Annotated in this window: 54 protein-coding genes (2 of these 54 running past the window's edge); 29 read left to right on the top strand and 25 right to left on the bottom strand. The window is 73.7% G+C overall.

The window, feature by feature from the left end; all coding sequences use genetic code 11:
- From IO29_RS33630 to IO29_RS33645, 4 genes are all read left to right on the top strand, one after another.
- Positions 1-60, top strand: the 3' portion of a protein-coding gene (locus IO29_RS33630) for an FAD-binding and (Fe-S)-binding domain-containing protein (protein ID WP_051707510.1). It extends 3102 nt beyond the left edge of the window; the window shows 60 of its 3162 coding nt (coding positions 3103-3162); the start codon falls outside the window, past its left edge; it ends in the stop codon at positions 58-60.
- 305 nt (positions 61-365) lie between these two features.
- A complete protein-coding gene (locus IO29_RS33635) occupies positions 366-1427 on the top strand; it encodes a PucR family transcriptional regulator (RefSeq protein WP_030379153.1) in 1062 nt (353 codons plus the stop codon).
- A gap of 202 nt (positions 1428-1629) precedes the next feature.
- Positions 1630-2067 carry a hypothetical protein gene (locus IO29_RS33640; protein ID WP_051707511.1) on the top strand — a complete coding sequence of 146 codons (438 nt, stop codon included), beginning with the start codon at positions 1630-1632 and terminating at the stop codon, positions 2065-2067.
- A 124-nt stretch (positions 2068-2191) separates the two neighbouring features.
- The gene (locus IO29_RS33645; RefSeq protein WP_030379155.1) at positions 2192-3514 is read left to right on the top strand and encodes an acyltransferase family protein; all 1323 of its coding nucleotides are present in this window, start codon (positions 2192-2194) and stop codon (positions 3512-3514) included.
- 159 nt (positions 3515-3673) lie between these two features.
- Here the strand turns inward: IO29_RS33645 and IO29_RS33650 are convergent, their stop codons facing one another.
- From IO29_RS33650 to IO29_RS33665, 4 genes are all read right to left on the bottom strand, one after another.
- Positions 3674-4936 (bottom strand): RNA polymerase sigma factor, encoded by a 1263-nt coding sequence (locus tag IO29_RS33650; RefSeq protein WP_051707512.1) that lies wholly within the window; start codon positions 4934-4936, stop codon positions 3674-3676.
- On the bottom strand, positions 4933-5271 hold the full coding sequence (locus tag IO29_RS33655) for a YciI family protein (protein WP_030379157.1): 339 nt from the start codon (positions 5269-5271) through the stop codon (positions 4933-4935). Before IO29_RS33655 ends, IO29_RS33650 begins: the two co-directional genes overlap by 4 nt.
- Positions 5268-5990, bottom strand: coding sequence for a YciI family protein (locus tag IO29_RS33660; protein ID WP_030379158.1), 723 nt, complete (start codon positions 5988-5990; stop codon positions 5268-5270). The genes IO29_RS33655 and IO29_RS33660 overlap by 4 nt, the downstream gene beginning before the upstream one ends.
- A 180-nt stretch (positions 5991-6170) precedes the next feature.
- On the bottom strand, positions 6171-8921 hold the full coding sequence (locus IO29_RS33665) for a SpoIIE family protein phosphatase (RefSeq protein WP_078618209.1): 2751 nt from the start codon (positions 8919-8921) through the stop codon (positions 6171-6173).
- Positions 8922-9102: 181 nt separating this feature from the next.
- Between IO29_RS33665 and IO29_RS33670 the strand changes: the two genes are divergently transcribed.
- The gene (locus IO29_RS33670) at positions 9103-9753 is read left to right on the top strand and encodes a class I SAM-dependent methyltransferase (RefSeq protein WP_030379160.1); all 651 of its coding nucleotides are present in this window, start codon (positions 9103-9105) and stop codon (positions 9751-9753) included.
- A 9-nt stretch (positions 9754-9762) separates the two neighbouring features.
- Here the strand turns inward: IO29_RS33670 and IO29_RS33675 are convergent, their stop codons facing one another.
- The 3 genes from IO29_RS33675 to IO29_RS33685 all read right to left on the bottom strand — a co-directional run bounded on the left by IO29_RS33675 (position 9763) and on the right by IO29_RS33685 (position 11527).
- Complete coding sequence (locus tag IO29_RS33675) at positions 9763-10170, bottom strand: hypothetical protein (RefSeq protein ID WP_030379161.1); 408 nt, start codon at positions 10168-10170, stop codon at positions 9763-9765.
- A 77-nt stretch (positions 10171-10247) separates the two neighbouring features.
- Entirely contained in the window at positions 10248-11000 is a 753-nt protein-coding gene (locus tag IO29_RS33680) for an OBAP family protein (protein WP_033225235.1), read from the bottom strand.
- Between the two features lie 77 nt (positions 11001-11077).
- Positions 11078-11527 (bottom strand): DUF2267 domain-containing protein, encoded by a 450-nt coding sequence (locus IO29_RS33685; protein ID WP_030379163.1) that lies wholly within the window; start codon positions 11525-11527, stop codon positions 11078-11080.
- A gap of 258 nt (positions 11528-11785) precedes the next feature.
- Here IO29_RS33685 and IO29_RS33690 point away from each other — a divergent pair, with 258 nt between their 5' ends.
- From IO29_RS33690 to IO29_RS33705, 4 genes are all read left to right on the top strand, one after another.
- Positions 11786-12679, top strand: a complete 894-nt coding sequence (locus tag IO29_RS33690) for an NAD(P)-dependent oxidoreductase (protein WP_030379164.1) — start codon at positions 11786-11788, stop codon at positions 12677-12679.
- A gap of 84 nt (positions 12680-12763) precedes the next feature.
- Positions 12764-13897, top strand: coding sequence for an NADH:flavin oxidoreductase/NADH oxidase (locus IO29_RS33695; protein ID WP_030379165.1), 1134 nt, complete (start codon positions 12764-12766; stop codon positions 13895-13897).
- Between the two features lie 145 nt (positions 13898-14042).
- Entirely contained in the window at positions 14043-15080 is a 1038-nt protein-coding gene (locus IO29_RS33700; RefSeq protein ID WP_051707513.1) for a permease, read from the top strand.
- Positions 15077-15808: a TIGR03943 family putative permease subunit gene (locus IO29_RS33705; protein WP_030379167.1), complete on the top strand. Its 732-nt coding sequence runs from the start codon at positions 15077-15079 to the stop codon at positions 15806-15808. Before IO29_RS33700 ends, IO29_RS33705 begins: the two co-directional genes overlap by 4 nt.
- A gap of 13 nt (positions 15809-15821) precedes the next feature.
- On the opposite strand, the gene IO29_RS33710 is transcribed toward IO29_RS33705, so the two are convergent.
- Positions 15822-16619: an SAM-dependent methyltransferase gene (locus IO29_RS33710; protein ID WP_030379168.1), complete on the bottom strand. Its 798-nt coding sequence runs from the start codon at positions 16617-16619 to the stop codon at positions 15822-15824.
- A gap of 197 nt (positions 16620-16816) precedes the next feature.
- Here IO29_RS33710 and IO29_RS33715 point away from each other — a divergent pair, with 197 nt between their 5' ends.
- Both IO29_RS33715 and IO29_RS33720 read left to right on the top strand, forming a co-directional pair.
- Positions 16817-17260, top strand: coding sequence for a BlaI/MecI/CopY family transcriptional regulator (locus tag IO29_RS33715; RefSeq protein ID WP_033225186.1), 444 nt, complete (start codon positions 16817-16819; stop codon positions 17258-17260).
- A 3-nt stretch (positions 17261-17263) separates the two neighbouring features.
- Positions 17264-18208 (top strand): M56 family metallopeptidase, encoded by a 945-nt coding sequence (locus IO29_RS33720; protein ID WP_030379170.1) that lies wholly within the window; start codon positions 17264-17266, stop codon positions 18206-18208.
- Positions 18209-18240: 32 nt separating this feature from the next.
- On the opposite strand, the gene IO29_RS33725 is transcribed toward IO29_RS33720, so the two are convergent.
- From IO29_RS33725 to IO29_RS33740, 3 genes are all read right to left on the bottom strand, one after another.
- Positions 18241-18696, bottom strand: a complete 456-nt coding sequence (locus IO29_RS33725; protein ID WP_030379171.1) for a tellurite resistance TerB family protein — start codon at positions 18694-18696, stop codon at positions 18241-18243.
- A 386-nt stretch (positions 18697-19082) separates the two neighbouring features.
- On the bottom strand, positions 19083-19592 hold the full coding sequence (locus IO29_RS33735; protein WP_030379172.1) for a DinB family protein: 510 nt from the start codon (positions 19590-19592) through the stop codon (positions 19083-19085).
- A gap of 51 nt (positions 19593-19643) precedes the next feature.
- Positions 19644-20021, bottom strand: a complete 378-nt coding sequence (locus tag IO29_RS33740) for a MerR family transcriptional regulator (protein ID WP_030379173.1) — start codon at positions 20019-20021, stop codon at positions 19644-19646.
- A 115-nt stretch (positions 20022-20136) separates the two neighbouring features.
- Here IO29_RS33740 and IO29_RS33745 point away from each other — a divergent pair, with 115 nt between their 5' ends.
- Together IO29_RS33745 and IO29_RS33750 are read left to right on the top strand one after the other, a co-directional pair.
- Positions 20137-21210 carry an alkene reductase gene (locus IO29_RS33745; protein ID WP_030379174.1) on the top strand — a complete coding sequence of 358 codons (1074 nt, stop codon included), beginning with the start codon at positions 20137-20139 and terminating at the stop codon, positions 21208-21210.
- A 203-nt stretch (positions 21211-21413) separates the two neighbouring features.
- Positions 21414-21866, top strand: coding sequence for a hypothetical protein (locus IO29_RS33750; RefSeq protein WP_030379175.1), 453 nt, complete (start codon positions 21414-21416; stop codon positions 21864-21866).
- 16 nt (positions 21867-21882) lie between these two features.
- Here the strand turns inward: IO29_RS33750 and IO29_RS33755 are convergent, their stop codons facing one another.
- From IO29_RS33755 to mdlC, 4 genes are all read right to left on the bottom strand, one after another.
- Positions 21883-23076 (bottom strand): GDSL-type esterase/lipase family protein, encoded by a 1194-nt coding sequence (locus IO29_RS33755; RefSeq protein WP_030379176.1) that lies wholly within the window; start codon positions 23074-23076, stop codon positions 21883-21885.
- Positions 23077-23131: 55 nt separating this feature from the next.
- Positions 23132-23701 (bottom strand): TetR/AcrR family transcriptional regulator, encoded by a 570-nt coding sequence (locus IO29_RS33760; protein ID WP_030379177.1) that lies wholly within the window; start codon positions 23699-23701, stop codon positions 23132-23134.
- A 172-nt stretch (positions 23702-23873) separates the two neighbouring features.
- Positions 23874-25328, bottom strand: a complete 1455-nt coding sequence (locus IO29_RS33765; RefSeq protein ID WP_030379178.1) for an aldehyde dehydrogenase family protein — start codon at positions 25326-25328, stop codon at positions 23874-23876.
- Between the two features lie 58 nt (positions 25329-25386).
- Complete coding sequence (mdlC, locus tag IO29_RS33770) at positions 25387-26967, bottom strand: benzoylformate decarboxylase (protein ID WP_030379179.1); 1581 nt, start codon at positions 26965-26967, stop codon at positions 25387-25389.
- A 121-nt stretch (positions 26968-27088) separates the two neighbouring features.
- Here mdlC and IO29_RS33775 point away from each other — a divergent pair, with 121 nt between their 5' ends.
- The 3 genes from IO29_RS33775 (at position 27089) to proP (ending at position 30466) form a co-directional block, all read left to right on the top strand.
- Positions 27089-28075, top strand: coding sequence for a LysR family transcriptional regulator (locus tag IO29_RS33775; RefSeq protein WP_051707514.1), 987 nt, complete (start codon positions 27089-27091; stop codon positions 28073-28075).
- An 88-nt stretch (positions 28076-28163) separates the two neighbouring features.
- Positions 28164-28655 carry a peptidylprolyl isomerase gene (locus tag IO29_RS33780; protein ID WP_030379181.1) on the top strand — a complete coding sequence of 164 codons (492 nt, stop codon included), beginning with the start codon at positions 28164-28166 and terminating at the stop codon, positions 28653-28655.
- A 302-nt stretch (positions 28656-28957) separates the two neighbouring features.
- Positions 28958-30466, top strand: a complete 1509-nt coding sequence (gene proP / locus IO29_RS33785; protein ID WP_030379182.1) for a glycine betaine/L-proline transporter ProP — start codon at positions 28958-28960, stop codon at positions 30464-30466.
- 56 nt (positions 30467-30522) lie between these two features.
- Here the strand turns inward: proP and IO29_RS33790 are convergent, their stop codons facing one another.
- Together IO29_RS33790 and IO29_RS33795 are read right to left on the bottom strand one after the other, a co-directional pair.
- Entirely contained in the window at positions 30523-31596 is a 1074-nt protein-coding gene (locus tag IO29_RS33790) for a non-homologous end joining protein Ku (protein ID WP_030379183.1), read from the bottom strand.
- A gap of 354 nt (positions 31597-31950) precedes the next feature.
- Entirely contained in the window at positions 31951-32895 is a 945-nt protein-coding gene (locus tag IO29_RS33795; RefSeq protein WP_030379184.1) for a hypothetical protein, read from the bottom strand.
- Positions 32896-33037: 142 nt separating this feature from the next.
- Between IO29_RS33795 and IO29_RS33800 the strand changes: the two genes are divergently transcribed.
- Both IO29_RS33800 and IO29_RS33805 read left to right on the top strand, forming a co-directional pair.
- Positions 33038-33490 (top strand): ATP-binding protein, encoded by a 453-nt coding sequence (locus IO29_RS33800; protein WP_030379185.1) that lies wholly within the window; start codon positions 33038-33040, stop codon positions 33488-33490.
- A gap of 248 nt (positions 33491-33738) precedes the next feature.
- Positions 33739-34803: a sodium:calcium antiporter gene (locus tag IO29_RS33805; RefSeq protein ID WP_030379186.1), complete on the top strand. Its 1065-nt coding sequence runs from the start codon at positions 33739-33741 to the stop codon at positions 34801-34803.
- 16 nt (positions 34804-34819) lie between these two features.
- Here the strand turns inward: IO29_RS33805 and paaK are convergent, their stop codons facing one another.
- A complete protein-coding gene (gene paaK / locus IO29_RS33810; RefSeq protein WP_030379187.1) occupies positions 34820-36166 on the bottom strand; it encodes a phenylacetate--CoA ligase PaaK in 1347 nt (448 codons plus the stop codon).
- Positions 36163-36588: a hydroxyphenylacetyl-CoA thioesterase PaaI gene (paaI, locus tag IO29_RS33815; RefSeq protein ID WP_051707515.1), complete on the bottom strand. Its 426-nt coding sequence runs from the start codon at positions 36586-36588 to the stop codon at positions 36163-36165. Before paaI ends, paaK begins: the two co-directional genes overlap by 4 nt.
- Positions 36589-36879: 291 nt before the next feature.
- On the opposite strand from paaI, the gene paaA reads away from it, so the two are divergent.
- Genes paaA through paaE form a run of 5 tightly spaced genes read left to right on the top strand, consistent with a single transcriptional unit; the run spans position 36880 to position 40674 of the window.
- Positions 36880-37878, top strand: a complete 999-nt coding sequence (paaA, locus tag IO29_RS33820; RefSeq protein WP_030379189.1) for a 1,2-phenylacetyl-CoA epoxidase subunit PaaA — start codon at positions 36880-36882, stop codon at positions 37876-37878.
- Complete coding sequence (gene paaB, locus IO29_RS33825) at positions 37875-38177, top strand: 1,2-phenylacetyl-CoA epoxidase subunit PaaB (protein ID WP_030379190.1); 303 nt, start codon at positions 37875-37877, stop codon at positions 38175-38177. Before paaA ends, paaB begins: the two co-directional genes overlap by 4 nt.
- A 9-nt stretch (positions 38178-38186) precedes the next feature.
- On the top strand, positions 38187-39026 hold the full coding sequence (paaC, locus tag IO29_RS33830) for a 1,2-phenylacetyl-CoA epoxidase subunit PaaC (RefSeq protein WP_030379191.1): 840 nt from the start codon (positions 38187-38189) through the stop codon (positions 39024-39026).
- Positions 39023-39553, top strand: coding sequence for a 1,2-phenylacetyl-CoA epoxidase subunit PaaD (gene paaD, locus IO29_RS33835; RefSeq protein WP_030379192.1), 531 nt, complete (start codon positions 39023-39025; stop codon positions 39551-39553). Before paaC ends, paaD begins: the two co-directional genes overlap by 4 nt.
- Complete coding sequence (gene paaE / locus IO29_RS33840) at positions 39553-40674, top strand: 1,2-phenylacetyl-CoA epoxidase subunit PaaE (RefSeq protein WP_030379193.1); 1122 nt, start codon at positions 39553-39555, stop codon at positions 40672-40674. Before paaD ends, paaE begins: the two co-directional genes overlap by 1 nt.
- 130 nt (positions 40675-40804) lie before the next feature.
- Here the strand turns inward: paaE and IO29_RS33845 are convergent, their stop codons facing one another.
- From IO29_RS33845 to IO29_RS33860, 4 genes are all read right to left on the bottom strand, one after another.
- Positions 40805-42877 (bottom strand): iron ABC transporter permease, encoded by a 2073-nt coding sequence (locus IO29_RS33845; protein WP_030379194.1) that lies wholly within the window; start codon positions 42875-42877, stop codon positions 40805-40807.
- A 4-nt stretch (positions 42878-42881) separates the two neighbouring features.
- Complete coding sequence (locus tag IO29_RS33850) at positions 42882-43856, bottom strand: ABC transporter substrate-binding protein (RefSeq protein ID WP_030379195.1); 975 nt, start codon at positions 43854-43856, stop codon at positions 42882-42884.
- Positions 43853-44662 (bottom strand): ABC transporter ATP-binding protein, encoded by an 810-nt coding sequence (locus tag IO29_RS33855; RefSeq protein ID WP_324608157.1) that lies wholly within the window; start codon positions 44660-44662, stop codon positions 43853-43855. The genes IO29_RS33850 and IO29_RS33855 overlap by 4 nt, the downstream gene beginning before the upstream one ends.
- Positions 44663-44905: 243 nt before the next feature.
- Positions 44906-45511, bottom strand: coding sequence for a TetR/AcrR family transcriptional regulator (locus tag IO29_RS33860; protein ID WP_030379197.1), 606 nt, complete (start codon positions 45509-45511; stop codon positions 44906-44908).
- A gap of 94 nt (positions 45512-45605) precedes the next feature.
- On the opposite strand from IO29_RS33860, the gene IO29_RS33865 reads away from it, so the two are divergent.
- The 4 genes from IO29_RS33865 to IO29_RS33880 all read left to right on the top strand — a co-directional run bounded on the left by IO29_RS33865 (position 45606) and on the right by IO29_RS33880 (position 49809).
- Positions 45606-46514 (top strand): carbon-nitrogen hydrolase family protein, encoded by a 909-nt coding sequence (locus IO29_RS33865; protein ID WP_030379198.1) that lies wholly within the window; start codon positions 45606-45608, stop codon positions 46512-46514.
- Positions 46511-47890 carry an APC family permease gene (locus IO29_RS33870; protein WP_030379199.1) on the top strand — a complete coding sequence of 460 codons (1380 nt, stop codon included), beginning with the start codon at positions 46511-46513 and terminating at the stop codon, positions 47888-47890. Before IO29_RS33865 ends, IO29_RS33870 begins: the two co-directional genes overlap by 4 nt.
- Before the next feature lie 176 nt (positions 47891-48066).
- Positions 48067-48552: a cation:proton antiporter regulatory subunit gene (locus IO29_RS33875; protein ID WP_234307473.1), complete on the top strand. Its 486-nt coding sequence runs from the start codon at positions 48067-48069 to the stop codon at positions 48550-48552.
- 6 nt (positions 48553-48558) lie between these two features.
- Positions 48559-49809: a cation:proton antiporter gene (locus IO29_RS33880; RefSeq protein WP_030379201.1), complete on the top strand. Its 1251-nt coding sequence runs from the start codon at positions 48559-48561 to the stop codon at positions 49807-49809.
- Between the two features lie 412 nt (positions 49810-50221).
- Here the strand turns inward: IO29_RS33880 and IO29_RS33885 are convergent, their stop codons facing one another.
- Both IO29_RS33885 and IO29_RS33890 read right to left on the bottom strand, forming a co-directional pair.
- On the bottom strand, positions 50222-51727 hold the full coding sequence (locus tag IO29_RS33885; RefSeq protein WP_030379202.1) for a DEAD/DEAH box helicase: 1506 nt from the start codon (positions 51725-51727) through the stop codon (positions 50222-50224).
- Positions 51728-51940: 213 nt separating this feature from the next.
- Positions 51941-52144: a cold-shock protein gene (locus tag IO29_RS33890; protein WP_030379203.1), complete on the bottom strand. Its 204-nt coding sequence runs from the start codon at positions 52142-52144 to the stop codon at positions 51941-51943.
- A 321-nt stretch (positions 52145-52465) separates the two neighbouring features.
- Here IO29_RS33890 and IO29_RS33895 point away from each other — a divergent pair, with 321 nt between their 5' ends.
- Together IO29_RS33895 and rhaS are read left to right on the top strand one after the other, a co-directional pair.
- Positions 52466-54175: a SpoIIE family protein phosphatase gene (locus tag IO29_RS33895; RefSeq protein WP_158709312.1), complete on the top strand. Its 1710-nt coding sequence runs from the start codon at positions 52466-52468 to the stop codon at positions 54173-54175.
- Between the two features lie 191 nt (positions 54176-54366).
- Positions 54367-55135, top strand: the 5' portion of a protein-coding gene (rhaS, locus tag IO29_RS33900) for a rhamnose ABC transporter substrate-binding protein (RefSeq protein WP_030379205.1). The gene runs 299 nt beyond the window's last position; 769 of the gene's 1068 nt are visible here — the first part of the coding sequence; it begins with the start codon at positions 54367-54369; its stop codon lies off the right edge, out of view.

A 55135-nucleotide genomic window follows, 5' to 3' on the forward strand; every position in this document is an offset into this window, starting at 1 on the left:
GCCGTCGTGACGTCGGCGGCAGCCGCCGCGTTGACGTGGGCCGCCCGCCGGGGCCGCTGACGCGGGGCCCCGGGTGTGGCCCGTCGGCATGTTGACGGGGCAAACCCTGCCGGGGTCCGGCAATGCGGGCCCCGGAACCCCGCGGGCATGATGGCCGCAGGGGAGCACGGGGGGACGGTCCGGGTGCGGACACCGGAAGGTGTCCGCACCCGGACCGGCTGCGTTCGGACGCCGCCCCGCCCCGTCACCCCGTTCAGGAGAGGACCGCGCACGTGCGACCCCTGCGCCCCACCGTTGTCAGTCGGCCCGTTTACCCTGTCTCGACGCATGGACCAGGGGCGAGGGAACCGAGAGCGGGGGCGGATGTGACGGGGGCCGGGGTCGGCGAGGAGCAGTTCGAGGAGTACGCACGGATTCTCGCGGAGGTCTGCGCCAGCGGCCGGCGCCTCACCCGGGACGAACTGGAGGTGCTGCGGGCGCAGGGTGAGCGCGCGGCGGAGGCGGGGTACGGGCTGCGTGCCCTGGTCCGCCGGCACCTCGCGGTCACCCGGGAGCTCTGGCCCACGCTGCCCGTCACCGGCACCGACCGGCTGCTCGCGGTCGTCGAGCACGCGGTGGACGCCTTCGCCGAGGGGCACGAACGCGCCCAGAAACTCGCGATGCGCCAGGAGGAGGCGGCCCGCCGCGAGTTCATCGACGACCTGCTCTACGGCCGCAGCGACCTCGGCCGGCTCTCGGAACGGGCCGAGCGCTTCGGTCTGCTCTTCTCCCGCGCCCACGCCGTCGCCGTCGCCGTCGGGGACCACGCCGTGGACGACACCCACCCGGCCACCCGGCAGGTCGAGGCCGCCCTCGTCGCCCGCTTCGGGGAGCGGCGCATCCTGCTCACCACCAAGGGCGGCCGGCTCATCTGCATCGCCCCCGGCGACGAGAGCGACGTGCTGGCGTTCTTCGCCAAGCAGGCGTACGCGTGCCTGGACGGCGGCCAGGTCGGCCTCGGCCGGGCCCACCCCGGCGCCGGGGGAGTGGTGCACTCCTACGAGGAGGCCCTCAACGCCCTCGACCTCGCCGAGCGCCTCGGCCTGCGCGAACCCGTACTGCGCGCCGCCGACCTGCTCGTCTACCCGGTGCTGGCCCGCGACCGGCAGGCCATGGCCGACCTGGTGCGGCACACCCTCGGCCCGCTGGAGGGCGCGCGCGGCGGCGCCCGGCCGCTGCTCGACACGCTCACTTCGTACTTCGACTCCGGCTGCGTCGCCGCCGAGGCGGCCCGCCGGCTCAGCCTCAGCGTCCGCGCGTTCACCTACCGGCTCGACCGCATCCACAAACTCACCGGCGCCAACCCCGCCGACCCCGTGCACCGTTACACGTTGCAGACGGCGGTGATCGGCGCCCGGCTGCTCGGCTGGCCCGAGTCGGAGCTGTGAGCCGGAACCCCCGGTTCCGTCCCGCTTGACCGAACCCGGCCCGATTCCTTGCGGATCGCTGACTTCGCCTTTGCGCCCGCTGTGTGCGCCCGCCCGTACGCTCCTCTCCTGCACCCTGCGGAAAGCCGCAGGTCAGGCACGGGTTCATGCGTGAGCCCGCGTCACTTCCCGTCATCTCTCGTCATTTCTCGTACGGACGGTCATGAACAACAGACGCAAGAAGCAACTCCTCGACGCCGTGGGCCCCTTGCTGACCCAGGGCGAGCAGGCCGAACTCGCCTCGCTCGCCAAGGTCGGCTCGGTCTCCGCCAAGCGCCGGGTGCTCACCACGGCGGTGGTCGGCGCGCTCACCGCCGGCGCCGTCATCGCCATCGCGCAGCCGCGCCCCATGTACTGGGTGCTCACCGACCGCCGACTCCTCTTCGTGGAGGCCGTCCAGGGCAGCGGCCGGCCCGGCAAGCTCCTGATGTCGCTGCCGCGCGAGTACGTCGCCGCCGCCCCGGCGAGCTCGGCGCTGCTCGGTCTCGGCGCCCGGACCGTCCTCACCGTGCAGGGCCAGGAGCAGGGCCTCAAGCTCACCTTCCCGCCCGCCTTCAAGGCCGCGGGCCGCGACCTGGCGGGACGGCTGACGGCCGCCTGACGCGAAGAATCGTTCCGCCGCTGGTCCGGCTCCGGTGCCGGCGCCGGTTTCGGACCGGGCACGGATCGGTTGCGGCCCGGGCATCCCGGCATACGGCCGCGACCGCTGCGGCACCATCCACCCCATGGGCAGAGACCGGTACGTCGACTTCCTGCGGGCCTGGGCGATCGTCTCCGTGGTCGTCGGCCACTGGGTGATCACCGCGCTGGTCCGGACCCCCGACGGGGAGATCACCGCCCCCGAACTGCTGGTGGCCGTGCCCGGTACCCAGTGGCTGACCCTGGTCTTCCAGATCATGCCGCTGTTCTTCCTGGCCGGCGGGCACGCCGCGGGCGGCTCCTGGGCCCGGGCCCGCGAGACGGGTCACGGGGCGGCCGGCTGGGTCGGGGCCCGGGCGCTGCGGCTGCTGCTCCCGGCGGGGGCGTACAGCGCGCCGGCACTGCTCGCCCTCGCCGTCTGCTCCGGCCTCGGCGTGGACCCCGGCACACTGGCCGTGGTCGGCTGGGCACTGGCCATGCAGTTCTGGTTCCTGCCGGTGTATCTGCTGCTCAGCGCCCTGACCCCGGTACTGCACGCGGCGCACCGACGCTGGGGCGTGCGGGTCCCGGTGGCCATGGCGGCGACGGCACTGCTCGTCGACGGCCTGGTCCTCGCGGCCGGCACCCCGTACATCGGGCCGCTCAACTACGTCCTCGTCTGGGGCGTGGCCTACCAGTCGGGCTTCTGCTGGCGCGACGGTCTGCTCAGCGGACGTCTGCTGCCCGCCGCGCTGACGGCGGGCGGGGCGCTCGCCTTCACCGCCCTGGTCGCCCTCGGGCCGTTCCCGGTCAGCCTGATCCTGGTGACCGGCCGGCGCGTCAGCAACACCGACCCGCCCTCGGCGGCGATGCTCGCGTGGACGGTGGCGCAGACCGGCCTGTGCCTGCTCCTCGCCCCCGCCGTGCGGCGGCTGCTGGACCGGGAGCGGGTGTGGCGTGCGGTACGCCCGGTGGGCGGGGCGAGCATGACGCTGTACCTGTGGCACATGGTGCCGGTCCTCGTGGCCGCCGCCGCGTTCTATCTCACCGGGCTGGCCCCACAGCCGGTGTTGGGGTCGGGGGAGTGGTGGGCGCTGCGGTTGCCGTGGCTGGGCGTGCTGGGGGTGGTGTTGGCGGGGTTGGTTCGGGTGCTGCGGCCCTGGGAGAGGGCGTTGTCCGCGGTGTACGTGTGGACCGGTGCGGGTGCGGGGGCGTCGCGGCGGGCTTGGCAGGTGTGGTGCGGGGTGGCGGTGAGCGTGGCCGCGCTGGCCCGCGTGGCGGACGGGGGGTTCGCCCCCGGCGGACACGTTCCGGTGCCGGCGGCGGTGGGGTTGACGCTCGGCGTCGCGCTGGTGGCGACGTCCGGCCGCCGGCGTGCGGCAGGGCTCCGCGGTGACCGTGACCGGAGCGCGGTGGCCGAGGCGGCGTAGGGGGCGGTGCCGGTGCGCTGTCGGCTGACGGCCGGTGGGCTTCTCGCGCGGTTCCCCGCGCCCCCCGAACGCCCGGGGGCGCCCCTGTCTTTTCAGGGGCGCGGGGAACCGCGCGAGCAACCACGACGCACCCGCACCTGACAACGCGCGACACCACCCCTACCCGCACTCCGCCAACCGCTTCCGCAGGAAGCACCGCTCGGCCTCGTTGGCGACCACGTCGAGCGCCCGCCCGTACGCCACCGCGGCCTCGCCGCGTCGCCCCGCGCGGCGGAGCAGATCCGCGCGGGTCGCGGGGAGCAGGTGGTACCCGCTCAGCGAACCCTCCGCCTCCAGTTCCGCCACCAGCGCGAGCCCCGCCTCCGGTCCCCGGGCCATGCCCACCGCGAAGGCCCGGTTGAGCCGGACCACCGGGGACGGCACCTGGCGGGCCAGTTCGCCGTAGAGCGCGGCGACGTCCGCCCAGTCCGTCTCCGCCGCCGTGGCCGCCGTCGCGTGGCAGGCCGCGATCGCGGCCTGGATCTGGTACGGGCCCGGGCGCCCGCGCCGCAGCGCCGTTTCCAGCAGGGCGGCGCCCTCCTCGATCGCGGACCGGTCCCAGGCGGCGCGGTCCTGGTCCTCCAGGCCGACGGGGACCCCGGCGGCGTCGGTCCGGGTGGCACGCCGGGCGTCGTGCAGCAGCAGGAGCGCGAGCAGCCCGAGCACCTCGGGCTCGTCGGGCATCAGCCGCCCCAGCAGCCGGGCGAGCCGCAGCGCCTCCGCGCACAGCTCCGCGCGCAGCCGTTCGGTGCCGGAGGTGGCCGCGTACCCCTCGTTGAACAGGAGGTACAGCACCGCCAGGACCCCGCCCGTGCGCTCGGGCAGGAGATGCGCGGGCGGCACCCGGTAGGGGATGCCGGCGTGGCGGATCTTGCGCTTGGCGCGGGTCAGCCGCGCGGCCATGGTCGCCTCGGGGACCAGGAAGGCGCGGCCGATCTCGGCCGTCGTCAGCCCGGCCAGCGTGCGCAGGGTGAGCGCGACCCGGGCCTCGACGGGCAGTGCGGGGTGGCAGCAGGTGAACATCAGCCGCAGCCGGTCGTCGTGCACACCGCTGTCGTCGGGGACGCCGTCGTACGACGGCCCGTCGCGTCCCAGCATGGCCGCCTCCCGCAGCTTCACCGCGCCGACCGCCTCCCGGCGCAGTACGTCCAGGGCGCGGTTGCGGGCGGTGGTGGTCAGCCAGGCGCCGGGGCGGCGCGGCACCCCGTCACGCCGCCACCGGTCCAGGGCGCCCGCGAAGGCGTCCTGCGCGCACTCCTCGGCCAGGTCCCAGTCGCCGGTCACCCGGATCAGGGTGGCGACGACCTGGCCCCACTCCCTGCGGAAGGCGTCGGCGACCGCACGCTCCACCGCGTCCGGACCACCCCCGCCCGTCGGGCTCACTCCCACACCGGCCGTACCTCCACCGCGCCGCCGCCGAGTGCGGCGGGGTGCTTGGCGGCCAGGGCGATCGCCTCGTCGAGGTCGGCGGCCTCGACGAAGTCGATCCCGGCGACGTACTCCTTGGTCTCCGCGAACGGCCCGTCGCTGAGCAGCACTTCGTCGCCCGCGAACCGTACGGTCGTGGCGTCGGACGCCGGCCGCAGCCGGGCCCCGCCGGTCACCGCGCCGGCCCGCGCCGCCTCGATGTAGGCCGCGAAGCGGGGGTCGGCCATGACCTCGTCGGGGCTCAGCTCGGTGCCGTCGACCGGGGTGCAGATGAAGAACGCGTACTTCACGACCGTCCCTCCTCACCGGCGGCCACGGACAGGTGCTCGTGGTGGATCAGCCACTGTTCCGCGACCGCCCGGTACCCGGTGCTCACCCGCAGCAGCCGGTCCAGGGCCGTGCCGTCGGCGAGCGTGCCGGTGGTGCGGACCAGCGCCCGGCCGAAGGCCACGCTCTCGTCGACGTGCAGGGAGGACTCGACGACCTCCCGGCGCACCGGCCCGGTCACCGCCCCGTACGCCTCCGCCCAGGCCTTGCGCAGCGCGGCGGTCCCGCGCACGGTGAGGCCGACGGGGGAGACGACCTCCACGTCCGTCGCGTAGCAGGCCAGGGCGGCCTCCACGTCGCGTTCCCGGGCGGCCCGGGTCAGCTCGGCGTCGAGCAGGCGGAGCGGTTCGCGGGCGTCCTCCTGGTGCCAGAACGGCCGTACCTCCATGGCCCCGATCGTGGCCACGGGGTGCCGGGCGGCCGCGGCGACGGCCTCTTCCAGGCTGTCGCACTCCAGCACGTCGTACCCGGCGACGTACTCCTTGGTCTCCGCGAACGGGCCGTCGGTGCGCAGCACTTCGCCCTCCCGCACCCGTACGGTGACGGCGTCGGCCGGCGGCCGCAGCCGGTTGCCGTGCAGCCGCACCCCCCGGCCGCCGAGCTCCTCGACCCAGGGGCCGACGGGGGCCATTTTCGTGGCGTCGGCGGTGTCGTCACCGCAGACCAGCAGCATGTACTTCATGGTTCCTCCCGGTGCGGGTGAGGCGCCCGGCGGGGTTCCTCACCGTGTTCCTGTGCGTGTCCGTCACCCCACCGACGAACGGGCCACCGCCGGATCGACATCGACCGCCCACAATTCGGCACCGCGCCACCGGAGAGCCGAGCGGCTGCGCGGGCGGAGTCCTGCCACGGGGGTGTCCGCTCACCCCAGGCCCTGCTCCGCCCAGATCACCTTGCCCTCCCGCACGTACCGCGTCCCCCACCGCGTCGCCAGCTGGGCGACCAGGAACAGCCCCCGCCCGCCCTCGTCCGTCGTCGCCGCGTACCGCAGATGCGGCGACGTCCCGCTCGCGTCGAACACCTCGCAGACCAGGCTCCGCTCGCGCAGCATCCGTACCCGGATCGGCCCGCTGCCGTAGCGGATCGCGTTGGTCACCAGCTCGCTCAGGATCAGCTCCGTGCTGAAGACCAGCTCGTCCAGGCCCCACTCGGCCAGCCGCCGCGTCACCTGCGCCCGGACCACACCGACCGCCGCCGGATCGGACGGCACCTCCCACTCCGCCACGTTCTCCGCGCCCAGCGCCCGGGTACGGGCCACGATCAGGGCGACGTCGTCGTTCTGACCGGCCGGCAGCAGCGTGTCGAGCACCGACCGGCAGGTCGCGTCCACGGACTCCTCGCCGGTGGCCGCGAGCGCCCCGCGCAGCGCCTCGAGACCGGCGTCGATGTCCCGCTCCCTGCTCTCCACCAGGCCGTCGGTGTACAGCACCAGCCGGCTGCCCTCGGCCAGCTCCATCTCGGCCGTCTCGAAGGGCAGTCCGCCGAGCCCGAGCGGAGGACCGGCCGGCACCTCCGGGAAGAACACCTCGCCGTCCGGGGCGGCCACGGCCGGCGGCGGATGTCCGGCCCGCGCCATGGTGCACACCCGCGAGACCGGGTCGTAGATCGCGTAGAGGCAGGTCGCGCCGGTGATCGCGCCCGTGTCGTCCTCCGCCTCGTCCTGGTCGATGCGGTCGACCAGCTCGTCCAGGTAGGCGAGGATCTCGTCCGGCGGCAGATCGAGGGCGGAGAAGTTGCGCACCGCCGTGCGCAGCCGGCCCATCGTGGCGGCGGCGTGCAGCCCGTGGCCGACGACGTCCCCGACGACGACCGCGACCCGCGCGCCGGACAGCGGCAGCACGTCGAACCAGTCACCGCCCACCCCCGCCTGCGCCGGCAGATAGCGGTAGGCGAGGTCCAGGGCGCTCTGCTCGGGGAAGTTGCGCGGCAGCAGACTGCGTTGCAGCGTCACCGCCATCGTGTGCTCACGCGTGTAGCGGCGGGCGTTGTCGATGGAGACCGCGGCCCGCGCGACCAGCTCCTCGGCGAGGACCAGCTCCTCCTGGTCGAACGGCTCCGGCTGCTCCGCGCGCCAGAAGTTGACCACGCCCATCACCAGCGGGCCCACCCGCAGCGGCACGGTGATCAGCGAGTGGATGCCGTGGTCCATCACCCGCGCCGACCGCTCCAGATCCTGTGCCTGCCAGTCGGGGGCCCGGGACAGATCCGGTATCAGCAGCGCCGTGCCGGTGTTCAGACTGCGCGCCTGCGGGGAGCTCGCGACGAACGTGATGCGCTCGCCCACCGGGTACAGCGGCGCGTCCTTGCGGACGCCGCTGAGCGCCGAGCGGCGCAGGGTGCTGCCCGCCTTCGGCTCCTGGCCCTCCAGCACCTCGGGGGACAGGTCCACGGTGACGAAGTCCGCGAACCGGGGCACGGCCGTCTCGGCCAGCTCCTCGGCGGTCCGGGTGACGTCCAGGGTGGCGCCGATCCCGACCCCGGCGTCGTAGAGCAGCCGCAGCCGTTCGCGCGCCACCTCGGCCCGGCCGGACAGCGCCCGCAGTTCGGTGGTGTCGCGCAGGGTGGCGACGCTGCCGAAGGGGCCGCCGCGCAGCTGGGTGGGCCGCTGGTTGACCGCCAGCAGCCGGTCCTCGACCAGATGCACCTCGTCCGTGGCCACCCGCTGGGAGGCCAGCAGCTCCGCCATGTCCGGGGCGAGGCCCAGCTCGCGCACCTGCCGGCCCTCGGCCGCGTCCGGCAGGTCGAGGAGCCGGTGCGCCTCGTCGTTGGCGAGCAGCAGCCGGCCGCCGCCGTCCACGATGATCACGCCCTCGCGCACGGCGTGCAGCACCGCGTCGTGGTGCTCGTACATCCGGGTCATCTCGGCCGGTCCCAGGCCGTGCGTCTGGTGCTGGAGCCGGCGGCTCACCAGCGCCGTACCCGCCGTGGCCAGGGCCATCGCGATGCCCGCGGCGCCGAGCAGGAGGGGGAGCTGCCGGTCGGTGGCGCCGCCGATGTTCTCGGTGGTGACGCCGGCCGACACCAGGCCCCGCACCGACCCGTCGGGCGCCGTGACGGGGACGACGGCCTGCACGAGGCGGCCGATCGTGCCGTCGATCTCCTCGGTGACGGGGTGTCCGGCGAGCGCGGGGGCGACCGTGCCGACGAACTTCTTCCCGATGCGGTCCGGTTTGGGGTGCGTGTAGCGGATCGCGTCGGTGTTCATGACGACGACGAAGTCCACGTGCGCCTTCTTGCGCACCTCCTCCGCCCGGGGCTGCAACACCTCGGTGGGGTCCGCGCTGTGCAGCGCGTCCAGGGTGCCGGGCGCGTTGGCGAACGTCTCGGCGACGGCGAGCGAACGGTTGCGGGCCTCGTCGGTGCTGTCGTGGCGCACCTGCAACACCAGCGCGACGACCGCGGCGACGACCAGGAGCAGCACGATCACGGCTTGCAGCACGAACACCTGCCGGGCGACGCTGCGGCCCCCGGCGGCGGCCCAGAGACCGGCGAGCGCCCGGCGCCGGCGGGAGCCGGTGCGGGAAAGCGGAGCATGCCCGTCCGCGCGACCGGCACGCGAGGCGCCGTCGCGGCGGGGCGGCTGAGTCCGAGATCGACCCGGCAGTCGGACCATGCCCCATGTCTACACTGCGCACCGCCCCGAGGCCCACCCCGCCCGGCGGGCGGAGCCGGCCCGGGTCCGGAAAAGTCGCCCTTGCCGGAACGGCAAAGATGTTTGCCCGACGTGCCCGGCGGGCGCACGCTTCCCCACAGGCGCCGAACCGCTCGACGCCGGGACGTCCTCAGGAGGGCTCATGCACCCCACCCCCATCAGCGATCCGGCCGCGTTCTGGGAGGCCCGCTACCGGGACGGCGGACGGGTCTGGAGCGGCCGCCCCAACAGCCCGCTCGTCCGCGAGGTGGAAGGGCTCCGCCCCGGCCGCGCCCTGGACCTCGGCTGCGGCGAGGGCGGCGACGCCGTCTGGCTCGCCTCCCGCGGCTGGCAGGTCACCGGCGTGGACATCTCGCCCACCGCCCTCGAACGCGCCGCCGCGCACGCCGCCGAGGCGGGCGTCGGCGAGCGCACCACGTGGGAGCGGCACGAACTGGGCCGTACCTTCCCCGAGGGCACCTTCGACCTGATCAACGTGGCGTATCTCCAGTCCCCGGTCGCCCTCGACCAGGACGGCGTCCTGCACCGGGCCGCCGGCGCGGTCGCCCCCGGCGGCACCCTGCTGATCGTGCTGCACGGCGGTTGGCCGTCCTGGCAGGACGAACCGCCGTTCGAGGCGGAGTTCCCCACGCTCGACGGGCTCCTCGCGCGGCTGGCGCTCCCCGAGGAGGAGTGGGTGCTCGAGACGAAGGAGACGCTGCGCCGGCCGAGCACCTCCCCGGACGGGGCGGAGGGGCACCGCGAGGACAACGTGTGGCGGCTGCGGCGGGTGAGCGGGGGCGCCGCGGTGTAGGCGTGCGGGTCAGCGGGGGTGGCCGAGGGGGCATGCCGTGCCGCCCTCGGCGTCCGGCTTCCAGTGCCGGGCGCAGTACGGCACGTCGCACGCCGCGCAGAATCCCGCGTCGCCCTTCAGCCCGGCGTCGTGCACCTGGGCGAAGGTGCGCGGGAAGACGAAGGCGCGCTGGTAGCGGGCGACGTCCCCGGCCGTGACGTTCTCCCCGCAGCCGTTGGTGTAGGCCTCGCTCTCCGCGACCAGCCACCACCGGCTTCCGTCGCGCCGGGCCGCGTACCGCTGCCGCATCGCGGTGTCCCACCGCGGCCACCTGGCCGGGCTCAGTCCGGGCGGGGTGAACTCGAGGTGAGCGGCCTGGGCCTTGCACACGGCACACACCACGTGCAGGACGAACCAGATCGCCGGAAGCTGTTTCATGGCGGACGTCTCGTGATCGACGGCTGTGGCGGATCGGCACCCATCTTTGCATGGTGCAAGTGGCGTCGTCACCGCGGTCACGAGGGCCGGCCGGGGCCGGCCGGGGCGGTGGTGTCCCGGACGTCCACCACGCCGGGGGCCGGGGTGGCGCCGGGGAAGTCGTCCCGCATCGCGTCGACGCCGTGCTGGGGGCGGGCTCCGTCGAGGAAGCTCCGGCGGTCCGCCCGGCGGGCGTCCGTGTCCAGGCCCATGGCCTCGTCCCGGTCCCGCTCCAGCGCCTCGTCGCACTCGCCGTCCCGGTTGAACGACCACATCAGCTTCGGTTCCCCGTACGGCAGTTCGGTCCCGGGGTCGTCCAGCCCGGCGGTGTGCCAGGTGTGCCAGGTCTTGCCGTAGGAGTTGAGCAGCCGCTTCATGAACGCCTTCTCGGCCTTCTCGGGCAGCCCCGGGGCGACCAGCTGCCCGGAGAGCAGTTCGAAGTTGTGCGGATGCCAGTACGGGCGCTCCGCCTCGGGCAGTGTCTCGAAGAGGTGTTCGGAGACGATGTACTCGATGCCGATCAGCTGGGCGTCCCGGGTGTTGCCGTCGAACAGCACGCACTGCAACAGGTCGTCCTTGACCACTTTGCAGTAGTGGTGGGCCTCCATCTGGTGGCCGGGCTGGCCCTTGGCGCAGTGGAAGCCGACGACGTACACGTCGAAGTCCTTGAGCGGGGCGGCCGACTGGAGTGCGTGGGCCCCGGCCTCCAGGGTCGCCAGCCAGGCGCCCTTGCCCCGGCCGGCCGGGGTGAGGGGGCTCCTGCGGTCCTTGATCTTCGGGTTGAGCGTCACGGTGGTCTCCCGGGGGCGGGGGCTTTTGGGGGGCTGGGGTTCCGCGCCGCCCCGGGTACCCATCGCGGCGCGCATTCTCAACCGGCGCCGGTACCGGTGTCGTCGGTCTCCTCGGTGCTGCGGCCGGAGGGCAGCAACTCGCGGATGTCGGACGGGAGTTCCTCGCCGACCTTGGTCATCAGCTCCGGAGTGAGCGCGGCGTCCAGCACCTCCAGTACGGCGGCGGCCTCGCGGAGCGCCGCGTCCTCGTCCGTGCCCGCGCGGCCGGCGATGCGGCCGGCGAAGACGGGCAGGCCGAAGCGTTCGGCCGTGCCGCTCGGCCGGCCGTCGGCCGCCGCGGACGCGGTGGCCGCCCGGACGGGGGCGGCGAGCTCGGGGGTCAGCTGTGCGGCCAGGTGGCCGGCCAGGCCGGCCGGCAGGCGCTCGCCGAGCGTCCGCAGTACCGCGTGCGTCGCGCGCTCGGCGGCTCCCCGGTCGGGGAGCTGGGCGAGCGCCTGCACCTTTCCGATCATCTCGTCGTGTCGCATGGGAGCGGTGTCCTTCCTCGGGAGACGCTGTTCGGGACCGTCGGGCGGGTACCCGCTGTGGGCCTGCTCCCTCCCCTCCCGCTCCGCCCCTTGGACCTCGCACAACCCCGGGGCGCAGTCCCCGCACCCCCGGCCGGCCCAGAGGGGCGCGGGGCCGTGCCGATGTGCGGCTCCGCCGCGCGGTCGCGACCGGCCACACCCGGCCCGCACCTGCCACACTGCCGACACACACCCCCACCCACCAGAAAGCGCACACCAATGACAATCACCGTCGCCCTCCTCGGCACCGGCATCATGGGCGCCCCCATGGCCCGCAACCTCGCCCGGGCCGGGCTCGCCGTCCGGGCCTGGAACCGTACGCGGGACAAGGCGGAGCCCCTCGCCGCGGACGGCGTCACCGTCGCCGGCACGCCCGCCGAGGCCGTCACCGGCGCCGACGTCGTCCTCACGATGCTCTACGACGGCCCCGCCACCCTCGACGTCATGCGGCAGGCCGCGAGCGGCCTGCGCCCCGGTACCGCCTGGGTGCAGTCGACCACCGCCGGCATCGAGGCCATCGACGACCTCGCCGCCCTCGCCCGCACCCACGACCTCGTCTTCTTCGACGCCCCCGTCCTCGGCACCCGAGGGCCCGCCGAGGCCGGCGAGCTCCTCGTCCTCGTGGCCGGCCCCGGCACACACCGCCCCGCCGTCACCCCCGTGTTCGACGCCATCGGCTCCCGTACCGTGTGGACCGGCGAGGACGGCGCCGCCGGCACCGCCACCCGGCTGAAGCTGGTCGCCAACAGCTGGGTCCTCGCGGCGACCAGCGCCGCCGGCGAGGTCCTCGCCCTGGCCCAGGCGCTCGGCGTCGACCCGCGGCACTTCTTCGACGCCATCGCCGGCGGCGGCCTCGACCTGCCCTACCTCCGCGCCAAGGCGGATCTCGTGCTGAACGGCCGGCTCACGCCCGCCCAGTTCGCCGTGACGACCGCCGCCAAGGACGCCCGTCTCATCGTGCGGGCCGGTGAACGCAACGGCGTCCGCCTCGACGTCGCCGCCGCGAGCGCCGCCCGCATGGAGCGCGCCGCCGCGCAGGGACACGGCGACGAGGACATGGCCGCCGCCTACTACGCCAGCTTCGAGGAGGGCCGGACCCCGCAGACGCCCTGACGGGCCTGCCGCCCCGTGTGGCCGTGCGGCAGCCGATTGGCAATTTGATGGCACATGCATTTAATGTCGATCGAAGTACCGCACATGTGTCACAGAGGAGCAGCACCCTTGTCCAGCAGCCTGTTCACGCCGTACACCCTCCGCGGTGTCACCCTGCCCAACCGGGTCTGGATGGCCCCGATGTGCCAGTACAGCGCGCCCGCGGAGGGGGCGGCCACCGGCGCCCCCACCGACTGGCACCTACAGCACTACGGCGCCCGCGCGGTCGGCGGCCCCGGGCTGATCCTGGTGGAGGCGACCGCGGTGGTGCCCGAGGGGCGCATCACGCCGTACGACCTGGGCATCTGGAACGACACCCAGGCCGAGGCGCACCGCCGCATCACGTCCTTCCTCGACGAGCACGGCGTCGTGCCGGGCATCCAGCTCGCGCACGCCGGCCGCAAGGCGAGCACCGACAAGGAGTTCCGCGGCGGCGCTCCGCTGACACGCGACACCCTCGGCTGGCAGCCGGTCGCGCCGAGCGCGCTCGCCTTCGACGAGGGGCAGTTGGTGCCGCACGAGCTGACCGCCGAGGAGATCCGCGGCGTCGTCGACGCCTTCGTGGCCGCCGCCCGCCGGTCCGTCGCGGCCGGCTACCGGGTCCTGGAGGTGCACGCCGCGCACGGCTACCTCGTGCACGAATTCCTCTCACCGCTCTCCAACCACCGCACGGACGGCTACGGCGGCTCCTTCGACAACCGCGCCCGCCTCGCCGTGGAGATCGCGGACGCCGTCCGCGCCGCCGTCCCCGAGGAGACCGCGGTCTTCTTCCGGGTGTCGGCCACCGACTGGGCCGAGCCGGAGGGCTGGACGGCCGACGACACCGTCCGGCTGGCCGCGCTGCTGAAGGAGCACGGCGTGGACCTGCTGCACGTCTCCAGCGGCGGCACCCTTCCGCACGCCCGCATCCTCGTCGAGCCCGGCTACCAGGTCCCGTTCGCGGCCCGGGTGCGCCGGGAGACGGGGCTGCCGACCGCCGCCGTCGGACTGATCACCGAGCCCGAGCAGGCCGAGAAGATCCTCGCGGGCGGCGAGGCGGACGCGGTGGCGCTCGGCCGCGAGCTGCTGCTCAACCCGTACTGGCCGCGCCAGGCCGCCCGCGCGCTGGGCGAGGAGCACCCCTTCCCGCCGCAGTACGGCCGGGCCGAGCGCGCCCGGTACCGGACGAGCCGCGTCTGACGGCAGGCACGGCGAAACCCCTGCCGCAGGGGGGGCGTTGAGGCTCCGCCGCCGGCTCCCGCTATGTTCTTCCCGGAGTGCTTCCCCCCTGGGGCCTTTCCCGTGCCTCCCAGCTCTCCCGGCGTTGCGAACATCCGGAGCCGACGTGCAGACGACAGACGAACGGACCGGGGTGGCGGGGCCGTCGCCCGCCCCGCCCGGACCGGCCGACGGCGCCGCCGGCCGCGGTCTGCCCCGCTACTGGGCGCTGTGGCTCCTCGCGGCGGCCGTCCTCCCGGGTACGGCACTGTTCGTCGCCGTGCGGGGCGTGGACGCGCCCGCCGTGCAGGCGTGGCGGACCGTCTGCCTGGCCATCACCGTGCAGGCCCTGCCGTTCCTGCTGCTCGGCACCGCCCTGTCCGGCGCCATCAACGCCTTCGTACCGGCCCGGGTGTTCGGGCGGCTGCTGCCGAAGCGGCCCGCGCTCGCCGTGCCGGTCGCGGGCGTCGCCGGGGTCGTGCTGCCGGGCTGCGAATGCGCGTCGGTGCCGGTCGCGAACAGCCTGATCGGACGGGGCGTCACCCCGGCCGCCGCGTTCACGTTCCTGCTCTCCGCGCCCGCGATCAACCCGGTGGTCCTCACCGCCACCGCGATCGCCTTCCCCGGCAGCCCCCTCATGGTGCTCGCCCGGCTCCTCGCCTCCCTCGTCACCGCCGCCGTCATGGGCTGGCTGTGGCTCCTGCTGGGCCGCACGGAGTGGCTGCGGCCGGCCCCGCGGCACACCGGGCACCGGCCGGGGCACAGCCGCTTCACGGAGTTCCGGCGCGGCTTCCAGCACGACTTCCTGCACGCGGGCGGCTTCCTCGTGCTCGGCGCGATGGCCGCGGCCACCTTCAACGTGAGCGTCCCGCGCTCCCTGCTCGACGCGTTCACCGGCTCGCCCTGGCTGTCGGTGCTGTTCCTCGCCGCGCTCGCGATCCTGCTCGCGGTGTGCTCCGAGGCCGACGCGTTCCTCGCCGCCTCGCTCACCGGGTTCCCGCCGGTGGCACGGCTGGTGTTCATGGTGGTCGGCCCGATGGTCGACCTCAAGCTGATCGCCCTCCAGGCGGGCACGTTCGGCCGGGCCTTCGCGGTCCGCTTCTGCGCCGCCACGACGGTCGTCGCCGTCACGTCCGGCGCGCTGATCGGAGGCGTACTCCTGTGAAACGGCCGGTGCAGGTCACCCTGCTCGTCCTCAGCGGCCTCGGCCTGCTGCACACCTCGCTCCTCACCGACCTGTGCCTGCGGTACGTACGGCCGGGGATGCGCCCGCTGCTCATCGCCTCGGGCGTGCTGCTGCTCGCCCTCGGGGTCGCGGAGGCGTGGCCGCGCCGCACAGCGGGGGAGCCGACGGACGGGCGGGCGCACGGACACGACCACTCCGCCGTCCCCCGGGTCGCCTGGCTGCTGTTCCTGCCCGCGCTGAGCCTGCTGTTCTGGGCGCCGCCCGCGCTCGGGGCGTACACCGCCGCCCGGCAGCCGCCCAAGCGGGTCTCGGAGCAGGACCACTTCGACGCGCTGCCCGCCACCTCGCCGCTGCCGCTCACCCTCACCGACTTCACCCGCCGCGTGCGCCAGGACCGTACCCGGGCCGTCGAGGGCCGCACCGTGGAGATGACCGGCCTCGTCACCCCGGTCGCCACGGGGGAGTGGGACCTGACCCGCATCATCATCTCCTGCTGCGCGGCCGACGCCCAGTCGGTGAAGGTGCGCGTCCACGCGAGCACCGCCCCGCCCGCCGACACCTGGGTGACGGTGACCGGGACCTGGCACCCGGAGGGCACCCTGGGCACCTCCTCCGCCGCGGTCGCCCTGGACGCCCGTACGGTGAAGAAGGTGCCTCGCCCGGTCAACGGCTACCAGGACGCCCTGCCGCTCCCCTCCGCGCGCTGAACCCCCGCCGTCCTCACGGCTTGCGGCCGACCCCCACGTACAGCGGCTGGTCGCGGCGCGGGGGCAGGTCCGGGTCCGGGCGCCAGCGGGTGGCCAGTTCCACGCCGGGTGCGCACAGTTCGAAGCCGTCGAAGAAGCGCGCCACCTCGGCCCGGGACCGCGCCCGGACCGGTGTCCCGCCCGCCCGGTAGATCGCGTCGACGCGGTCCCAGATCTCCGGCTGGAACTCCCCGGTGACATGCGACAGCACGAGGAAACTGCCCGGCGCCAGCGGTGCGGTGAGCGTCGCGACGATCTCGTAGGGGTCGTGGCCGTCGGCCACGAACGGCAGCAGCGCGATCAGCGACAGACCGACCGGCCGGTCGAAGTCCAGGTGCTCCCTCGCCCGCTCCAGGATCTTCTCCGGCTCCCGCACATCGGCGTGCAGATAGGCGGTGCTGCCCTCCGGCGTGCTGTGCAGCAGTGCCTCGGCGTGCCGTAACACGATGGGATCGTTGTCGACGTAGACCACCCGCGCGTCGGGCCCGATGCCCTGCACGATCTGGTGCAGGTTGGGCTCGGTCGGTATCCCCGTGCCGACGTCCAGGAACTGGCGCACCCCCTGGCGGGCCAGGAAACGGGCGGCCCGGTGCATGAACTCCCGGTTGGACCAGGCGGTCTCCTTGACGTCCGGCAGCAACTCGACGATCTTCCGGGCGGCTTCCACGTCGGCCGGGTAGTGGTCCTTGCCGTCGAGGAACCAGTCGTACATACGGGCCGAGTGCGGTGTGCCGGTGTCTATCTCGCTCGCGCTGAACCCGGTGTCGGTCATGGCGGCCTCCGCTGCGGTGTTCCGGTGTGGTCGGGGGCCCGCGCGGGCGCGGGCGGTTCAGCGTTACCACGGCGCCGGCCCGTACGACAGGGAACGCGGGCGGTGATCTCCACCCGGCCGGGCCGGTTCATTACGATGAGCCTCCCCGCCCGGGTACGAGAACGGGTACCGGGGCGGGTCGTGAGGGAGTGGGTGCGGTGGACGAGGAGCGCAGGGAGCCCGCCCGGCGGCGCGCCCAGGGCCAGTTGGAGGCGCAGGTGCTGGCGGCGCTGCGCACGGCGCCGGGACCGGTGACGGCGGGATGGGTGCGCGAACGGCTGGGCGCCACGCTCGCGTACACCACGGTCATCACCATCCTCACCAGGCTCCAGGGCAAGCACGCGGTGACCCGGGAGCGGGTGGGCCGCTCGTTCACCTGGACGGCGGCCTCGGACGAGGCGGGGCTGGCCGCCCACCGCATGCGCCGGGTCCTGGACGGCGAGAGCGACCGCGAGGCGGTCCTGGCGAGCTTCGTCTCCGGGCTCACGGCCCAGGACGAACGGCTGCTGCGCGCCCTGCTGCGGCGGACGGAGGGCGACACCGCGCCGGAAGAGCCTCCGGGGGAGCCCTCGGGCGTCTCCCCGGAAGGGCGGGGGCGCTGAGCCGTGGGCGTCTTCGTCCTCCTGCCGCTCGTGCTGCCGCCGACCGCCTGGCCGATCGCCCGGCTCGCCGAGCATCACCTCCACCCGCGCGCGGCCACCCGGCTGCTGACCGGTGTCGGCGTCGTCCTGGCGGTGTGCAGCACGCTCTGCCTGGCGCTGCTGGCGATCGTCGGCACCGCGCAACTGCCCGGCAACCCGCTCCCGGACGCCTGGGCGGCGCCCGAGGTGCGGGCGGCGGTGCCGCGGGACGCGGTGGTCGGCAAGGCGGCCATCGGCGCGCTCGGCGGCGCGGTCGTGGCCTGCGCGGCCCTGCTGCTCCGCCACCACCGGGTACGGCGCCGGGCGGCACGGGCGCTGCGCGGAGTGCGCGGCAGCGCGGTGGCGGTGCTGCCGGACCCCGTGCCGTACGCCCACACCCTGCCCGCCCGGGGGTCGCGGCGCGGTCGCGTCGTGGTCTCCACCGGGATGCTCGCCGCCCTCGAACCCCTCGAACGCCGGGCGCTGTTCGCGCACGAGCGGGCGCATCTCCACGGCCGCCACCACCGCTACCTGCTGCTGGCGGGGCTGGCCGCGCGTGCCAACCCGTTCCTGCGGCCGCTGCGCACGTCCGTGGCGTACAGCGTGGAGCGGTGGGCCGACGAGGAGGCCGCCTCGCGGGTGGGGGACCGGCGGGTGACGGCCCGGGCGGTGGCCCGGGCCGGGCTGCTCTCCCGTACGCCCGCCGCTCCCGGCGCCGCCCTGGTGTCCTTCGCGGCCGCCGGACCGGTGCCCCGCAGGGTGGCGGCCCTGCTGGAGCCGGCGCCCGCCGCGCGGCGCTGGCCGCCCACGTTCACCGCGGCCGGTCTGGCGGCCTGGGCGGCCGCGGCCGGCACGGTGGCGTCGGCGATGTCCTCCGCCGGCTCCGCCGTCACCCTGGTCGCCCTGCTGCACGCGGCGACGCCTCTGTAGAAACCCCTACAGGCAAACCGCGAACGCCGGGCTCAGAGGTCGAACTCGTGCGGCGGCAGGTCCAGGGAGAAGCACGCCTCGCGCACCACGGCCTGCTCGGTCTTGTCGAAGTCGCCGTCCGCGCCGCCGATGACGATGCCGATCTGGATGACCGCCCGTGCCTCGGCGGGCTTCTTCTTGGCCTTGGCGATCTCCTGGAGCACGCTGACCTTGCCGAAGGCGAAGTCGGTGGTGAGCTTGTTCAGATTGTCCTCGAAGCGGCGGCGCAGGTCGTCGGCGGGGAAGTTCTGCAACACCTCGTTGGTGGCGATGAGCTGGGCGACGCGCTGCCGCTCGGACGGGTCCACCGTGCCGTCGGCGGCGGCCACCAGCGCGCACATCGCCATGCTGGCGTCGCGGAAGGCACCGCTCTTCAGGTCGTTCTTCTTCGCCATGAGCTGCGTCTGCATCGTCGACGCGGACTCCTTGAAGCGGTCCCACAGGGCCATGCGCACTCCTACGTGGTGAACGGTCCGGCCCGCCCGTACGACGGACCGGCTGCCGTTGATTTCGACAGCACTGTAGAAACTACCGGCGGTGCCCACAAGTTCCGCCCGGGGAGCGGTGATCCGCCGGTTCGCGCGGTCGGCGGGTGTGCGGTACGATCATCGCAACACGCCGCCGGGAGTGAACGACCGGCCGGAGTGCACGCGTTGGTGGTCCAAGGAAAGACGCCCCGCTTCCTGCGGGGAGATGCAGGTGCAAGGCCTGCCCGGCGCTCCAGTGAAGCCCCGTCCCGGGAAACCGGGGCGGGGCTTCCGCGTGTGCGGGTCGGACCGTGTGCGAATCGGACCCCGCGCGGATCGGACGCTGTGCGAATCGGATCCTCCGCGGATCAGGCCCCCACCGTCCCGTCGATCCCCTCCCTCAGGAAGTCCGCGTGGCCGTTGTGGCGCGCGTACTCCAGCAGGACGTGGACCAGCACCATCCGCAGCGACACCTGCTCGCCCCAGCGCGGCTGGTACCCGGCCAGCTCCAGCGACGCGGCCTCCCGCTCGATGCGGCGGGAGACCTCCACCTCCGCCTCCCAGGCCGCGAACGCCTCCGCGCGGGTCGACGCGCTCGCGTCGTACGCCGCCTGGAAGTCGACGGTGTCGGACCACACCATCGGCGCCTCGTGATCCTCGAACACCCGGCGGAACCAGGCCCGTTCGACCTCGGCCAGGTGCCGCACCAGACCGAGCAGCGTCAGTGCCGAGGGCGGCGAGGACCGCTGCCGCAACTCCTCGTCGGTGAGCCCCTCGCACTTCATGGCGAGCGTCGCCCGGTGGTAGTCGAGGAACGCGCGCAGCGTGTCGCGCTCACTGCCGAAATGCGGGGGGCCGATGCGGCGATCGCTGGTCACGCGGCCCATGCTCGCACGCCGCCGGCGGCCCCCGCCGGTCCGCCCGGCGGATCAGCCGGCCACCGGCGACCGCAGGGTCTCCCGGTGCGCCCTGGCCGCCGCCACCAGCCTGTCCAGCGCGTCCCGGGTCTCCACCAGCTCCTCGATGTGCCGGGACAGCCGTTCCCGCTCCTGCGCCATCCGCTCCAGCGCCGCGTCGGAGTTGTCCGTGCTGGGCGCGTCCACGCACGGCAGCAGCTCGGCGACGGTCCGGCTGGAGAGCCCCGCGGTGAACATCCGCTGGATGAACGCGACCCGCTCGACCTCCTGCTCCGTGTAGTGCCGCTGCCCGCTCGGGCTGCGCACGCTCGTCAGCAGCCCCTGCTCCTCGTAGTAGCGCACCGACCGGACGCTGACCCCGGCCCGTGACGCGAGCTCTCCGATGCGCATGCCGTCCCTCCCGCTGTGACCTGAGGCACAGCACTTGCCTCTGACGTCAATGTCAGGTTTTAGCGTAGCGCCGTGCCCGAGATCCGGGCACCCACGGAGCATCACGGAGCCTCGTATGACCAGCCTTTTCGACGCCTACCGACTGGGCGGACTCGCCCTGCCCAACCGGACGGTGATGGCACCGATGAGCCGCGTCCGCGCCGCTGCCGGGGGCCTGGCCACCCCCTCGATGGCCACGTACTACGCCCAGCGCGCGACCGCCGGACTCATCGTCTCCGAGGGTGTGCAGCCCAGCCTGATCGGACAGTCCAACCCGGGCACCCCCGGGCTGCACACCGACGCACAGACCGACTCCTGGCGGCAGGTGACGGCCGCCGTGCACGCCAACGGTGGCCGGATCTTCGCCCAGCTCATGCACGGCGGCCGGGTCTCGCACCCCGACACCACCGGCAGCCGGCCCGTGGGCCCCTCCGCCGTCGCCGCCACCGGCGAGGTGTTCACCCCGACGGGTCCCCAGCCCGTGCCGGTGCCCCGCGCCCTGGAGACCGACGAGGTCCCCGAGCACGCGCTGTCCTACGCCGAGGCCGCCCGTCGCGCCGTCGACGCCGGCTTCGACGGCGTGGAACTGCACGGCGCCAACGGCTATCTGATCTCCCAGTTCCTCTCGTCCAACGCCAACCTGCGCACCGACCGCTACGGCGGCTCGACGGCCAACCGCATCCGGTTCGCCGTCGAGGCCATGGCCGCCACCGTCGACGCCGTCGGCGCCGCACGGACCGGCATCCGGCTCTCGCCGGGCGGCACCTTCTGGGGCGTCGAGGAGGAGGACGTCCCCGGGCTCTACGCCGCGCTGCTCACCGAACTCGCCCGCCTGGAACCCGCCTACATCCACCTGGAGGCCACCGCCGAGGAGGAGGTGCTGCTCGGACTGCGCCGGGCATGGCCCGGGACGCTCGTCATGAACCCGGTGACCCCCATGGGCGCCCAGCAGACCGGCCGCGCCGAGGCCGACCACTGGCTCGGGCTCGGCGCCGACCTGATCAGCTTCGGCCGCGGCTTCCTCGCCAACCCGGACCTGGTCGAACGCCTGCGCACCGGCGCTCCGCTCGCCCCGGCCGACGAGGCCACGTACTACACGGGCGGCGACAAGGGATACCTGACGTACCCGACGTACCGGCACGCGGCCTGAGCGTGCCCCGGGAAGCCGTGACGGTGCCCCCGTCCGTCGTGCAACCTTCGGGCAAGCCGGGATGTCCCAGTAGGTAAGCGCGGATCCAGGGACGGAAAGGTGCGAATCGCTCGCCGTCCCGCCCCGCGTTCCGGACCACACGGTCCGGAACGCACCTTCCGGGCCGCACAGGGACACCCGCACACACACGCACGGGGGAACACATGAACACGACCCGCAGGCCCCTTCGCCGGGGCACCGCTGCGGCGCTCGCCGCCGTCAGCGCGGCCGTACTGGGACTGGCCGGCGCCGGCGCCTCGAGCGCCGCCTCCCCGGCCGCCGCCGGGACCCGGCAGCTCGCCTCCTCGGTCCTCGGCGACGACTACAAGATCACCCTGACGGCCGTGCGCTCCACGGCCGACGAGTACGCCGCCTCCGTACGGCTGCGGGTCTACACCCGCGACGGCGGAGCCTGGCAGGAGTCCGACAGCGCGGCGGTCGGCGCGCCGGACGGGTGGTTCTGGTACCCGCTCACCGGCAAGAGCGCCGTCTGTCGGTTCTCCACGTCGAGCAGCGAACCCGCGCCGATCGACGTCAGCCTGCTGATCACACCGTCGATCGGCTGCTCCGCGCCGCAGCACTTCACCCTGGAGGAGGGCACCCTGCACACGGGCTGAGCCCGCGGGCTCCGGGTCAGGCGCCGCCGCCCATGAACGCGTCCCCGGCCGCGAAGGCCCCGCCCTTCGCGAAGACCGAACCGGCGAAGCGTTCGCCCATACGGCGATGGGCGGCGGCGTCCGGGTGGAGCGCGTCCGGGAGCGGCAGTTCGGCGGCGTCGGCCTCGCCGTAGAGGTCGCGGCCGTCGAGGTAGTGAAGATGCGGATCGTCGGCCGCCCGCTGGGCCACGATCCGGGCCAGCTCCTCGCGGATGACGTTCAGCGTCAGCTTCCCGGCCGCGCGCTCCGCCGGGTCCCCGGCCGCCCGGAACCGCAGCCGGCCGGAGGCGATGCCGGAGTAGTCCGGGACGCTGGGGCCGGGCGTGTCCTCGTGGATCGGGCACAGGATCGGCGAGATCACCAGCAGCGGTGTCGTCGGGTGCCCCTCGCGGAGCGTGTCGAGGAAGCCGTGGACCGCCGGCGTGAACGCCCGCAGCCGCATCAGATCGGCGTTGACCAGATTGATGCCGATCTTGACGCTGAGCAGATCGGCGGGGGTGTCCCGCATGGCCCGGGCGGTGCACGGGTCCAGCAGCGCACCGCCCCCGAGCCCCAGGTTGATCAGCTCGGCCCCGCCGAGTGAGGCGGCGAGCGCGGGCCAGGTGGTGCTGGGGCTCGCCGCGTCCGAGCCGTGGCTGATCGAGCTGCCGTGGTGCAGCCACACCCGGCGGCCCCGGTCCGGCAGCGGCTCGACGGGGGCATCGGTGCGCAGGGCGAGGAGCTCGGTGGTCTCGTTGTGCGGCAGCCAGATCTCCACATCCTTCGGCCCGGCCGGCAGCTCCGTGAAGCGGGCGGTGCCCGGTACGCCGGGCCGGGACGCGAAGGTTCCGGCGGTCATGTCGATGACCAGGGTGTTCCCGCCGGTCACGGTCGTCCGCCCGGACAGCTTTCCGTCGACGAGCAGGTCGTAGACGCCGTCCGGCCGGGGCGGGACGCCGACGTACTCCCGCTTGGTGGGGAGCGTGTCCAGTTCGACGGCGGTGGCCCGGGTGCGGAAGGCCAGCCGTACGCCGGAGGGCTGGGACTCGGCCATGGCCAGCTGTCCGTCGGCGACCTGGGCGCGGGCCCGGGCGGGCAGCCGGTGCGGGAGCACGCCCTGTGCGGTGTGCTCCAGCTCCAGCGCGCCACGCAGGAGGCCGGTGGTGACGGGGGTGGTGATCCAGTCGGTCATGGGGTGTGCTGCCTCGACGTCTCGGGAGGGGTACGGAAGGCGGCGGGAGGCCCGTTCACGCCGGGGGCCAGTTCCGCAGCAGGGCGTCGAGGGCGTCGAGGATCCGCGGCCAGCTCTCCTGCGAGTCCGGGGCGCTGTGGCTGAAGCCGCCGGCCGCCTCCAGACTGACGTAGCCGTGGAAGACGCTGCCCAGCAGCCGGACCGCGTGCGTCTGGTCCGGCTCGGGGAGGTTGTAGCCGCGCAGCACCGCCCGGGACATGGCCGAGTGCCGGCGGCCCGCGCTCGCCGCCGCGGCCTCCGGGTCGAGCCGGAACCGCGCCGCGTCGTAGCGGCCCGGGTGCTCCCGGGCGTAGTCGCGGTAGACGTCCGCCAGGGCGGTGAGCGCGTCCTTGCCGGCGCGACCGGCGAGGGCGGCGGCAGCGCGGTCGGCGAGCTCCTCCAGGGCGACGAGGGCGATGCGTGTCTTGAGGTCGTGCGAGTTCTTCACATGGGAGTACAGGCTGGCGACCTTGACGTCGAACCGCCTGGCCAGCGCGGAGACCGTGACGTGGTCGAACCCGACCTCGTCGGCCAGCTCCGCGCCCGCCAGGGCCAGTCGTTCCGGGGTCAGCCCCGCTCGCACCATGACGATTTCCCTCGCGTCGACGACGTCCACCGCGAGTATGCATTTACCTAAAAGGTTTAGGCAAATCTACTTCGCTGTTAGGCCGTCGACCGGAGAGTCTCCGACGCGCCCGGACGCACCCTCCGCACCCGCCGTCCGCTCCACAGTCGTCCCGCGCGGCATTGCGGCGCGTTCAGAACGGGTAGTCGGCGATGTCCGGCCGTACGGTGATCCACTGCGTCTCGGTGAACGCCTCGACGTTGGCCGACGCACCGCCGAAGCGGGACCCGGTGCCGGACGCCTTGACCCCGCCGAACGGTGCCTGGGGCTCGTCGGCGACGGTCTGCTCGTTGATGTGGACCTTGCCGGACTCGATGCGGTCGGCGAGCTTCATCGCCGTGCCGACGTCCCCGAGGATGCCGACGGACAGCCCGTACGCGCAGTCGTCGACGATCCGCGCCGCCTCCTCCGGCGTCGAGAAGGAGAGGACCGGGGCCACGGGGCCGAAGATCTCCTCGCGCCAGGCCGGCATGTCGGTGCTCACCCCGGTCAGCACCGTGGCCCGGTAGCAGGCGCCCACGATCTCGCCGCCCGCCGCGACCCGCGCGCCCGCGGCGACGCTGTCGGTGACGATGCCGTGCACCCGCTCCAGCTGGCGCCGGTCGATGAGCGGGCCGAGCGCCACCTCCTCGCGGGCCGGGTCACCGACCGGCAGCGCCTCCGCCTTCGCCGCGAGCGCGGCGGTGTACTCCTCCACCAGCGACTCGTGCACGAGATGGCGGCCGGTCGTCATGCAGATCTGCCCCTGGTGCAGATACGAGCCGAACGCGCCCGCCGACGCGGCCTTCGCCACGTCCGCCCCCGGGAGCACGACCAGGGCGTTGTTGCCGCCCAGCTCCAGATGGGCCCGCTTCAGCAGCCGGCCCGCCCGTTCGCCGATCGCCCGCCCGACCGACGTGGACCCGGTGAAGGAGACGACCCGCACCTCCGGCGCCTCCACCACCGCCCGGCCGACCGCCCCGTCGCCCGGCAGCAGATGCAGCACACCGGCCGGGAGCCCGGCCTCCTCGAAGATCCGGGCGATGACGACACCGCCGCTCACCGCCGTGCGCGGGTCCGGCTTGAGCAGCACCGCGTTGCCGAGGGCCAGCGCGGGCGCCACCGAACGCAGCCCCAGGACGAGCGGGAAGTTGAACGGCGCGATCACGCTCACCACACCCGCCGGACGGCGGCGGGCCAGCGACCAGCGCGCCTCCTCGGAGGTGAGCACCTCGCCCTGGGGATGCGTGGGCAGCGCCGCGCACTCGAAGCACTCGCCGAGGGCGAGCCCCACCTCGAAGTCCGCCTTGGACCGCACCGAACCGGCCTCCCGCACCAGCCAGTCCCCGATCTCCGCGGCGTGCTCGGTGAACAGCTCGCCCGCGCGGCGCAGCACGGCCGCCCGTGCCCGCGGGGCGGTCGCGGCCCATGCGCGCTGCGCCTCGGCGGCCCGTACGGCGGCCCGCCGCACGTCGTCGGCGGAGGCCAGGCCCACCGTGCCGAGACGGTCGCCGGTCGCGGGTTCGACGACCGGTTGCTCGCGCGGGGAGTCCTCCCAGCCGTCGCTGAGGAACTTCCCCGCCCAGACGGCGCTGTCCAGGAATGTCATGGCTGTCTCTTTCTGCCGGTGAGTGGTGGGCGAGATCGCGGGCTGTGGGTTCGCGGGGTCAGCCGGGTGTCGTGAGGGCCGTGTCGACCTGGAGGAGCCGCGGATGGCCGGGCCGTTCGGCGAGGTGGGCACGCAGCTCCTCCACCCCGCCGATCTGCCGGGCCCGCACCCCGTAGCCCTCGGCGATCCGGGTGAAGTCCAGGCCGGGGATGTCGAGCCCCGGCGCGTCCGGCACGCCGAGCAGCTCGCCGAACCAGCGCAGCGCCCCGTACGTCCCGTTCCGCAGCAGCACGACGGTGAGCGGCACCCGGTGCTGCGCGGCCGTCCACAGGGCGGTGATGCCGTAGTTGGCCGAGCCGTCCCCGACGACACCCACGACCGGGCGGTCCGGCTGCGCCATCGCGACGCCGACCGCGCCGGGCAGCCCGAAGCCGAGCCCGCCGGCCGCCGGGAAGTAGTAGGAGCCGGGCCGGCGCAGATCCATCTGGCGCCACCAGGAGGAGGTGGTCGACGTCGACTCCACGACGTACGCGGTGTCGCCGGGCAGCTCGTCGCGGAGCGCGGCGAAGACCTGCTCCGGGTGGAGCAGCCCGTCCCCGGCGGTGCGCGGCTCGGGCACCGGCCGGAACGGCTCCTGCGGGGCGCCGGGGGAGTCCAGCGTCCTGACCAGCAGTTCGATCACGGCACCGGGGTCGGCGACCAGCGCCTCGCCCATCGGGGCGCGGGCGGCGGCGGCCGCGTCCTCGGTCACCTGGAGCAGCCGGGTGCCCTCGGGCAGATACCGGCCGGGCAGATACTCGTGGTAGCGGAACACCGGCGCGCCCAGGACGAGCACCAGGTCATGGCCCTCGAACGCCTCGCAGACCGGCGCGATCCCCGCGGGCAGCACACCGCGGAAGAGCGGGTGGCGGTTGGGGAACGGCAGCCGGAAGAGCGACGGGGCCGCCCACACCGGGGCGTTCAGATGTTCGGCCAGCCGGACGGCGTCGGCGAAGAGACCCGCCGCATCGATGTCGCCGCCCAGCACCAGCGCCGGACGTTCGGCCCCCACCACCCGCTCGGCGAGCCGGCGGGCCTGCTCCCCGCCGGGCACCGAGGCGCGCTCCACCCGGCGGTCGAGGACGGTGGGGCCGTTCTCGTCCGCCTCGGCGTCCCAGTCGTCGTACGGCACGGACAGGTACGTCGGCCGCCGCTGGAGCCCGGCCTCGAAGACGGCCTGCGCCAGCGCGCGCGGCACGTCCTGCGCACAGGCCGGCTCCGCCGCCCAGCCGACCAGGGGTTTCATCAGCGCGGGCGCGTCGACGTTGGCCAGGTTGGCCTCCAGGCCGATGGCCGGGCGCACCTGCTGCCCGGCCACCACGACCAGCGGGGTGCGGGAGGCGGCGGCGTTCGTCAGCGCGCCCATCGCGTTCCCCGAGCCGGAGGCGGCGTGCAGATTGACCAGCACGGGCCGGCCCGTCGCCTGGGCGTAACCGTCGGCCATCCCGACCACCGCGCCCTCGTGCAGCCCGAGCACATAACGGAACCCCTCCGGAAGCCCGGCAAGGAAGGGCAGCTCGTTGGAGCCGGGGTTGCCGAAGACGGTGGTGAGCCCCTGGCGCTCCAAGAACTCGTGGGAGACACGACGCACGGACGGCACGGACGTTCCTTTCCGGTCACTTCAAGGAGTGATGTGGGACACGTTGATGGGGCACACGCTAAGCAGCCCGTGACATGAGCACCAATAGATGTTTCCGTCCGCCGATATAGAGTGCGTCGATATGGCGGCCACCACCGGGAGCTTCGACCTCAACCTCGCCCGCGTCTTCGTCCTGCTGTACGAAACGGGCAGCGTCACGGTCACCGCGGACACCCTGCACGTCACCCAGCCGACCGTCAGCTACAACCTGGCCAAGCTGCGCCGGCACTTCGGCGACGAGCTGTTCCGGCGCACCGGGCGCGGCCTGACCCCGACCGCGGGCGCCCGCCGGCTGTACGGGCCGCTGCAACGGGCGCTGGCCGACCTCGACGGGGCGATCCGCCTCCAGACCGACGAGATGGCGGACCCTGAGGCCATGGCGGGCCGCTTCACCCTCGCGCTCTCCGACCTCGGCGAGGCGACCCTGCTGCCCCGGCTCCTCGCGGCGGCCCGCCGGCGCGCGCCCCGGGTCTCCTTCAGCGTGCGCCCGCTCGACGTGGACGACGTCGAGCACCAGCTGCGCCGGGGCGAGCTGGACGCGTTCATCGCCACGCCGGTGCTGACCTCGCACCGCACGGTGCGCATCCCGCTCTTCCACGAGGGTTACGTCGCCATGGTGGCCGCCGACCATCCCCGCGTCCGGGGCGCGTCGCTGACCATGCCGGAACTGGCCGCCGAGGACCATGCGACGGTGTTCGGCCCCAGCGGACATGTGGCCCCGCGTGCCCTGCTGGCCGCGCACGGCCTGCTGGACCGGGTCGTCGTCGACGCCACCCGGTTCTCGATGCTCCCCTATTTGCTGGAGCAGACGGACCTGATCGCCGTCGTGCCGGAGTACGTGGGCGAGGTCTTCACCGCCTCCCACCGGCTGCGGCTCGTCCGGCTGCCGTTCGAGACGGAGCCGATCGAGGTGGCGCTGTACGCCCGCCACGAGTCCTCACGGAGCCCCTCGCAGCGGTGGCTGGTGCAGTTCATGACGGAGGTACTGGGGGAGCGGGTCAGCCCCGCCCAACTCCCGCCCCACCACGGCCCACTGACCCCCGAGGGCCGCCCGGGAAGCATCGACTGATGCAGTCGGGTACATCCCCTCTGATCCGGTAAGCGGCTTTTGCGGGGTCGAGCTGCTGCGGCCCCGGCCGACATGCCATGATCCTCCCATGGGATCCAACGTGTATTTCGACATCACCATCAACGACCAGCCCGCGGGCCGCATCGTGTTCAAGCTGTACGACGAGGACGTGCCGAAGACCGCGAAGAACTTCCGCGAGCTGGCCACCGGTGAGCACGGGTTCGGCTACGCCGGCTCGTCCTTCCACCGCATCATTCCGCAGTTCATGCTCCAGGGCGGCGACTTCACCCGGGGCAACGGCACGGGCGGCAAGAGCATCTACGGCGAGAAGTTCGCCGACGAGAACTTCAAGAACAACCACACCAAGCCGTACCTGCTCTCCATGGCCAACGCCGGCCCGAACACCAACGGCTCGCAGTTCTTCATCACGACGGTCGTGACGTCCTGGCTGGACGGCAAGCACGTCGTCTTCGGCGAGGTCGTCGAGGGCACGGAGCTGGTCGACCAGATCGAGGCCCTGGGCAGCCAGTCCGGCGCCCCCAAGGGCAAGGTCACGATCGCGGCGTCCGGCACGGTGTGAGCGACCGGAACCGGTCGCGGTGATCATCGCGGCAGAGGGGGGCCCGGGGCACTGCCCCGGGCCCCCTCGGGTTCGGGCCCCCTCGGGTTCGGGCCCCCTCGGGTTCGGGGCCGCCGGTTCGGGGCCGCCGGGGGCGGGGCGGCCGCCACCGTGGGCGGTCGACCGCATGCGGCCCGTCGTAACTTCGGCCAAGCTGAGGCGAGCGCGTGTTTTCCGCCACGGAGAGTGGCCGGTTTGCCCGAGCCAGGAGCGAGTAGGTGATGCCGTGGACGCCCGCGTTGACCGGCAGATAGGAGCCCTCCATGGCGGACAGCGAGACCGATCTCTCCACGATCGATGCCGACAGCGAGGCCTTGAAACGCCACCGCAGACTGTTCAGGGCGGTGAAACGCCGCCGGAACCCCCCACTCCGGCGCACCGACATCACCGTCACCGACGAGTCGGCGGTCCGCCGCGCGGTCAAGGCCGCCTCCCTCGGCAACGCCATGGAATGGTTCGACTTCGGCATCTACAGCTACCTCGCCGTCACCATCGGTGAGGTGTTCTTCCCGTCCGGGAACGACACCGTCCAGCTCCTGTCCTCCTTCGCGACCTTCGCCGTCTCCTTCCTCGTACGGCCCCTCGGCGGCATGGTCTTCGGCCCGATGGGCGACAAAATCGGCCGCAAGAAGGTCCTCGCCCTCACCATGATCATGATGGCGATCGGCACGTTCGCCATCGGCCTGATCCCGTCGTACACCGCCATCGGCTTCTGGTCCCCCGCCCTGCTCATCCTCTTCCGCCTGGTGCAGGGCTTCTCCACCGGCGGCGAGTACGGCGGCGCGTCCACCTTCATCGCCGAGTACGCCCCCGACCGCCGCCGCGGCTACTTCGGCAGCTTCCTGGAGCTCGGCACCCTGGCCGGCTACGTCGGCGCGTCCGGCCTGGTGACGATCCTGACGGCCGTCCTCGGCAGCGACGGCATGCACTCCTGGGGCTGGCGCGTGCCGTTCCTGGTGGCCGGCCCCATCGGACTGATCGGCCTCTACCTGCGGCTCAAGCTGGACGAGACGCCCGCGTTCCAGAAGCTGGAGGACTCCTCCGCCCACCGCGCCTCCGAGGCGGCCTCCACGGTGGAGTCGACCGCGAAGGGCGACATCGCGAAGATCTTCCGCGAGTACTGGCCCACGCTCATCCTGTGCATCTGCCTCGTCGGCGCCTACAACATCTGCGACTACATGCTGCTGTCGTACATGCCGACGTACCTCTCCGACGAGATGGGCTACTCCGAGACGCACGGCCTGCTCATCCTCATCGTCACCATGGTGGTGCTGATGCTGGTCATCAACCAGGTCGGCAAGGTCTCCGACCGGGTCGGCCGGAAGCCGGTACTGATGACCGGGATGCTCGGCTTCCTCGTGCTGTCGGTCCCGTCCTTCCTGCTGGTCCAGCAGGGCAGCCTGGCGGCGGTCTCCGGCGGCATGCTGATGCTGGGCCTGTCGCTGGTGTGCCTGCTCGGCACGATGTCCGCGGCCCTGCCCGCCCTCTTCCCGACCCAGGTGCGTTACGGCTCCCTGTCCATCGGCTACAACCTCTCCGCGTCGCTGTTCGGCGGGACGACCCCGCTGGTGATCACCGCGCTGATCTCCGTCACCGGCAGCGAGCTGATGCCCGCGTTCTACGCGGTGGCGGCGGCACTCGTCGGCGTCGTCTCGGTGGCGTGCATGAAGGAGACGGCCCGCCGCCCGCTGGCCGGCTCCCCGCCGTCGGTGGCGACGCCGGAGGAGGCGGCGGAGATGGTCGAGAGCCAGGCACAGGTGCCGAGGTTCTGACCGGGGCCCGCGCCCCGGCGGCCCACACCCGTCGCGCGGCCGCGGTCTCCACCCCGTCAGGCGGCCGCGGTCTTCTTCCGCCGCCGCCCGGCACCGGCCAGCGCCTCGACGAGTTCGTCCCGGCTCATCCGCGAGCGCCCCTCGACGCCCTGGTCCGTGGCCCGCCGGTACAGCTCGGCCTTGCTGAGCCGCCGCAGCTCGCCCTTCGTGGCGGTCTGCCCGCGGCCTCCCTTCGACGACGGGGCCCGCCGGCGCTCCGCCTTGGGTGAGCCGCGCCCGCGGTCCCCCTTCGACGACGAGGCCGGCCGACGCTCCGCCTTCGGAGCGCCCCCGCCCTCCTCGCGGGCGCTCCCACCCGCCCGGTCGATGCTGCTCCGGAGGGCCGTCATCAGGTCGAGGACGTTCGTGGCCTCCGGCGCCTCCTCCGTGGCCGCGACCTCCTGGCCCGCCGCCTTGGCCCGCACCAGTTCACGCACCTTCTCCTGGTACGTGTCGTGGTAGCGCGCCGGGTCCCACGGCGCACTGAGCGTGTCGATCAGCTGCGCGGCCATGTCCAGCTCCTTGCCCGCGCCCGCCCGCTCGGCCGGCAGCTCGGGCAGTTCCGCAGCCGGGTCGCGCACCTCGTCCGCCCAGTGCAGGGTCTGCAACACCAGAAGCCGCTCCTCCGCGCGCAGCGCCGTCAGATACTGCCTGCCGCGCATGACGAAGGTGGCGATGCCCACCCGCCCGGTCCGCTCCAGCGCCGCCCGCAGCAGCTCGTACACCTTCAGGTACTGCTCACCGCGCGGGGCGACGTAGTACGTACGGGCGAAGTAGACCGGCGCGATCTCGGCCAGCTCCACGAAGTCGGTGATGTCGACGGTCCGGGAGCGGCCGGGGGCTATCTCGTCGAGTTCGCCGGGCTCCACGACGACGTACTCGCCGCGCTCCACCTCGTACCCCTTGACGATGTCCTGGGTGTCGACGTCCTCGCCGGTGCGCTCGTTGACCCGCTTGTTGCGGACCCGGTCGGCGGTGCCGCGCTGCAACTGGTGGAAGTGGACGGTGTGGTCCTCGGTCGCGGTGAACAGCCCGACCGGCACGGTGACCAGCCCGAAGGTGATCACCCCGGTCCAGATCGCACGTGCCATGACCACCCGCTCCGTTCCCGTTCCGTTCCGCCCCGCCGGGCGGCGCGCCGGACGGAGCCCCCGTTGCCGACCACGCTGGCACCTCCCGCGGCGGCACGCGCGCCGGGCGCGGCGGGCGGGGGAGCGCCGGGGCTTCGCGGCCCGGCCGCCTCCGGGCGGACGTGCCCCGTGCGTCGTTCCGTGCGGGCGGTGCGGGGCTGGGCGCGGAGTTCCCCGCACCTCCAAGAGTCCCTGCGGGTCCCGGGGGCAGGGCTTCCCCGCCCCCCCCCAAGAGCCTTCCCGGGGCCCCGGGGATCTCGGCAGTGCGCTCCCGGCCGACCTCGGCCGGCCCGGTGAGACGACCCCGCCGGCTGCCTACCGGGGCGGCCGGTCCGACCGCTCCAGCTCCCGGGAGGCCCGGCGCGCCGTCCGTTCCGCGTCGGCGAGGGCGTCGGCCGCCGCCCCGTGCGCCTCCTCCGCGCCCCGGCGCTCCCGCTCGGCCCGCTTCAGCTCCTCCCGCGCCCCGCGCAGCGCCCGCTCGGCCTCGGACACCTGTTCCCGGGCCGCGTCGACGCGCTCCCCGGCCCGCGCCAGCTCCGCACCGCTGTCCGCCTCCTCCGCCCGCCGGTCGCCCAGCCGCTCCTCGGCCTGCCGCGCGGCCTCCCGGGCCCGGGCGAGCCGCTGCTCCCGGGCCCGGCGCCGCTCGGCGAGCTCGTCGCGGACCGGCCCCTTCTCGGCGGGCGGGCGCTTCGAAGACGTCCGTTGTGCGGGTGAGGGAGGGGCCGGGCGGCCGGCCGGCGTCCCGTCGGAGGGGAACTCCGACGGCGGGACGAGCCCCCGCTCCAGCCGGCCGCCGGCCCACCGCTCGGCCGCGTCCGGGTCGGCGAGCACCGCGCGCAGGGTCTCCTCGACCTCCTGCCGCACCGGGTCCGACAGCCGGTGACCGGCCTCCTCGGCGTGCCGGACGGCCTGCCCGGACAGCGCGGCGACCACGCTCCGGCGGCGCGCGGAGAGGTCCTTGAGCCCGGCGGCGTCCAGCGTGCGGTACGCCTCGCGCAGCGACTGCCCCAGCTCCAGGAACCGCCGGCTCTCCTCCGGTTCCGCGCGCAGCAGCAGGTTGGCCGCCCAGGCTCCCAGGGTCGGGCGGCGCGCGGCACGGAGCCGGCGGGTGTCCTCGGCGCGGCCGTCGGCCCGTGCGGCGGCGGCCAGCTCCGTACGCCGGGCGACGAAGCCGGACGGTGGCGTGGCGTACAGCTCGTCGAGAGCCGGCTCCGCCCCGCTCCGGCCGTCGCCCCCGGGGTCCGCGCCCTTGTCCCGCATGCGTCTCAGCCTCCACCGCGGCGGCCGGTCCCGCACGCCGGTGAACGGGGGATCACGGCTTCAGGGAATCTTGGTGTCCGCCGAGTTTGTGGGTAGACGGCTTCTGGAACAACGGTCAGAGCTCAGGAAGAGGGCGGATCGGATGGACGGGGCTGCCCGGAACGAGGACCAGCTGCTGGACGACGGGCCGATGCGGGCATCGGCGGCCTACGAAGGCAGACCCGGTGACATCGCGCGGGCGCGCGACCTGGTCCGGGACTTTCTGACCCGGGTGCAGTCCGAGCACGGCTTTCCGGTGACGGAACGCGCGATGGGCACGGCACAGCTGGTGGTCAGCGAACTGATGACGAACGCCTGCAAGTACGCGGCCGGGCCCTGCCTGGTCGATCTGGGGCTGGACGCCGACCGGGTGGAGATCACCGTCTGGGACAGCGCCCCCGTGCTGCCGGTGGCCAAGGCGGCCGATCCGGGCCGGGTCGGGCAACACGGTCTGGAGATAGTGATGGCCGTCTGCCAGAGCTTCGAGGTGCACCGGGAGCCGGTCGGCAAGCGCACGATCGCCGCGATCGCCCTTGGGGAGGACGCCACCGGGTAGGCCGTCAGGGGCCGGGGCCGGGGCCGGGGCCGGGGCCGGGGCCGGGGCGGGGCCGGGGCAGTGCCCGTGTGCGGCTCCGCCGCGTGGGCGCGGTCCTTCGGAGGGTCCGGGGCGCAGCCCCCGGGGCCGGGATGGCGGGGGCGGGGAACCCGCACACGCGCTCCCCGCCCCCGCCATGACGCCGCGTCACTCGGGGGCGCTGCACCGGCCCCCCCATGAGACGCTCCCGAGCGGGTACTGGGCGCGGCATGGGATCACTGAGTTCACCGGTGCTGCTCGTGCTGTTCATCGCCAGCGCGGCCGCCATCTGGTACGCGGGCATCAAGCTGTCCGACACCACCGACGTGCTCGCCGAGCGCCTCCACCTGGGCAGCGCGCTGGGCGGCCTCGTCCTGCTGGCCATCGCGACCAACCTGCCCGAGATCGCCATCACCGCGAGCGCGGCACTCTCCGGCGAACTCGACGTCGCCGTCGGCAACATCCTGGGCGGCATCGCCCTGCAAACCGTCGTCCTGGTGATCCTCGACGCCGCCGGGGTACGGCCGCGCGCGCCGCTGACCCGGATGGCGGCCGGCCTCCAACTCGTGCTGGAGGGCGCGCTGGTGGTGGTCGTGCTGGCCGTGGTGGTCATGGGCACCCAGCTCTCGCCCGGCCTGCACGCCGGCGGGCTCGCCCCCGCCTCGCTCGCCATCGCCCTGCTCTGGGTGATCGGCCTCGTCCTGCTGAACCGGGCGGGCCGCGGGCTGCCCTGGCGGGAGGGCGGGGACGCGCCCGACGCCCAGCCCGAGCCGCGCGGTCACTCGCGCGGCAAGAAGGAGAAGGCCGCGACCAAGAAGGGCGTGGGCACGGGCCGCGCGGCCCTGATCTTCGGCGCCGCGGCGCTCGCCACCCTGGTCGCCGGTGTCGTCATCGAGCGCAGCGGCGAGGAGTTCTTCGCCCGGCAGGGCCTGAGCGGCATCCTGTTCGGCGCCACCGTGCTGGCCGCGGCCACCTCGCTGCCCGAGGTCAGCACCGGGCTGACCTCCACCCGGCTGGGCGACTACCAGCTCGCCATGAGCGACATCTTCGGCGGCAACGCCTTCCTGCCCGTGCTGTTCCTGCTCGCCGCGCTGGTGTCCGGCGAGCCCGTCCTGCCGGCCGCGCACGACACCGACATCTACCTCACCGCGCTCGGCATCATCCTCACCGTCGTCTACATGGCCGGGCTGATCTTCCGGCCACGCCGCCAGTACGGGCGGATGGGCGTCGACAGCGTCGCCGTCCTCGTCATCTATCTGATCGGCATCGGGGGACTGGCGACCATCGCCACCTGACCCTCCGCGGCGCGTCTCAGTGCTCGCGCAGGTCCCTGACCCGGCGGATCTTGCCCACCGAACGCTCCAGCGTCTCCGGCTCCACGACGGTCACCTCCGCCGTCAGCCCGATGTCGTCCTTGATGCCCCGGGCGATCGCCCCGGCGGCCGCCGCGCGCTGCCCGGCCGGGGTGCCGGGGCGGGCCTCCACCTGGACCGCCATGTGGTCGAGCCGGCCCCGCCGGGTCAGCCGGAGCTGGAAGTGCGGGGCGACACCGGGGGTGCGCAGCACGATCTCCTCGATCTGGCTGGGGAACACGTTCACACCGCGCAGGATGAGCATGTCGTCACACCGCCCGGTGATCTTCTCGATGCGGCGGAAGGCCGGACGGGCCGTCCCCGGCAGCAGCCGGGTGAGATCCCGCGTGCGGTAGCGGACGACGGGCATCGCCTCGCGCGTGAGCGAGGTGAGGATCAGCTCGCCGCCCTCGCCCTCGGGCATCACCGCGTCCGTCACCGGGTCGACGACCTCCGGCAGGAAGTGGTCCTCCCACACATGCAGCCCGTCCTTGGTCTCCACGCACTCCTGGGCGACGCCGGGGCCCATCACCTCCGACAGCCCGTAGATGTCCACGGCGTGCAGATCGAGCCGCTCCTCGATCTCGCGGCGCATCTCCTCCGTCCACGGCTCGGCGCCGAAGATGCCCACGCGCAGGGAGGTGGAGCGCGGGTCGATGCCCTGGCGTTCGAACTCGTCGAGCAGGGTGAGCATGTAGGACGGGGTGATCATGATGATCTCGGGCCGGAAGTCCTGGATGATCCGCACCTGGCGCGCGGTCATCCCGCCCGAGGCGGGGATGACCGTGCAGCCGGCCCGCTCGGCGCCGTAGTGCGCGCCGAGACCGCCGGTGAACAGGCCGTACCCGTAGGAGACATGCACCTTGTGCCCCGCGCGGCCGCCGGCGGCGCGGATCGAGCGGGCGACGAGGTCCGCCCAGACGGAGAGGTCGTGCTCGGTGTACCCGACCACCGTGGGGCGCCCGGTGGTCCCGCTGGAGGCGTGGACGCGGCGCACCTCGGCCATGGGGACGGCGAACATCCCGAAGGGGTAGGTGTCCCGCAGATCCGCCTTGGTGGTGAACGGGAACCGCGCGATGTCCTCCAGGGTGCGGCAGTCCTCGGGGGTGACACCGGCCGCGTCGAACTTCCTGCGGTACAGCTCCACATGGTCGTACGCGCGGCGCAGGGTGGCCCGCAGCCGCGTGAGCTGGAGGTCGCGCAGTTCCTCCCGGGACATGCGCTCGGCCTCGTCCCGCAGCTCCGCCGGGAGCGGCCGGCCGCGCCGGGGCCCGGCGGCCGCCGGGGTCGTGGTCTCGCTGCTCATGGTGCCTCCTCCGTGCGGACGCCGGCCCCGGTGTCCTGCGGGGCGGGCGCCCGTGTGCTCCCGACCGTGCGGCTGCGGCCGCGGAACTCCGCGATCAGCTCGTCGCCGCGCAGGACGCTCACGTCGTACAGACCGCTGCGGCCGTAGCGGGTGCGCTCCCGCGCGGTGGCCACGAGGACGTCGCCCTCGCGGGCCGGGGCGACGAAGTCGATGCCTGCCCCGGCCGCGACGGTCACGGGGCCGTGGCTGTTGCAGGCGCACGCGAAGGCCGTGTCGGCGAGGAGGAACAGATAGCCGCCGTGCGCGATGCCGTGTCCGTTGACCATCGACGCCGTCACCGCCATGCGCAGGACGGCGCTGCCCTCGCCGTACTCGACGACCTCGATGCCGAGCCGCCGGGAGGCCTCGTCCGCCTCGAACATCGTCCGCGCGGGGTCCGGCCCCGCCTGTACGTTTCGCGTCACCGTACCGCCACCCACTCCGTGCCGCCCGAGGCCGCCAAGCGCCTGCCGTGCGCACCGACCGACCATTCGGTCCTGTGCGGCACGGCCATGTAATCCAGCCACGTCGAAGGGTGTCAAGAGGTGCAGCCCGTCCCCTCCGCTCTTGCCAGGACCCGGGGCGCGCACCGTACTATGGACCGAACGAACGGTCGGTTGGCGCAGGTGCGGACCTCGGGCGACAAGGGGGCACACGCGGTGGAAGGCGGGCAGATGACCAGGACGGAATCCGGCGTGCCGGCGCCGGGCGGCGGCACCGGCCCCGGGCCGGCGGACCTCCCCGAGAGGTTCGACGCGACGATCGCACGCGACCAGCGCATCGAGCCGCGCGACTGGATGCCGGACGGCTACCGCAGGACGCTGGTCCGGCAGATCGCCCAGCACGCGCACTCGGAGATCATCGGCATGCAGCCCGAGGCCGAGTGGATCACCCGCGCCCCCTCGCTGCGCCGCAAGGCGATCCTGCTCGCCAAGGTCCAGGACGAAGCCGGGCACGGCCTCTATCTGTACTCGGCGGCCGAGACCCTCGGCGTCGACCGGGCCGACCTGAACCAGCGGCTGCTCGAAGGACGCCAGAAGTACTCGTCGATCTTCAACTACCCCACGCTCAGCTTCGCCGACGTCGGCGTCATCGGCTGGTTCGTGGACGGCGCGGCGATCTGCAACCAGGTCCCCCTCTGCCGCAGCTCCTACGGCCCCTACGCGCGCGCCATGGTCCGCGTCTGCAAGGAGGAGTCGTTCCACCAGCGGCAGGGCTACGAACTGCTGCGCACCATGACGCGCGGCACCGACGCCCAGCGGGAGATGGTCCAGGACGCGGTGGACCGCTGGTGGTGGCCCTCGCTGATGATGTTCGGCCCGCCCGACGAGAACTCGCCCAACTCCGCGCAGTCCATGGCCTGGAAGATCAAGCGGCACAGCAACGACGAACTGCGGCAGCGGTTCGTCGACATGACGGTCCCGCAGGCCGACGCCCTCGGCGTCACCCTGCCCGATCCGGAGCTGCGCTGGAACGAGGAGCGCGGCCGCTACGACTTCGGCACCCCCGACTTCGCCGAGCTGACGCGCGTCATCAAGGGCGACGGCCCCTGCAACGCCCAGCGGATGGAACGCCGCCGCACCGCCCATGAGGAGGGCGCCTGGGTGCGCGAGGCGGCCGCGGCACACGCCGCCAAGCAGGCGGCCCGGACCCGCGAAGGAGCGGCGGCATGAGCGACACCACGGCCCCCAGGGGCGACTGGCCGCTGTACGAGGTGTTCGTGCGCGGCAAACGCGGCCTGAACCACGTGCACGTCGGCTCGCTGCACGCGGCGGACGACCGCATGGCCCTCACCCACGCCCGCGACCTCTACACCCGGCGCAACGAGGGCGTGAGCATCTGGGTGGTGCGCAGCGACCTCATCACCGCCTCCACCCGCGACGAACGGGACCCGTTCTTCGCCCCGAGCGCCGACAAGGTCTACCGCCACCCCACCTTCTACGACATTCCCGACGACGTCCCCCACATCTAGGAGCAGGGCATGAGCGACGACCACGTCTATCTGTCCCTGGCGGGCGGACCGGACGAGGACGCCGAGGGCGACACCCGCTGGGCCTTCGGCACCGGCTTCGAGGACCCGCTGCACGGCGTGGACACCGCCGTGCCCGCCGGCCTCGACACCGCCGCACTGGCCGCCCACTGCCTGGCCCTCGCCGACGACGCGCTGGTCTCCGCCCAGCGGCTCGCCGAATGGACCACCCGCGCCCCGGAGCTGGAGGAGGAGGTCGCGCTCGCCAACATCGGCCTCGACCTGCTCGGCCAGGCCCGGCTGCTGTACGCGCGCTGCGGCCAGGTCGACGGCACCGGACGCGGAGAGGACGCCTACGCCTACTTCCGTGACGCCGCCGGCTTCCGCAACGTCCGCCTGGCCGAACTCCCGAACGGGGACTTCGCGTTCACGATCGTGCGGCTGCTGGCGCTCTCGAGCTGGCGGCTCGCCGAGTTCGAGCGGCTCACCGCCTCGCCCGACCCGGTCCTCGCCGCCGTCGCCGCCAAGGGCACCAGGGAGCTGGCCTACCACCGGCAGTACGCCGCCGAGTGGGCCGTCCGGCTCGGGGACGGCACGGAGGAGTCCCACCGCCGGATGCGCACCGCGCTGGACGGGGTCGGCCCCTACCTCGGCGAACTCTTCGCCGCCTGCGACGTACGCGAGGAGGTCACCGCCGTACTCGCACAGGTCACCGCGGCGGGCGGACTGCCGATGCCCGACGCACCCGCCCTCCCCGGCGCCGGCCGCGACGGCACGCACACCGCGCACCTCGCCCCGCTCCTCGCCGAACTCCAGAGTGTGGCCCGCGCCCACCCGGAAGCCGCGTGGTGACCGTGCGAACCCTTCCCCCGCGCGGCACGACCGCGGCCGACGCCCGGCGGATCGCCGCGCGGGTGCCGGACCCCGAGCTGCCCATGCTCACCCTCGCCGACCTCGGCGTCCTGCGGGACGTGCGCGTGGCGGAGGACGGCACGGTCGTCGCCGACCTCACCCCCACCTACTCCGGCTGCCCCGCGATGGCCGAGATGCGGGCCGAGGTCGCCGCCCGGCTGCGCGCCGCCGGACACGCGCGCGTCCAGGTCCGTACCGTCCTCGACCCGCCCTGGACCACCGACTGGATCACCCCCGAGGGCCTCCGCAAGCTCGCCGCGCACGGCATCGCCCCGCCCGGCCCGGCGCCCCGGCCCACGAGCGGCCCCGTACCGCTCACCCTGTCCCCGACGCGGCGCGCGGTGCCCTGCCCCCGCTGCGGCTCGGCGCGCACGGAGGAGACCTCCCGGTTCGGCTCCACCTCGTGCAAGGCGCTGTGGCGCTGTCTCGACTGCCGGGAGCCGTTCGAGCACTTCAAGGAGATCTGATGGACGACGTGCTCGCCGCGGGCGCGACCGGAACGACCGCCACGGCCCGCCGCCCCCGGCGCCGGCCCGCCTTCCACCCGTTGCGGGTCGCCTCGGTGGAACGGCTGTGCGAGGACGCGGTCGCCGTCGGCTTCGACATCCCCGGGGAACTGGCCGAGGAGTTCGCCTTCGCGCCCGGCCAGTCCCTCACCCTGCGCCGCCGGATCGACGGGCGGGACGAGCGGCGCTCGTACTCCATCTGCGCCCCCGTCGGCGCTCCGCCGCGCATCGCTGTGCGCGAGGTGCCCGGCGGGTTCTTCTCCTCCTGGCTGGTCCATGAGGTCCGGCCCGGCGACACGGTCGAGGTGATGGGCCCCACCGGGGCCTTCACCCCCGACCTCACCGTGCCCGCCCACCATGTGCTGATCGCCGCCGGGTCCGGCATCACGCCGATGCTGTCCATCGCGGAGTCGGTCCTCGCCGCCGACGACCGTTCCCGCGTCACGCTCCTGTACGGCAACCGCCGTACCGGCTCGGTGATGTTCGCGGACGAGCTGGCCGACCTGAAGGATCTGCACCCCACCCGGTTCCAGCTCGCCCACGTCCTCTCCCGGGAGCCGCGCGAGGCCGAGCTGTTCTCGGGGCGGCTGGACGCGGCGCGGCTCGGCACGCTGGTCGGGGCGCTGGTGGATGTGGAGAGCGTGGGGCACTGGTGGCTCTGCGGGCCGCACGGGATGGTGCGCGACGCCCGGTCGGTGCTGGCCGGGCTGGGTGTGGCGGGGGAGCGGGTGCACCAGGAGTTGTTCTACGCGGACGACGAGCCGGTGCGGGTTGTGCGTCACGAGGAGGTGTCCGTCGACGGGCCCGTCAGCCGGGTCACCGTCGTGCTCGACGGGCGGGCGACGACGTCGGTGCTGCCGCGGGGGGTGACGGTGCTGGACTCCGCGGCGAGGGTTCGCCCGGACCTTCCGTTCGCCTGCAAGGGCGGTGTGTGCGGGACGTGCCGGGCGCGGGTGACGGCGGGGTCGGTCGACATGCGGCGCAACTACGCGTTGGAGCCGGGGGAGGTGGAGGCGGGGTACGTCCTGACGTGCCAGAGCTATCCGGTGACGGAGGAACTGACGGTGGATTACGACGGGTGAGGGGAGGGCGGGCGCTCCGCCTCCGGACCCCCGGAAGATCGCGCGGTTCCCCGCGCCCCCCTCAGGGGCGCGGGGAACCGCGCGACAAGCCACGACGCCCCCGCAGCCCCGACCTGTTGGGCGCCGTCCGTCACCGCCGCCCCCGTACCAGCAGGTACAGGAAGTACGGCGTCCCGACCACCGCTGTCATCAGACCCGCCCCGAGCTGCGCCGGGGCGATCACCGTGCGGCCCAGGACGTCCGCCACGCAGACCAGGGCCGCGCCCAGCAGTACCGCGACCGGCACGACCCGCACATGCCGGCGGCCCACCAGGGAGCGGGCGGCGTGAGGGGCGACCAGGCCGACGAAGCCGATCGTGCCCGCCGCGGCGACCGCCGTCGCGCTCAGCAGCACGGCGAGCGCGAGGAGGCCCAGCCGGGCCGGACCGAGGCGCAGGCCCAGGAGCCCGGGCGTGTCGTCGTCGATCGAGACCAGGTCCAGCTCGGCCCGCCGGACCACGGCCACCACGAGTCCCAGCACCAGCACCGCCGCCACCGGCAGCGCGTCCGGCAGCGTGCGGCCGTACGTCGAACCGGACAGCCAGGTCAGCGCCTTCGTCGCGTTGAACGGGTCGGTCAGCACGATGAGCAGGCTGATCAGCGCCGTCGTACCGGCGGACACACCGACGCCGACGAGCACCAGCCGGTGCTGCGGGAACCCGCCCCGCGCGGCGAGCCCGAACACGACGACCGCCGTGACGGCCGCCCCCGCGAACGCCGCCCCGGCCACCCCCCACGCCCCCGCCGCCGGCACCGAGGTGACCAGCGCGACGGCGCCGAGCGCGGCCCCGCCGGTGACGCCGAGGACGCCGGGCTCGGCGAGCGGATTGCGGGTGACGGCCTGCACCAGGGTGCCGGACAGCGCCAGCGCCGCCCCCGCGAGAAGCGCGGCGAGCACGCGCGGGACCCGGGTGTCCAAGACGTAGGAGACCGTGCGACCCGCCCTGCCCTGCGCCCAGTTGACGACGTCGCCGAGGAGCAGCTTGGAGTCGCCGAGGAGCACGGCGGCGACCACCACCACGACGAGGACGACCGCGAGCCCGGCCACTGTCGCGGCGAACACCGCCCGGCTCGGGATCCGCAACCGGTCCGGCGCGCCCGCCGAGGCGGTGTCCTTGACCCGCAGGGCCATCCCGACCAGGAACACCGCGCCGACGACGGCGGTGACGACCCCCGTCGGCACGGCCACGGCGAGCCGCGCGGAGACGACGGCGCGCAGCAGCACGTCCGAGCCGAGGACGAGCCCCGCCCCGGCCAGCCCGGCGACGGGCACGAGCGCCCGGGCCCGGGTGAACGCCCGGTGGCGGCGGGCCAGCGGCCGGACGAGCGCCGGGGCGCACAGCCCGACGAACCCGAAGGGTCCGGCGAGCGTCACCGCGGCCGCCGAGAGCAGCGCGGCGAGCAGGACCACCGTGACCCGCGTGCCCCGCACCGGAACGCCGAGCCCGCGCGCGGCGTCGTCGCCGAGCGCGAGGGCGTCGACCCGGCGCGCCACCAGAAGCAGTCCGACGGCACCGGTCAGCGCCACCGGCAGCATCTGGAGCACGCCGTCGAAGCCGTTCTGGCTGATGCTGCCCTGGTTCCACTGGTAGAGGCCCTCGGTGCGCTGCGGGAACAGCAGCAGCAACCCCTGGGTGACGGAGGTCAGTCCGAGGGCGAGGGCGCTGCCCGCCAGGACCAGCCGGACGGTGCCCCCGCCCGGCCCGGACAGGCCGAGGACGACGGCCGCCGCGGCGAGCCCGCCGGCGAACGCCACGCCCGAGGAGGCGACCAGCGGCAGGGAGACCCCGCTGACGGTGACCACACCGAGCGCGAGGTACGAACCGGCGTTCACGGCAAGGGTGTCGGGCGCGGCCAGCACATTGCGGCTGACCGCCTGGAGCGCGGCGCCCGCCATGCCGAGGGCGGCGCCGACGAGCAGTCCGGCGGCGGCCCGCGGCAGCCGGGAGGCGACGACGACGGAGGCGTCGCCGGCGTCGGCGCGGCCGGTCAGCGCCTTCCACACCTCCGCCGGGCCGACCGCGGCCGTGCCCTGGGTGAGGTCGACGACGGCGAACGCCACGACCAGGAGCGCGAGCGCGGCGGTCACCGCCGCGGCGCCGGCGGTCCGGGGCGCGGCGGCGGCCTGTGGGCGGGTGACGGGTGGGGGCGCGGTGACGGTCACGGCGCTACTTCGTCAGTGCGCCGACGACGGCGTCGATGTACGCCACCATCGACTCCGGGCCGCCGAACATCCAGATGCCGTCGGGCAGCCGGCTCACGTGGTCCGCCTTGACGAACTTCAGGGACTTCCACACGGAGTTCTTCGCCAGACCGTCCGCGAACGGGTCGTCGCCGTCGCTGTCGTTGGAGAGATACGCGAACCGCACGTCACCGAGGCCGGTCAGTCCCTCCACGTCTGTGCTGGCGAGGCCGTAGTTCTTGTCGCCCTTGAGCGTCCAGGCGTTCTTGAGGCCGATCTCCTCGCTGACCGCGCCGATGAGGGAGCCGCTGGTGTACGGACGGATCGTCACCTGATTCGAGACGACGTAGCCGTCGGCGAAGGCGTACTTCGCCCCGTCGAGCCCCGCGTCGGCCAGCGCCTTCCTGCCCTCGGCGACCTTGGCGTCGAACGCCTTCCTCACCTCGGCGGCCTTGGCCGTGGTGCCGGTGGCCTTCGCGACGAGGTCGAGGTTGTCCTCCATCTGCCCGATCGGGTCGGCGGCGTCGGCGGAGCGCAGCGTGAGGACGGGGGCGACCTCGCGAAGCTGCTCGAGGACGGAGGCGGACAGGTCGGTGGTGGCGACGACGAGGTCGGGGTGGAGCGAGGCGATCGTGTCGGTGCTGGGTTCGCCGCGGGTGCCGATGTCCTTGGGGCTGTTCTTCAGCGGGACGGCGGAGTCGTAGGCCTTGTAGCCCTTGACGTCGGCGGCGCCGACGGGGTCGACCCCGAGCGAGACCAGGCTCTCGACGGCGTTCCACTCGGTGCCGACGACCCGCTTCGCCGGGCCGTCGAGGGTGACCTTGGTGCCGCTCGCGTCGGTGAGCGAGATCTTCTCGGCGGTCTTCGCCCTGGTGTCGGCGGCGGGTTCGGTGGTGCCGCAGGCGGTCAGGGCGAGGGCCGCGAGGGTGCCGGAGGCGGCGAGGGCGAGGGAGCGTCTCATGACGGGGCGTGGAGCCTTTCACTGCGGGTGTGGTGGCGGCCGAGCGCGCGGGTGCGCAGCCGGCCGGTGAGGGGGTCGGTGCCGACCTCGATGCGGATGCCGTAGGTACGGGTCAGCAGGTCGGGGGTGAGGACGTCCTCGGGGGTGCCGTCGGCGAGCACGCGGCCCGCGCCGAGCAGGGTGATCCGGTCGGCGACGGCGGCGGCCTGGTCGAGGTCGTGCAGGACCACGCCGACGGCGATGCCGTGATCGTCGGCCAGATCACGGATCAGGTCGAGGAGTTCGACCTGATAGCGCAGATCGAGGTAGGTGGTGGGCTCGTCGAGCAGGAGGACGCCGGTCTCCTGGGCGAGACAGCTCGCGAGCCAGACGCGCTGGAGCTGTCCGCCGGAGAGGTGGTCGGCGCCGCGGTCGGCGAGCGCGGTGACGCCGGTCAGGGCGAGCGCGCGGTCGACGGCGGCCGCCCCGCCGGGGTCGGGGCGGCCCCAGCGCCCCCGGTAGGGGTAGCGGCCGAAGGTGACGACATCGCGGACGGTGAGGCCGCTCGGGGTGGGCCGGCCCTGGGTGAGCAGGGCGACCCGGCGGGCGAACTCCCGTGCGCTGAGGGCGAGTCCGTCGGCGGGCGCGTCCTCGTCCGGGGCGTCGAGGGCGAGCGTGCCGGTGCGGGGCCGCTGGAGACGGGCCAGCGTGCGCAGGAGCGTGGACTTGCCGCTCCCGTTCGGGCCCACCAGCGCGGTCACCTCGCCGGGGCGCAGGGTGAGGCCCGCGGCGTGGACGACGTCGACGCCGTCGTACGCCACGGTCATCTCTCGGGCCGTCAGTTCATGGCCGCGCGAAGGGAAGCCCGCGGCGGGCGCGTCACCTGAAGTCACGCGACGAAGGTTAGCCTACCCTTACTCATTCTTCGAACGGGTGGGTCACGTTCTGGAACGGGGCGCGAGGCGGGCGCCGTGGGGCGAGAGTCCCAGGTGGGGGCCGGTGTCGAGTGCGGGAGCGCCCAACTCCGTTCGCCGTCGGGCTGGTTGAGGGGCGTCGCCGCCCGGAGGGCGTCACTCGCCCGGCTCGGGCATCCCCGTCATCAGTCGCGCATGGCGCAGCAGCCGCTGTTCGACCTCCTCGGCCGTCGCCACCCCGGAGAGGACGTCGATGCCGTACCCGTCCTCCAGGGCGACGAAGGACCGGGCGAGGAAGTCGGCGGGGGCGGCCAGGCGGAAGTCGCCCGAGGCCGCGCCCTCCTCCAGCACCTGCTGGTAGAGGCCGGTCTGCTGGGCGAGGAAGGCGGTGTTGCGCGCGGCGGCGGCCTCCACCCGGAAGGCGACGGGCAGCAGCTCGTACAGCAGCCGGCTGGTCGTCTCGGCCTCGCCGGGGAACGGGATGCCGGACGCGACGCACGCCGAGAGCCGCGCCCACGCGGTGTCGCACGCCTCCACCGCCGCGCGGCGCCGCAGGACGTAGGTGTCGGTGCCCTGTTCGAACACGGCGACCAGCAGGTCGTTGATGTCCGGGTAGTAGTACAGGACCGAGGCCGGGGTCAGTCCCGCCTGGGCCGCTATGTCGCGCAGTCGCGCGTTCGTCACCCCGCGTTCGAGCACGGTCTGTGTCGCGGCCTGCACCAGCTGTGCGCGTCGGGCGGTCTGGTTGCGGGGACGCGGCATGCGGTCATCCTCTCACGGCCTCCGGTACGACCTCTTGACGCCCCGGTGTTCGTTAATCAAACTTCGTTTAACGAATCACGGAAGGCAGTTCCCCATGGCCTCACCCCTCCCTCTCGCGCTCGTCCAGGCCCCCGCGCCCCCGGCCGGGAACCTCGACACCTTCGCCTCCGGTCTGGAGCGACTGGCGCGGCAGCGGCCGGCAGTACGCCTGTACGTCCACCCCGAGCTCCACCTCGCCACGGCCGCCCCCGGCACCGTCCCCGGCGAGGACGGACCGGCCCCCGAGGAACTGGCCCAGCCGCTCGACGGCCCCCTCGACCGGCGGCTCGGCGAGCTCGCCGGTGACCTCGGTGTCTGGCTCGCCCCGGGCAGCCTGTACGAGCGGGGCGCGGACGGGAACATCTACAACACCGCCCCGGTGTACTCGCCCGAGGGCCGCCGGGTGGCCGCGTACCGCAAGATCTGCCCCTGGCGCCCCTACGAGAGGGTCACGCCCGGCACCGAGTTCGTCGTCTTCCAGATGGGCGAGTACGGCCGCGTCGGCCTGACCATCTGCTACGACGCCTGGTTCCCGGAGATCACCCGCAACCTCGCCCACCTGGGCGCCGAGCTGATCCTCAACGTCGTCCAGACGCCCACCAGCGACCGCGAGCAGGAGACCGTCCTGGCCCGCGCCAACGCCCTCACCAACCAGGTGTTCGTCGCCAGCGTCAACGCCGCCACCCCCACCGGGGTGGGGCGCAGCCTCCTCGTGGACCCCGAGGGCCGCGTCCGCGTCCACGCCCCGGGCGCCGACGACTGCGTCCTGACCGACGTCATCGACCTCGGCGAGACCGCCCGCGTCCGCCGGTACGGCACCGCGGGGCTCAACCGTCCATGGGAGCAGTTCCGGCCCGGCGACGCCGCACTCGACCTGCCGCTCTACTCCGGCAGGATTGAACCCAGCACCTGGGGAGCCGGCCACGGCGGCTCACCCCTCACGGAACGGCACGAAGCCTCATGACCACCACCCCCGAGACCGGGACGACGTCCGGTCGCCTGGTGCCCAAGCTCGGCCTGCTGTCCCTCGTCGTCTTCGGCCTGGCCTACATGGCACCGGCCATCGTGGTGTCGACGTTCGGCGTCATCGCGGGCACCTCCGGCGGCGTCGCGCCCACCGCGTACCTCGTCGCCACCGTGGCCATGACGCTCACCGCGCTCAGCTACGGCAAGCTGGCCCGCGACTACCCCGCCTCCGGCTCGGTCTACACCTACGCCCGCAAGCTCCTCGGCTCCCGCATCGGCTTCCTCGCGGGCTGGGCCCTGCTGCTGGACTACCTCTTCCTGCCCATGGTCGCCTGGCTGATCCAGGCCCTCTACCTCCATGTGCAGTTCCCGGCGCTGCCGACCTGGGCCTGGCTGGTCGTCGTCATCGCCGTCACCACCCTCGTCAACGCGCTGGGCATCGTGCTGGCCGACCGCGTCAACAAGGTGCTGCTCGGACTGACCAGCCTCGGCCTGCTCGCGCTCGTCGTGGTCTGCGTGCACACCCTGGGCGGCTCCTCCGCCTCCGACGGGGGGCACGCGCTGTGGAACCCGGCGGCCTCCGTCGGCACCGTCACCGCCGCCGCCGCGATCGCCGCGTACTCCTTCCTCGGCTTCGACGCGATCAGCACCCTCAGCGAGGAGGTGCGCGACCCCCAGCGCAACGTCCCCCGCGGCATCCTGCTCACCGTGATCGTCGGCGGCGGCATCTTCTTCGTCCTCTCGCTGCTGCTGCAATGGGTGCACCCCGGTGCCGTCTTCGGCGACGAGTCCACCGCGGGCTACGAGGTGGCGATCCAGGCCGGCGGCAAGGGCTTCGCCAACATCCTCAACGCCATCACCCTCGTCGGCGGCATGGCCTCCTGCGTCGCCATCCAGGCCAGCACCAGCCGGCTGATGTACGTCATGGGGCGCGACGGCGTCCTGCCCCGCCGCACCTTCGGCACGCTGCACCCGAGGCTGCGCACCCCGCTGTTCAATCTGCTGCTCATCGCGGTGATCGGCCTCTTCGCCACCCAGCTCTCGCTGGAGACGGCCACCTCGTTCATCAACTTCGGCGCCTTCCTGGCCTTCACCCTGGTCAACGTCTGCGTCCTGACCGCCTGGGTCCGGCACCGGCGCTCCGGCAACCACCGGTCCGTGCTCACCCACGCCGTCCTCCCGGTCCTCGGCGCCGCCGCCGACATCTACCTGCTCACCAAGCTCAGCCACACCGCCGTCCTGCTCGGCCTGGGCTGGCTGGTCCTCGGCATCGTCTACCTGTGCGTCCTGACCCGCGGGCTGCGCCAGGAGCCGCCGGAGCTCCACCTGGAGGAGACCTCCTCCGAGGGGACCCGCGTGACCGCGCCGGAGTGACCCGACGGCGCCCGACCACACCCCCCGCAGGCCCCGGAGCGACCCTCCGGGGCCTCGCCGTGCCGCGCGCCCTTCATGTGCCCGATAGGTGCGTGCACCCCGCAACTTGATCTCGATAGGTAGACTGTTGATCAAGATTGCACCAAGAGATCTCAAAAACATGGAGGGGGTCAGTGGTGGGTGCTCCACGCCTGAGCAGTACGCCGTTGCCGGGAATCGGTGTGCGGTACGACCTGACGACACGGGAGAGGCGGCGGCTCTCGGTGGTGGCCCACCGCGACGGCGCACGGACCCTGAGCGCCTACCGCACGGACGACCCCGACGCCTGCGCCCTGTCCGCGCGGCTCACCGCGGGGGAGGCGGAGGCGCTCATCGACGCCCTGCGGCCCGCCCACCAGAGCCCCAGCCTGCTCTCCACCACCGAACTCGGACTGGTGGCCGAGCGCATCGAGCTCGCGGCCACCTCGTACTGGAACGGGCGGTTGCTGGGGGACACCCGGATGCGCACCGAGACCGGCGTCTCCATCGTCGCCGTCCTGCGCCTTGCCGAGGCGATCCCGTCGCCCACCCCGGACTTCCGGCTGGCGGGCGGAGACATCCTCATCATGATCGGCACCCGCGAAGGGGTCGATGCCGCCGCGGTCATACTCGGACGGGAGTGAGCGCCTGTGCACTCCTCTCCTGTCTTCCTCATCGAGTTCGGCAGCATCATCCTCGGCCTCGGCCTGCTCGGCCGGTTCGCCGCCCGCTTCCAGTTCTCGCCCATCCCGCTCTATCTGCTGGCCGGTCTCGCCTTCGGGCAGGGCGGGCTGCTGCCGCTCGGCGCCAGCGAGGAGTTCGTGGCGATCGGTGCCGAGATCGGCGTCATCCTGCTGCTGCTCATGCTCGGCCTCGAATACACGGCCAGTGACCTGGTCTCCAACCTCAAGACGCAGTACCCCGCCGGGCTCGTCGACGCCGCGCTCAACGCCATGCCGGGCGCCGTCGCCGCGCTGCTGCTCGGCTGGGGGCCGGTGGCGGCGGTCGTGCTCGCCGGGGTCACCTGGGTCTCCTCCTCCGGGGTCATCGCCAAGGTCCTCGGCGACCTCGGACGGCTCGGCAACCGCGAGACGCCGACGATCCTGAGCATCCTCGTCCTCGAGGACCTCTCGATGGCCGTCTACCTGCCCATCGTCACCGCGCTGCTCGCCGGGTCCGGCCTCGCGGCCGGCAGCCTCACCCTGGCCGTCGCGCTCGGCGTCGCCGGGCTGGTCCTCGTCCTCGCCGTGCGGTACGGGCGGCTGGTCTCCCGGTTCGTCTCCAGCGACGACCCGGAGAAGCTGCTGCTGGTGGTGCTCGGGCTCACGCTGGTGATCGCCGGGCTGGCGCAGCAGTTGCAGGTGTCGGCGGCGGTCGGCGCGTTCCTGGTGGGCATCGCGCTCTCGGGCGAGGTCGCCGAGGGCGCGCACCATCTCCTCGCGCCGCTGCGGGACCTCTTCGCGGCCGTCTTCTTCGTCTTCTTCGGCCTGCACACCGACCCCTCCAGCATTCCGCCGGTACTGCTGCCGGCGCTCGCGCTGGCGGTGGTCACCGCGCTGACGAAGATCGCCACGGGGTACTGGGCCGCGAAGCGGGCCGGGGTCTCGGCGGGGGCGCGCTGGCGTGCGGGCGGCACGCTCGTCGCCCGCGGTGAGTTCTCCATCGTCATCGCCGGGCTCGCGGTGACGGCCGGCATCGAACCGTCGCTCGGGCCGCTGGCCACGGCGTACGTACTCATCCTGGTGATCGTGGGCCCGCTCACGGCACGCTTCACGGAGCCGGTCGCGTTGCGGATCACGGGGCGCCGGCGTGCCCCCGCGAACCGTGGCGACGCGGGGGTGGGGGGTCCGCGCCCCCACGAGTCGCTGGACACCCCGGAAGACACGGCGGCCCACCCGTAACACGGGGTGCGCCCCCTTTGCACCGGGGGTGCGGGGCGGTGCGGGCTGGATGCGCAGTCCCCCGCGCCCCTGGGCGGGTGGGGGTGGGCGTCTGAGTGGGATGGTGCGGGCCGGTGGGGGTTGGTCGCGCAATTCCCCGCGCCCCTGGGTGCGTAGGGGCTGGCCTTTTCAGAGGGCTGAGCCGTGCGAGGGTACTGTCCTGGGCACTCCACGGCGCCGTGCACCCTTGGGGGCGCGAGGAACTGCGCGACCAGCCACGATGGGCCCGCGGTCGCCGAGCCGCACGCGCTCCCGAGCTGTGTCGCGTGCGCGCGCCGCGCCCCGTCAGGGGCGCGACCAGCCACGGCGGGCCCGCGGGCGCCGAACCGCACGCACCCCCGGGCCCTGTCGCGCCGCGCGCGCAGCGCGGGGGTCAGCCGCGCCGGCCGCCCCCCGCGCCGCCGCCGGAGCCACCGGCGCGGGTTCCGCCGCCGCCGCGGCGGCCACGGCGGGGGGACGTGCTCCGCCGGCGTTCCGGCGCCGCGGCCGGCGCCGCGACAACGACCGGCACACCCGACGGCTCCCGCGCCCCCGTGATCTGCTCCAGTTCCGCGGGCTCGCCCGCGGACACCCGCGTCGTCCGCGGGGTGATCCCCGCATCCGCCATCAGCCGCGACATCTCCCGCCGCTGGTGCGGCAGCACGAGCGTCACCACCGTGCCGGACTCACCCGCCCGCGCCGTACGCCCGCCCCGGTGCAGATAGTCCTTGTGGTCGCCCGGCGGGTCGACGTTGACGACGAGATCGAGGTCGTCGACGTGGATCCCGCGCGCCGCGACGTTCGTCGCGATCAGCGCGGTGACGTGCCCGTCCTTGAACTGGGCCAGTGTCCGCGTGCGCTGCGACTGGGACTTGCCCCCGTGCAGCGCCGCCGCCCGCACCCCGACCGCCAGCAGCTTCTTGGCCAGCCGGTCCGCCGCGTGCTTGGTGTCGAGGAACATGATCACGCGCCCGTCGCGCGCGGCGATCCGCGCCGTCGTGGCGTGCTTGTCCTCGTCGTCGACGTGGAGCAGATGGTGCTCCATCGTGGTCACCGCACCCGCCGCCGGGTCCACCGAGTGGACCACCGGGTCGTGCAGATAGCGCCGCACGAGCCGGTCGACGTTGCGGTCGAGCGTCGCCGAGAACAGCAGCCGCTGTCCGTCCGGACGGGTCCGGTCGAGCAGCGCGGTGACCTGGGGCATGAACCCCATGTCGGTCATCTGGTCGGCCTCGTCCAGGACGGTGAGGGCGACACTGTCCAGCCGACAGTCGTCGCGGTCGATGAGGTCCTTGAGCCGCCCGGGCGTGGCGACGACGACCTCCGCCCCGGCGCGCAGCGCGCTCGACTGCCGGCCGAGCGACACGCCGCCGACCACCGTGGTGAGCCGCAGCCCGAGCGCGCGGGAGTACGGGGTGAGGGCGGCCGTGACCTGCTGGGCCAGCTCACGGGTGGGGACGAGGACGAGCGCCAGCGGATACCGGGGCTCCGCCCGCTGTCCGTGCATACGGGCCAGCAGGGCGAGCCCGAAGGCCAGGGTCTTGCCCGACCCCGTCCGCCCGCGGCCCAGTACGTCCCGCCCGGCCAGCGAGTTCGGCAGCGTCGCGGCCTGGATCGGGAAGGGCGCGGTCACGCCCTGGGAGGTGAGGGTGGCCAGCAGCCGCGCGGGCAGGCCGAGGTCGGCGAACGTCTCGACCGGCGGCAGCGCCGGCGTGATCGTCGTCGGCAGCGCGAACTCGCCGTGCGCTGCGGCCGTACGTCCGCCGCGGCCACCGCGGTTGGAGCCGGATCCCTGGCCCCCCGAGCGCTGCGGGGACCCGGAGCCCTGACCACCCGCCCGCTGCGGACGGGGACGGCGGCTCCGGGCGGAACGATTGTCGGTACGGGCAGGACGATTCATGCGGGGGCCTTCCTCGATGCGGCACGTATCGAGGAATTCCCGAGGCACCCGCGGGCGCCGTCGACCGGCCGTGACCGGCCGTGGGGGAATCGCAAGAATGAGCCGAAGAGACGTCGGACGGACGCCCGACGGAATGGAACTGCGGAGAACACACAACGGGCTGGGACCCGCACCCCGAGAGTGCGGGTCCCAGCCGTGCAGAACGCGTCGGCGTCAGGCAGGAACGATGTTCTCGGCCTGCGGGCCCTTCTGGCCCTGCGTGACGTCGAAGGTCACCTTCTGGCCCTCCTGAAGCTCACGGAAGCCGGAGGTGGCGATGTTCGAGTAGTGGGCGAACACGTCAGCGCCGCCACCGTCCTGCTCGATGAAGCCGAAACCCTTTTCCGAGTTGAACCACTTCACGGTGCCAGATGCCATGTTGTATCTCCTTTGGGGCAGTACCCGGAACCGCGTGTGCGGACCGGCGCCGCAGCGACGATGTACCCGACCGAAGATTCGGAAGACCTCGGACGAAATGACATCCGAAGGCCCCGGAAACGAAAAAAGCGCCCGTCGACAAAAGGTCGGCCGAGCGCTCGAAGCCTCTGGTAACCAAAACTGCAACAGCTCCAACGCTAGCACAGTCGTGGCGGAGTGCCCCCGGTGACTTGGTGGGGGGTCGGCCGGCGGGCCCCCCGGCACGTGCGCCGGACCGTGCGCCGAGGTGCCTGTCGGCGCCATAGGCGGAGAATGGCAGAGATGTCCGGAATGGGAGTCGAGGGTGGAAGCGGCGTCGGCGACACCGCCGGGGCCGGTGCCGCCGGGGTGCCCGCGCTCGTCGGGATCGGCGGGGTCGTGTGGGAGCCGGCGGCCGGGCGGCTGTGCTGCGACCCGACGGCGCTGGCCGTGCTCGGCATGACCCGCGAGGAGTGCGAGGAGCATCCGGAGACGCTGGCCGCCAGGGTGCTCGCCCAGGACATGCCCAGGCTGTTCGCCGAGGCCCGGCGCGTACTGGACCGGCAGACCGACTTCAGCCTCTACTTCCGCCTCCGGCACCCGGACGACGACGCCCGGTGGACCCACGCGCAGGGGCGGGTGCTGCGCGACACCGACGGGCGCGTGCTGCGCGTGGTCGGCGTCGTCCGGGACGCCCGCCCCGACGTGGAGGCCCGCGACGCCCACGCCGCGGACCCCACCGGCGCCCGCCACGCCGACATGGTGCAGGAGCTCACCACCGCGCTCACCCGGGCCGCCACCGTCGAGGAGGTCACCGAGGCCCTCGTCCGGGCGGGGCTGCTCGGCCCGGCGACGGTCAAGAGCGTCGCGGTCTGCTGCGAGGACCACGGCCATGTGCTGCTGCTGGCCTCCCGGGGTTTCCCGGCCCCGGTGGTCCGCGCGCTGCGGATGAGCCGGCTGGAGGACCCGCTCCCGCTGAGCGAGGCGATCCGCACCGGCCGGCCCGCGTTCCTCGACGACCACGCCGCCCTCCTCGACGGCTACCCGCAGCTGCGCGGCCTGCTGCCCGCGGACGCGCGCGTCGGCTACGCCGTCCTGCCGCTGACCGCCCAGGGCCGGACCTTCGGCGCGGTCGGCCTGGCCTCGGAGGGCGGCGGTTTCCCGCCGCAGGTGCGCACCCTGCTGCTCGCGCTCAGCGGCACCATCGCCCAGTCGTTGCAGCGCGCGCTGCTCTACGACCGGACCCGGGAGATGGCCGCCGGGCTCCAGACCAGCATGCTCCCGGCCCGGCTGCCGCAGACCCCCCTCCTCACCCTCGCCGCGCGCTACCGTCCCGCGCCGTTCGCCCACGAGGTCGGCGGCGACTGGTACGACGCGCTGCCGCTGTCCGGCGGCCGTACCGCCCTGGTCATCGGCGACGTCCAAGGGCACGACGTGCACGCCGCCGCCGTCATGGGGCAGCTGCGCACGGCCCTGCGGGCCTATCTAGCCGAGGGGCACTCGGCGCGGGCCGCGCTGAGCCGGGCCGGTCGGTTCCTCGCGGAACTGGGCACCGACCGGTTCGCCACGTGCACCCTCGCCGTGCTCGACCCCGTGGCCGACGAGGCGGAGGTCGTCCGCGCCGGGCACCTCGGGCCGCTGGTGCAGCACGCGGACGGGCGGTGCGCCTGGTATCCCGTGGCCGGGGGGATGCCGTTGGGGATCTTCCCGGAGGAGGAGTGCCCCACCACCCGCGTTCCGTTCGGGGCGGGGGCGACGATGGTGCTGTGCACCGACGGGCTGGTGGAGTCGCGGACGGCGGACATCCAGGAGGGCAAGGACGCGTTGGTGCGGGCGTTGGGGGCCGGGCCGGCGGGGGCGGGCGCCTTGGAGCTACTCGCCGATCATCTGCTGACCGCTGTCGCGGATCCGGCGGGGAACGCGGACGACATCGCGTTGCTCGTCGCCCGCCGGACACCCGGAGGACGCGCCCAGGCGGCGGGGCCGCACACCGGCACACCCTCGCGCCTCTGAGCGTTCGCGTTGAACGATTCATCGTCGTGCGGGTGTTGTGTGATCAAGTCGTGATGGCGACTGACCGGTATTCATCCAAGATCCGTTGACGTGGATCATGTGGGCTGTCTACCGTCCGGGCAGCCGTGTTGAAACCATTCACGCTGTCGTCAGCGCGGTGTAACTACTCAGCCCTGTAAAGGACTTGCGTCATGCGCTCGCCGAACGCCCGTCGTACCCGTGTCGCCCTGGCCGCCGTCGCCTCGCTCAGCGCGGCGCTCACCGCCTGCGGCGGCAACGAGGACGACGGTGCCTCGGGTGCCCGGTCGGCGGACCCCGACGCCACCGTCAAGACCGGCCTGACGGTGGCCTTCCTGCCCAAACAGCGGGACAACAACCTGTACTTCACCAACGCCGACCTCGGCGCCAAGTCGGCCGTCGAGGAACTCGGCTCCGCCTACGAGGACTTCGGCTCCAGCAGCGCCACCGACATCGCCGGGCAGAACTCGTACATCAAGATGCTCGCCCAGCAGGAGGTCGACGCCCTGGCCGTCTCCGCACAGGATCCGGCCAAACTCTGCACCGAGCTGAAGAGCGCGATGAAGCAGGGCGTCGTGGTCGTCACCTACGACTCGGACACCGACCCCGAGTGCCGCGACGCCTTCATCTCCCAGGCCTCCGCGGAGGACCTCGGCCGTACCGAGGTGCGGTTGATGGCCGAACAGATCGACAATCAGGGCGAGATCGCGATCCTGTCCGCGTCCAGGACCGCGGAGAACCAGAACTCCTGGATCGACTACATGAAGGACGAGCTGCACAAGCCCGCCTACAAGGACATCGAGCTGGTCGAGATCGCCTACGGCGACGACGACCCGGACAAGTCCGTCCAGGAGGCGCAGCGCCTGTTGCAGAAGTACCCCGGCCTCAAGGGCATCATCTCCCCGACCACCATAGGCATCGAGGCCGCCGCCCGCGTGGTGT

This window comes from Streptomyces sp. NRRL F-6676, assembly GCF_000725625.1.
In the GTDB taxonomy this organism is placed as follows: domain Bacteria; phylum Actinomycetota; class Actinomycetes; order Streptomycetales; family Streptomycetaceae; genus Streptomyces.

Coding starts and splice junctions, on each gene's coding strand:
- IO29_RS33725 (WP_030379171.1), bottom strand. CDS start 18,696: ATGGCCCTGTGGGACCGCTTCAAGGAGTCCGCGTCGACGATGCAGACG.
- IO29_RS33660 (WP_030379158.1), bottom strand. CDS start 5,990: ATGAAGTACATGCTGCTGGTCTGCGGTGACGACACCGCCGACGCCACG.
- paaK (WP_030379187.1), bottom strand. CDS start 36,166: ATGAGCAGCGAGACCACGACCCCGGCGGCCGCCGGGCCCCGGCGCGGC.
- paaE (WP_030379193.1), top strand. CDS start 39,553: ATGGACGACGTGCTCGCCGCGGGCGCGACCGGAACGACCGCCACGGCC.
- IO29_RS33750 (WP_030379175.1), top strand. CDS start 21,414: ATGAACACGACCCGCAGGCCCCTTCGCCGGGGCACCGCTGCGGCGCTC.
- paaC (WP_030379191.1), top strand. CDS start 38,187: ATGAGCGACGACCACGTCTATCTGTCCCTGGCGGGCGGACCGGACGAG.
- IO29_RS33685 (WP_030379163.1), bottom strand. CDS start 11,527: ATGCGACACGACGAGATGATCGGAAAGGTGCAGGCGCTCGCCCAGCTC.
- paaA (WP_030379189.1), top strand. CDS start 36,880: ATGACCAGGACGGAATCCGGCGTGCCGGCGCCGGGCGGCGGCACCGGC.
- IO29_RS33695 (WP_030379165.1), top strand. CDS start 12,764: ATGTGTCACAGAGGAGCAGCACCCTTGTCCAGCAGCCTGTTCACGCCG.
- IO29_RS33885 (WP_030379202.1), bottom strand. CDS start 51,727: ATGAATCGTCCTGCCCGTACCGACAATCGTTCCGCCCGGAGCCGCCGT.
- IO29_RS33690 (WP_030379164.1), top strand. CDS start 11,786: ATGACAATCACCGTCGCCCTCCTCGGCACCGGCATCATGGGCGCCCCC.
- IO29_RS33640 (WP_051707511.1), top strand. CDS start 1,630: ATGAACAACAGACGCAAGAAGCAACTCCTCGACGCCGTGGGCCCCTTG.
- paaB (WP_030379190.1), top strand. CDS start 37,875: ATGAGCGACACCACGGCCCCCAGGGGCGACTGGCCGCTGTACGAGGTG.
- IO29_RS33800 (WP_030379185.1), top strand. CDS start 33,038: ATGGACGGGGCTGCCCGGAACGAGGACCAGCTGCTGGACGACGGGCCG.
- IO29_RS33855 (WP_324608157.1), bottom strand. CDS start 44,662: ATGACCGTGGCGTACGACGGCGTCGACGTCGTCCACGCCGCGGGCCTC.
- proP (WP_030379182.1), top strand. CDS start 28,958: ATGGCGGACAGCGAGACCGATCTCTCCACGATCGATGCCGACAGCGAG.
- IO29_RS33760 (WP_030379177.1), bottom strand. CDS start 23,701: ATGGTGCGAGCGGGGCTGACCCCGGAACGACTGGCCCTGGCGGGCGCG.
- IO29_RS33795 (WP_030379184.1), bottom strand. CDS start 32,895: ATGCGGGACAAGGGCGCGGACCCCGGGGGCGACGGCCGGAGCGGGGCG.
- IO29_RS33740 (WP_030379173.1), bottom strand. CDS start 20,021: ATGCGCATCGGAGAGCTCGCGTCACGGGCCGGGGTCAGCGTCCGGTCG.
- IO29_RS33775 (WP_051707514.1), top strand. CDS start 27,089: ATGGCGGCCACCACCGGGAGCTTCGACCTCAACCTCGCCCGCGTCTTC.
- IO29_RS33805 (WP_030379186.1), top strand. CDS start 33,739: ATGGGATCACTGAGTTCACCGGTGCTGCTCGTGCTGTTCATCGCCAGC.
- IO29_RS33860 (WP_030379197.1), bottom strand. CDS start 45,511: ATGCCGCGTCCCCGCAACCAGACCGCCCGACGCGCACAGCTGGTGCAG.
- IO29_RS33670 (WP_030379160.1), top strand. CDS start 9,103: ATGCACCCCACCCCCATCAGCGATCCGGCCGCGTTCTGGGAGGCCCGC.
- IO29_RS33645 (WP_030379155.1), top strand. CDS start 2,192: ATGGGCAGAGACCGGTACGTCGACTTCCTGCGGGCCTGGGCGATCGTC.
- IO29_RS33755 (WP_030379176.1), bottom strand. CDS start 23,076: ATGACCGACTGGATCACCACCCCCGTCACCACCGGCCTCCTGCGTGGC.
- IO29_RS33765 (WP_030379178.1), bottom strand. CDS start 25,328: ATGACATTCCTGGACAGCGCCGTCTGGGCGGGGAAGTTCCTCAGCGAC.
- IO29_RS33665 (WP_078618209.1), bottom strand. CDS start 8,921: ATGGTCCGACTGCCGGGTCGATCTCGGACTCAGCCGCCCCGCCGCGAC.
- IO29_RS33895 (WP_158709312.1), top strand. CDS start 52,466: ATGTCCGGAATGGGAGTCGAGGGTGGAAGCGGCGTCGGCGACACCGCC.
- IO29_RS33675 (WP_030379161.1), bottom strand. CDS start 10,170: ATGAAACAGCTTCCGGCGATCTGGTTCGTCCTGCACGTGGTGTGTGCC.
- IO29_RS33780 (WP_030379181.1), top strand. CDS start 28,164: ATGGGATCCAACGTGTATTTCGACATCACCATCAACGACCAGCCCGCG.
- IO29_RS33710 (WP_030379168.1), bottom strand. CDS start 16,619: ATGACCGACACCGGGTTCAGCGCGAGCGAGATAGACACCGGCACACCG.
- IO29_RS33850 (WP_030379195.1), bottom strand. CDS start 43,856: ATGAGACGCTCCCTCGCCCTCGCCGCCTCCGGCACCCTCGCGGCCCTC.
- paaI (WP_051707515.1), bottom strand. CDS start 36,588: ATGTTCGAGGCGGACGAGGCCTCCCGGCGGCTCGGCATCGAGGTCGTC.
- IO29_RS33890 (WP_030379203.1), bottom strand. CDS start 52,144: ATGGCATCTGGCACCGTGAAGTGGTTCAACTCGGAAAAGGGTTTCGGC.
- IO29_RS33865 (WP_030379198.1), top strand. CDS start 45,606: ATGGCCTCACCCCTCCCTCTCGCGCTCGTCCAGGCCCCCGCGCCCCCG.
- IO29_RS33790 (WP_030379183.1), bottom strand. CDS start 31,596: ATGGCACGTGCGATCTGGACCGGGGTGATCACCTTCGGGCTGGTCACC.
- IO29_RS33745 (WP_030379174.1), top strand. CDS start 20,137: ATGACCAGCCTTTTCGACGCCTACCGACTGGGCGGACTCGCCCTGCCC.
- IO29_RS33870 (WP_030379199.1), top strand. CDS start 46,511: ATGACCACCACCCCCGAGACCGGGACGACGTCCGGTCGCCTGGTGCCC.